At 66.9% G+C, this 54465-nt stretch carries 55 protein-coding genes, 1 tRNA gene and 1 pseudogene (2 of these 57 cut by a window edge); 21 read left to right on the top strand and 36 right to left on the bottom strand.

Features of this window, described 5'->3' with window-relative positions:
- On the bottom strand, window positions 1–727 hold the beginning of the coding sequence (locus PPZ50_RS03060; protein WP_272815704.1) for a TonB-dependent siderophore receptor. It extends 1388 nt beyond the left edge of the window; only the first 727 of its 2115 coding nucleotides appear in the window; it begins with the start codon at window positions 725–727; the stop codon falls past the left edge of the window.
- A gap of 162 nt (window positions 728–889) precedes the next feature.
- On the opposite strand from PPZ50_RS03060, the gene PPZ50_RS03065 reads away from it, so the two are divergent.
- On the top strand, window positions 890–1960 hold the full coding sequence (locus PPZ50_RS03065; protein ID WP_066689954.1) for an AI-2E family transporter: 1071 nt from the start codon (window positions 890–892) through the stop codon (window positions 1958–1960).
- A gap of 95 nt (window positions 1961–2055) precedes the next feature.
- Here the strand turns inward: PPZ50_RS03065 and PPZ50_RS03070 are convergent, their stop codons facing one another.
- From PPZ50_RS03070 to crtY, 4 genes are all read right to left on the bottom strand, one after another.
- Window positions 2056–2982 carry a phytoene/squalene synthase family protein gene (locus PPZ50_RS03070; RefSeq protein ID WP_066689956.1) on the bottom strand — a complete coding sequence of 309 codons (927 nt, stop codon included), beginning with the start codon at window positions 2980–2982 and terminating at the stop codon, window positions 2056–2058.
- Entirely contained in the window at window positions 2979–3560 is a 582-nt protein-coding gene (locus tag PPZ50_RS03075; RefSeq protein ID WP_066689958.1) for a TIGR00730 family Rossman fold protein, read from the bottom strand. Before PPZ50_RS03075 ends, PPZ50_RS03070 begins: the two co-directional genes overlap by 4 nt.
- Before the next feature lie 226 nt (window positions 3561–3786).
- Window positions 3787–5265, bottom strand: a complete 1479-nt coding sequence (locus tag PPZ50_RS03080; RefSeq protein WP_066689960.1) for a phytoene desaturase — start codon at window positions 5263–5265, stop codon at window positions 3787–3789.
- Window positions 5262–6425 carry a lycopene beta-cyclase CrtY gene (crtY, locus tag PPZ50_RS03085; protein WP_066689962.1) on the bottom strand — a complete coding sequence of 388 codons (1164 nt, stop codon included), beginning with the start codon at window positions 6423–6425 and terminating at the stop codon, window positions 5262–5264. Before crtY ends, PPZ50_RS03080 begins: the two co-directional genes overlap by 4 nt.
- Window positions 6426–6719: 294 nt before the next feature.
- Between crtY and PPZ50_RS03090 the strand changes: the two genes are divergently transcribed.
- The 3 genes from PPZ50_RS03090 (at window position 6720) to PPZ50_RS03100 (ending at window position 8812) form a co-directional block, all read left to right on the top strand.
- A complete protein-coding gene (locus PPZ50_RS03090) occupies window positions 6720–7517 on the top strand; it encodes a sterol desaturase family protein (RefSeq protein WP_126014388.1) in 798 nt (265 codons plus the stop codon).
- Window positions 7420–7872: a DUF2141 domain-containing protein gene (locus PPZ50_RS03095; RefSeq protein ID WP_332307311.1), complete on the top strand. Its 453-nt coding sequence runs from the start codon at window positions 7420–7422 to the stop codon at window positions 7870–7872. The genes PPZ50_RS03090 and PPZ50_RS03095 overlap by 98 nt, the downstream gene beginning before the upstream one ends.
- Window positions 7873–7939: 67 nt before the next feature.
- Window positions 7940–8812, top strand: coding sequence for a MipA/OmpV family protein (locus PPZ50_RS03100; protein ID WP_066689968.1), 873 nt, complete (start codon window positions 7940–7942; stop codon window positions 8810–8812).
- 132 nt (window positions 8813–8944) lie between these two features.
- On the opposite strand, the gene ppk2 is transcribed toward PPZ50_RS03100, so the two are convergent.
- The 10 genes from ppk2 to PPZ50_RS03150 all read right to left on the bottom strand — a co-directional run bounded on the left by ppk2 (window position 8945) and on the right by PPZ50_RS03150 (window position 20467).
- A complete protein-coding gene (ppk2, locus tag PPZ50_RS03105) occupies window positions 8945–9715 on the bottom strand; it encodes a polyphosphate kinase 2 (RefSeq protein WP_232307940.1) in 771 nt (256 codons plus the stop codon).
- 38 nt (window positions 9716–9753) lie between these two features.
- On the bottom strand, window positions 9754–10368 hold the full coding sequence (locus PPZ50_RS03110; protein ID WP_126014384.1) for a GyrI-like domain-containing protein: 615 nt from the start codon (window positions 10366–10368) through the stop codon (window positions 9754–9756).
- Between the two features lie 17 nt (window positions 10369–10385).
- The gene (locus PPZ50_RS03115; RefSeq protein WP_066689972.1) at window positions 10386–11264 is read right to left on the bottom strand and encodes an alpha/beta fold hydrolase; all 879 of its coding nucleotides are present in this window, start codon (window positions 11262–11264) and stop codon (window positions 10386–10388) included.
- Window positions 11265–11318: 54 nt separating this feature from the next.
- On the bottom strand, window positions 11319–12668 hold the full coding sequence (locus PPZ50_RS03120) for an alpha/beta hydrolase family protein (protein ID WP_066689974.1): 1350 nt from the start codon (window positions 12666–12668) through the stop codon (window positions 11319–11321).
- Between the two features lie 16 nt (window positions 12669–12684).
- Window positions 12685–13737, bottom strand: coding sequence for an alpha/beta hydrolase (locus PPZ50_RS03125; protein WP_066689976.1), 1053 nt, complete (start codon window positions 13735–13737; stop codon window positions 12685–12687).
- Entirely contained in the window at window positions 13734–15074 is a 1341-nt protein-coding gene (locus PPZ50_RS03130) for an alpha/beta fold hydrolase (RefSeq protein ID WP_066689977.1), read from the bottom strand. The genes PPZ50_RS03125 and PPZ50_RS03130 overlap by 4 nt, the downstream gene beginning before the upstream one ends.
- 11 nt (window positions 15075–15085) lie before the next feature.
- Complete coding sequence (locus tag PPZ50_RS03135) at window positions 15086–17719, bottom strand: TonB-dependent receptor (RefSeq protein WP_066689979.1); 2634 nt, start codon at window positions 17717–17719, stop codon at window positions 15086–15088.
- A 212-nt stretch (window positions 17720–17931) separates the two neighbouring features.
- Entirely contained in the window at window positions 17932–18900 is a 969-nt protein-coding gene (locus PPZ50_RS03140) for a FecR family protein (protein WP_066689982.1), read from the bottom strand.
- Window positions 18897–19463 (bottom strand): RNA polymerase sigma factor, encoded by a 567-nt coding sequence (locus PPZ50_RS03145; RefSeq protein WP_066689984.1) that lies wholly within the window; start codon window positions 19461–19463, stop codon window positions 18897–18899. The genes PPZ50_RS03140 and PPZ50_RS03145 overlap by 4 nt, the downstream gene beginning before the upstream one ends.
- Window positions 19464–19870: 407 nt before the next feature.
- Complete coding sequence (locus PPZ50_RS03150) at window positions 19871–20467, bottom strand: recombinase family protein (RefSeq protein ID WP_066689987.1); 597 nt, start codon at window positions 20465–20467, stop codon at window positions 19871–19873.
- Between PPZ50_RS03150 and PPZ50_RS03155 the strand changes: the two genes are divergently transcribed.
- Window positions 20460–21032, top strand: a complete 573-nt coding sequence (locus PPZ50_RS03155) for a hypothetical protein (RefSeq protein ID WP_272815705.1) — start codon at window positions 20460–20462, stop codon at window positions 21030–21032. The genes PPZ50_RS03150 and PPZ50_RS03155 overlap by 8 nt on opposite strands.
- A gap of 125 nt (window positions 21033–21157) precedes the next feature.
- Here the strand turns inward: PPZ50_RS03155 and PPZ50_RS03160 are convergent, their stop codons facing one another.
- Entirely contained in the window at window positions 21158–21373 is a 216-nt protein-coding gene (locus tag PPZ50_RS03160; RefSeq protein ID WP_272815706.1) for a hypothetical protein, read from the bottom strand.
- 1131 nt (window positions 21374–22504) lie between these two features.
- On the opposite strand from PPZ50_RS03160, the gene istA reads away from it, so the two are divergent.
- Complete coding sequence (istA, locus tag PPZ50_RS03165) at window positions 22505–24016, top strand: IS21 family transposase (RefSeq protein ID WP_272815363.1); 1512 nt, start codon at window positions 22505–22507, stop codon at window positions 24014–24016.
- Window positions 24003–24731, top strand: coding sequence for an IS21-like element helper ATPase IstB (gene istB / locus PPZ50_RS03170; protein ID WP_066691143.1), 729 nt, complete (start codon window positions 24003–24005; stop codon window positions 24729–24731). Before istA ends, istB begins: the two co-directional genes overlap by 14 nt.
- 96 nt (window positions 24732–24827) lie before the next feature.
- Here the strand turns inward: istB and PPZ50_RS03175 are convergent, their stop codons facing one another.
- The 3 genes and pseudogenes from PPZ50_RS03175 to PPZ50_RS03180 all read right to left on the bottom strand — a co-directional run bounded on the left by PPZ50_RS03175 (window position 24828) and on the right by PPZ50_RS03180 (window position 25822).
- On the bottom strand, window positions 24828–25439 hold the full coding sequence (locus PPZ50_RS03175; RefSeq protein ID WP_272815707.1) for a hypothetical protein: 612 nt from the start codon (window positions 25437–25439) through the stop codon (window positions 24828–24830).
- A 3-nt stretch (window positions 25440–25442) separates the two neighbouring features.
- Window positions 25443–25556: pseudogene (locus PPZ50_RS18915) on the bottom strand (DUF6538 domain-containing protein); the annotation flags it as partial.
- Window positions 25557–25735: 179 nt separating this feature from the next.
- Window positions 25736–25822 (bottom strand) — tRNA-Leu (locus PPZ50_RS03180).
- Between the two features lie 136 nt (window positions 25823–25958).
- Between PPZ50_RS03180 and PPZ50_RS03185 the strand changes: the two genes are divergently transcribed.
- The 5 genes from PPZ50_RS03185 to gltB all read left to right on the top strand — a co-directional run bounded on the left by PPZ50_RS03185 (window position 25959) and on the right by gltB (window position 34467).
- Window positions 25959–26903 (top strand): complex I NDUFA9 subunit family protein, encoded by a 945-nt coding sequence (locus PPZ50_RS03185; RefSeq protein ID WP_066693014.1) that lies wholly within the window; start codon window positions 25959–25961, stop codon window positions 26901–26903.
- Entirely contained in the window at window positions 26900–27748 is an 849-nt protein-coding gene (locus tag PPZ50_RS03190) for an undecaprenyl-diphosphate phosphatase (RefSeq protein WP_066693011.1), read from the top strand. Before PPZ50_RS03185 ends, PPZ50_RS03190 begins: the two co-directional genes overlap by 4 nt.
- Window positions 27749–27899: 151 nt before the next feature.
- Window positions 27900–29345 carry an NAD(P)-dependent oxidoreductase gene (locus PPZ50_RS03195; RefSeq protein ID WP_066693010.1) on the top strand — a complete coding sequence of 482 codons (1446 nt, stop codon included), beginning with the start codon at window positions 27900–27902 and terminating at the stop codon, window positions 29343–29345.
- Window positions 29342–29941 carry a DUF2059 domain-containing protein gene (locus tag PPZ50_RS03200; RefSeq protein WP_066693008.1) on the top strand — a complete coding sequence of 200 codons (600 nt, stop codon included), beginning with the start codon at window positions 29342–29344 and terminating at the stop codon, window positions 29939–29941. The genes PPZ50_RS03195 and PPZ50_RS03200 overlap by 4 nt, the downstream gene beginning before the upstream one ends.
- Window positions 29938–34467 carry a glutamate synthase large subunit gene (gltB, locus tag PPZ50_RS03205; protein ID WP_066693004.1) on the top strand — a complete coding sequence of 1510 codons (4530 nt, stop codon included), beginning with the start codon at window positions 29938–29940 and terminating at the stop codon, window positions 34465–34467. Before PPZ50_RS03200 ends, gltB begins: the two co-directional genes overlap by 4 nt.
- An 18-nt stretch (window positions 34468–34485) precedes the next feature.
- Here gltB and PPZ50_RS03210 read toward each other — a convergent pair whose 3' ends face one another.
- Both PPZ50_RS03210 and PPZ50_RS03215 read right to left on the bottom strand, forming a co-directional pair.
- A complete protein-coding gene (locus PPZ50_RS03210; RefSeq protein ID WP_066693002.1) occupies window positions 34486–34887 on the bottom strand; it encodes a hypothetical protein in 402 nt (133 codons plus the stop codon).
- A gap of 35 nt (window positions 34888–34922) precedes the next feature.
- Complete coding sequence (locus PPZ50_RS03215; RefSeq protein WP_126014376.1) at window positions 34923–35486, bottom strand: hypothetical protein; 564 nt, start codon at window positions 35484–35486, stop codon at window positions 34923–34925.
- Between the two features lie 45 nt (window positions 35487–35531).
- Between PPZ50_RS03215 and PPZ50_RS03220 the strand changes: the two genes are divergently transcribed.
- A complete protein-coding gene (locus PPZ50_RS03220; protein ID WP_066692998.1) occupies window positions 35532–36203 on the top strand; it encodes a glutathione S-transferase family protein in 672 nt (223 codons plus the stop codon).
- Between the two features lie 305 nt (window positions 36204–36508).
- Here the strand turns inward: PPZ50_RS03220 and rpoN are convergent, their stop codons facing one another.
- From rpoN to PPZ50_RS03250, 6 genes are all read right to left on the bottom strand, one after another.
- On the bottom strand, window positions 36509–37999 hold the full coding sequence (rpoN, locus tag PPZ50_RS03225; RefSeq protein WP_066692995.1) for an RNA polymerase factor sigma-54: 1491 nt from the start codon (window positions 37997–37999) through the stop codon (window positions 36509–36511).
- Window positions 38000–38004: 5 nt separating this feature from the next.
- Complete coding sequence (gene lptB / locus PPZ50_RS03230) at window positions 38005–38790, bottom strand: LPS export ABC transporter ATP-binding protein (RefSeq protein ID WP_066692992.1); 786 nt, start codon at window positions 38788–38790, stop codon at window positions 38005–38007.
- Between the two features lie 213 nt (window positions 38791–39003).
- Window positions 39004–39546, bottom strand: coding sequence for an LptA/OstA family protein (locus PPZ50_RS03235; protein ID WP_066692989.1), 543 nt, complete (start codon window positions 39544–39546; stop codon window positions 39004–39006).
- A 6-nt stretch (window positions 39547–39552) separates the two neighbouring features.
- Window positions 39553–40191, bottom strand: a complete 639-nt coding sequence (lptC, locus tag PPZ50_RS03240) for an LPS export ABC transporter periplasmic protein LptC (protein WP_066692987.1) — start codon at window positions 40189–40191, stop codon at window positions 39553–39555.
- A 9-nt stretch (window positions 40192–40200) separates the two neighbouring features.
- The gene (locus PPZ50_RS03245; protein ID WP_066692986.1) at window positions 40201–40821 is read right to left on the bottom strand and encodes a ribonuclease D; all 621 of its coding nucleotides are present in this window, start codon (window positions 40819–40821) and stop codon (window positions 40201–40203) included.
- Window positions 40822–40891: 70 nt separating this feature from the next.
- Window positions 40892–41707: a TerC family protein gene (locus tag PPZ50_RS03250; protein WP_066692985.1), complete on the bottom strand. Its 816-nt coding sequence runs from the start codon at window positions 41705–41707 to the stop codon at window positions 40892–40894.
- A gap of 207 nt (window positions 41708–41914) precedes the next feature.
- On the opposite strand from PPZ50_RS03250, the gene PPZ50_RS03255 reads away from it, so the two are divergent.
- Together PPZ50_RS03255 and PPZ50_RS03260 are read left to right on the top strand one after the other, a co-directional pair.
- On the top strand, window positions 41915–42772 hold the full coding sequence (locus PPZ50_RS03255; protein WP_066692982.1) for a cold-shock protein: 858 nt from the start codon (window positions 41915–41917) through the stop codon (window positions 42770–42772).
- A gap of 324 nt (window positions 42773–43096) precedes the next feature.
- Complete coding sequence (locus PPZ50_RS03260; protein WP_420038512.1) at window positions 43097–43453, top strand: bleomycin resistance protein; 357 nt, start codon at window positions 43097–43099, stop codon at window positions 43451–43453.
- An 86-nt stretch (window positions 43454–43539) separates the two neighbouring features.
- Here PPZ50_RS03260 and PPZ50_RS03265 read toward each other — a convergent pair whose 3' ends face one another.
- Both PPZ50_RS03265 and PPZ50_RS03270 read right to left on the bottom strand, forming a co-directional pair.
- Window positions 43540–43974, bottom strand: a complete 435-nt coding sequence (locus tag PPZ50_RS03265; RefSeq protein WP_066692976.1) for a hypothetical protein — start codon at window positions 43972–43974, stop codon at window positions 43540–43542.
- Entirely contained in the window at window positions 43971–44897 is a 927-nt protein-coding gene (locus PPZ50_RS03270) for an acyl-CoA desaturase (RefSeq protein WP_066692973.1), read from the bottom strand. Before PPZ50_RS03270 ends, PPZ50_RS03265 begins: the two co-directional genes overlap by 4 nt.
- A gap of 84 nt (window positions 44898–44981) precedes the next feature.
- Here PPZ50_RS03270 and PPZ50_RS03275 point away from each other — a divergent pair, with 84 nt between their 5' ends.
- Genes PPZ50_RS03275 through PPZ50_RS03285 form a run of 3 tightly spaced genes read left to right on the top strand, consistent with a single transcriptional unit; the run spans window position 44982 to window position 47135 of the window.
- Window positions 44982–45302, top strand: coding sequence for a metalloregulator ArsR/SmtB family transcription factor (locus tag PPZ50_RS03275; RefSeq protein WP_066692971.1), 321 nt, complete (start codon window positions 44982–44984; stop codon window positions 45300–45302).
- Between the two features lie 38 nt (window positions 45303–45340).
- Window positions 45341–46291, top strand: a complete 951-nt coding sequence (locus tag PPZ50_RS03280) for a glutathione S-transferase family protein (RefSeq protein ID WP_066692969.1) — start codon at window positions 45341–45343, stop codon at window positions 46289–46291.
- Between the two features lie 43 nt (window positions 46292–46334).
- Entirely contained in the window at window positions 46335–47135 is an 801-nt protein-coding gene (locus PPZ50_RS03285; protein WP_126014374.1) for a glutaminyl-peptide cyclotransferase, read from the top strand.
- Between the two features lie 106 nt (window positions 47136–47241).
- Here PPZ50_RS03285 and PPZ50_RS03290 read toward each other — a convergent pair whose 3' ends face one another.
- The 5 genes from PPZ50_RS03290 to PPZ50_RS03310 form a co-directional block, all read right to left on the bottom strand.
- The gene (locus tag PPZ50_RS03290; RefSeq protein ID WP_066692967.1) at window positions 47242–48855 is read right to left on the bottom strand and encodes a cisplatin damage response ATP-dependent DNA ligase; all 1614 of its coding nucleotides are present in this window, start codon (window positions 48853–48855) and stop codon (window positions 47242–47244) included.
- Window positions 48856–48866: 11 nt separating this feature from the next.
- The gene (locus PPZ50_RS03295) at window positions 48867–49052 is read right to left on the bottom strand and encodes a DUF1328 family protein (RefSeq protein ID WP_066692965.1); all 186 of its coding nucleotides are present in this window, start codon (window positions 49050–49052) and stop codon (window positions 48867–48869) included.
- Window positions 49053–49192: 140 nt separating this feature from the next.
- Entirely contained in the window at window positions 49193–49684 is a 492-nt protein-coding gene (locus PPZ50_RS03300; RefSeq protein WP_272815708.1) for a Dps family protein, read from the bottom strand.
- Window positions 49685–49791: 107 nt separating this feature from the next.
- Window positions 49792–50352: a TMEM165/GDT1 family protein gene (locus PPZ50_RS03305; RefSeq protein ID WP_066692962.1), complete on the bottom strand. Its 561-nt coding sequence runs from the start codon at window positions 50350–50352 to the stop codon at window positions 49792–49794.
- A gap of 12 nt (window positions 50353–50364) precedes the next feature.
- Complete coding sequence (locus PPZ50_RS03310; protein WP_066692959.1) at window positions 50365–50649, bottom strand: hypothetical protein; 285 nt, start codon at window positions 50647–50649, stop codon at window positions 50365–50367.
- Window positions 50650–50832: 183 nt separating this feature from the next.
- Between PPZ50_RS03310 and rpmG the strand changes: the two genes are divergently transcribed.
- Window positions 50833–51000 (top strand): 50S ribosomal protein L33, encoded by a 168-nt coding sequence (gene rpmG / locus PPZ50_RS03315; protein WP_055757016.1) that lies wholly within the window; start codon window positions 50833–50835, stop codon window positions 50998–51000.
- A 275-nt stretch (window positions 51001–51275) separates the two neighbouring features.
- Here the strand turns inward: rpmG and PPZ50_RS03320 are convergent, their stop codons facing one another.
- Window positions 51276–51578 carry a hypothetical protein gene (locus PPZ50_RS03320; protein WP_066692954.1) on the bottom strand — a complete coding sequence of 101 codons (303 nt, stop codon included), beginning with the start codon at window positions 51576–51578 and terminating at the stop codon, window positions 51276–51278.
- Window positions 51579–51662: 84 nt separating this feature from the next.
- On the opposite strand from PPZ50_RS03320, the gene PPZ50_RS03325 reads away from it, so the two are divergent.
- Window positions 51663–52085, top strand: coding sequence for a CBS domain-containing protein (locus tag PPZ50_RS03325; RefSeq protein WP_066693016.1), 423 nt, complete (start codon window positions 51663–51665; stop codon window positions 52083–52085).
- 45 nt (window positions 52086–52130) lie between these two features.
- On the top strand, window positions 52131–53084 hold the full coding sequence (locus tag PPZ50_RS03330; protein WP_066692951.1) for a hypothetical protein: 954 nt from the start codon (window positions 52131–52133) through the stop codon (window positions 53082–53084).
- On the opposite strand, the gene PPZ50_RS03335 is transcribed toward PPZ50_RS03330, so the two are convergent.
- Window positions 53071–54465, bottom strand: the 3' portion of a protein-coding gene (locus PPZ50_RS03335; RefSeq protein WP_066692945.1) for a lipopolysaccharide biosynthesis protein. 75 nt of this gene lie beyond the right edge of the window; only the last 1395 of its 1470 coding nucleotides appear in the window; its start codon lies beyond the right edge, outside the window; its stop codon occupies window positions 53071–53073. The genes PPZ50_RS03330 and PPZ50_RS03335 overlap by 14 nt on opposite strands.

Here is a 54465-nt window from a genome sequence, read left to right on the forward strand (position 1 = left end):
GCAGATAATTGTCATAGGTCGTGACCTGCACCGTCAGCAGCCCGCCGGGATTGGTGCGGATCGACAGGCCGGCATCGCCGATCAGCGACTTGTTCAGCGTGTTGAAGCGATAGGGCCGCATCGCTTCGTAGAAGCCGCCGAGGCGGTAGCTGACCACGCCATCGGCATCGATCCGGTCGGTCGCCTCCGCCGAGATGCCGAACCGGTCGTAATTGCCGGCAGTGACGACGGTGCGCAGCGCGGCGCGGTCCGACGGCGTCTTCGACACGTAATTGATGATGCCGCCGGGCGATCCTGGGCCGAAGAACAGCCCGGCAGGACCCTTGAGCACCTCGACCCGGTCGATGTTGAACAGTTGCGGGACCGAAAAGCCGATGAACGGATTGCCGCGCTGTCCGTCGTAGAAGGACTGGTCCTGGCGGAAGCCGCGAAAGGTGACGCCGGCATAGCTGAATGCGCTGACGCCCGAGATATTGCGATAGATGTCGGTCGCGTCGCGCGCGCCCTGATCGACGAACAGGTCGGCATTGATGACCTGCAGCGCCTGCGGAATGTCGAGCGGGTCCTGTGCCGATTTGCCAACGGTGGTGACGAGCGTGCGGTAGAGTTGCTGGGCGCGGCCCTGCACGATGATCTCGTCATCGGCGGGCGGGTCTGCGCGGTCCTGTGCCAGTGCCGGAACCGAAACCATGGCCGCGCCCGCGACCGACATCCAAAACCGCTTCACACCACCCCCGATGTATTGATGCAATTCGCTCGCATTAGCGAACGAACATGGAGGATGCAATCCAATTGCGAACGATCCGCAAAAAGGATGACATTGTAACGCAGCCGAACCGGAACGCGGCGGCGTTCCGACCGTTGGAGGGCGCATAAGGGGAAAAGCGGGATGGCCGACAACGATACGCAGCGCGCGACGCCCGGTTACGGCCGGGTCGCGGCGATGACGGTGATGGTACTGGCGATCGTTGGCGCGGCGTGGCTGTTGGTCAGCATGATGCGGCTGGTGCTGCTGGTGTTCGCCGCGACGACGATCGCGGTGCTGTTCAGCGCGGTGGCCAACCGGATCGAGCGATGGACGCGGCTGCCGCGCGGGCTGGCGCTGGCGCTGTCGGTCATCCTGCTGCTCGGTACGGTGATCGGCATCTTCTATGCGTTCGGCGCGCAGCTGGCGCAGCAGTTCGACACGATCCAGGAACAGATCCCGGCGGCATTCCAGGCGGTGCAGCGTCAGCTCGACAGCTGGGGACTGGGCGAGCCGTCGCGCGAATTGCTGACGCAGGGCAGCAGCGACCTGTCGACGATCATGTCGCGCGCGGGCGGCTATGCCCTGTCGATCGGGTCGGGGCTGTCGGATGCGGTGCTGGTGCTGGTCGGGGCGATTTTCCTGGCGGCCGATCCCGAACTCTATCGCCGGGGGCTGGTGACGCTGGTGCCGCCCAAGGCCGAGGGCGTCGCGCGCAAGGCGGTGGACGACGCCGCCGGCGGCCTGCGCGGATGGATGAAGGGCGAGGCGGTGGCGATCATCGTCGTCGCGGTGCTGACCGGGGCGGGGCTGTCGCTGCTGGGCGTGCCGGCCGCGATCGGGCTGGGGCTGATCGCCGGGTTGATGGACATCGTGCCGTTCGTCGGGCCGATCATCGCCGGCGTGCCCGCCGTGCTGCTGGCCTTTACCCAGTCGCCGTCGACCGCGTTGTGGACGATCGTGCTGTTCCTGATCGTCCAGCAGATCCAGGGCAATATCCTGCAACCCATCGTCCAGAAACATGCGGTCGACGTGCCGCCCGCCGTGTTGCTGTTCTCGGTCATCGGCATGGGGCTGTTGTTCGGGTTCATCGGCGTGCTGCTGGCGGCGCCGCTGACGATCGTCGTGTTCGTGCTGGTGCAGCGGATTTACGTGCAGGCGCTGCTGGGGCGGGACATTACCGTGGCGACGGACAAGGTGAAGGAGGAGGAGTGAGCGCTCCGCTCCCAAGCTGACTTGATCCCGGGTCCCGCTTTTCGTGCCGTCGAGAAGAAGCGGGACCCCGGGTCAAGCCCGGGGTGACGGGTGGGTCAGGCGGGGCGCGTCCACAGTACCGGGTCGCGCGGGGTATCCGGCGCGGGGCGCCAGCGGGCCGCCACGAAGGCGCGGGCGATGGCGGCGATCTTTTCGCCTTTCGATGTGCTCTGCCGCTGGTCCCATGCGGCGGGGCCGGCGGCGGCGACTTTCCGGGCGATGCCGCCATAGATGTCGGCGGCGGCGAGCACCGCCCAGGCCGAGCGCCATGGCAGGCGGGCGGCACCGACGCGGGCGCTGTCTTCGTGGGAAGCCGCGCGCGCGGCCATGCGGCGGGCGAGGATCGCGACCCGGTCGGGCGTCGCCATCGGATCGGCGGGGTCGATGCCCTGTTCGGCCAGCCAGTCGCGCGGCAGATAGCAGCGGCCGGCGTCGGCATCCTCGCGCACGTCGCGGGCGATATTGGCGAGCTGAAAGGCGAGGCCGAGATCGCAGGCGCGGTCGAGCGTGTCCTGTTCGTGCGCGGGCACGCCCATCACCACCGCCATCAGCCCGCCGACCGCGCCGGCGACGTGATAGCAATATCGGTACAGGTCGGCTTCGCTTACCGGCTGCCAGCCATCGGCGTCGAGCTGGAACCCGTCGATCACGTCGTACACGAGGGCATGCGGCAGGCCGACCTCGGCTGCGACCACGCCCAGCGCGTCGAAGGCGGGATCGCCGGTCGGCTGCCCGGCCAGCGCCTGCGCGGTGCGCGCGCGGATCAGGGTCAGGCGTTCCTGCGCATCGTCGAGCCGCTGCATGCCATGGCCCATGTCCTGCCCGTCGGCCAGGTCGTCGCAGGCGCGGCACCACGCATAGAGCAGCCAGGCGCGTTCGCGGGTGACGGGATCGAACAGCTTGCTCGCCGCCGCGAAACTCTTGGAGCCGCGCGCGATCGTGTCGCGAGCATGCGCGACGAGCGCTGCGCGGGGCGGGATCAAAGGTCCTTGCTGCTCATATGGATGATCGCCTGCACCGGCGTGTGCGCCGCCATCTTGCCCAGCAGCGCGTCGAGCGTGTCGGCGACCAGCAATATGTCGCGGTGCATCGGGCGCATGAAGCCGACCTCGGCCATCTTCGCGACGAAGGCGATCAGATGGTCGTAGAAGCCGGCGACGTTGAGCAATCCGACCGGCTTGGTGTGATAGCCGAGCTGTGCCCAGCTCATCGCCTCCCACAATTCGTCCATCGTGCCGGTGCCGCCGGGGATGGTGACGAAGCCGTCGGACAGGTCGGTGAACGCCTGTTTGCGCTGATGCATCGTGTCGACGACGTGCAGTTCGGTGAGGCCCTTGTGCGCGGCCTCTGCCTTCACCAGCGCGGTCGGGATCACGCCGATCACCTCGCCACCCGCCTCGATCGCGCCATCGGCGACCGCGCCCATCAGGCCGAGCTTGCCGCCGCCATAGACGACGCCGATGCCGCGCTCCGCCAGCGCACGGCCGACGGCGCGGGCGGAGTCGATATAGACAGGGTCGGCGGGGGTCGCGGACCCGCAATAGATGGCCAGGCGCTTCATGGGGGTGGGAGGTAGGCGATTGGCGGGTGGGGGGCAAGCGGGTGACGTTGCCCCTACCTGCCCAATACCCAATCCGTTTGCTTCGAGCGCAGGTTCGAGCCTTGTCGAGAACCGAAGTCGAGAAGGGGGTGCCTCAAACGGGGCGTTCTCGACGGGCGCTTCTCGACAAGCTCGAAGCTGCTCGAACCAAACGGTTGGGGTTGGGGTTGGGCGCGGGAGAGGGCGTTCAGTCCTCGCCCCCCAGCATCAGCCCAGCCGTCGCCTTGGCGCTTCCCACGACCCCGGGAATCCCCGCGCCCGGATGGGTGCCGGCCCCGACCACATACAGATTCGGGATATCGTCATCGCGGTTGTGCGCGCGGAAATAGGCGCTCTGGGTCAGGATCGGCTCCAGCGAGAAGGCCGATCCCTGATAGGCGTTCAGGTCGTGGGTGAAGTCGCTCGGCATATAGCTGAACTTCGTCACGATCCGGTCGTGAATGTCGGGGATCAGGCGGCGGCCGACTTCATCGAGAATGCGCTTTTCGAGGATCGGGCCGATCTGGTCCCAGTCGACCGGGAACTTGCCAGTGTGCGGCACCGGGCACAGCGCGTAGAAGGTCGAATGCCCCTCCGGCGCCATCGACGGGTCGGTGACGGTCGGATGGTGGAGATAGAGCGAGAAGTCCTCGCTCAGCACGCCATGGTCGTAAATGTCGGCGAGCAGCCCCTTATAGCGCGGGCCGAACAGGATCATGTGGTGGGGGATGCCCGGCCATGTGCCCTTGATGCCGAAATGGACGACGAACAGCGACGGCGAGAAGCGCTTCTTCTCCAGCCGCTGCACCTTGCGCTGCGCGCTGCGCGAACCGGACAGCAGGTCCTTGTAGCTGTGCATCAGGTCGGCATTGGTCGCGACCATGTCGGCGCCGATCACCACGCCGCCCTTCGTCGTCACCCCCGTCGCGCGGTCGCCGAGCGTGTCGATGCTCTTGACCGGATCGCCGAGCATCAACGTGCCGCCGAGCTTTTCGAACAGGCGGACCATGCCGGCGACCAGCTTGTTGGTCCCCCCTTGCGCGAACCACACGCCGCCGTCGCGCTCCAGCTTGTGGATCAGCGCATAGATGCTGCTGGTCTTCATCGGATCGCCGCCGACCAGCAGGGTGTGGAACGACAGCGCTTGGCGCAACTTGTCGTTCTTCACGAACGACGACACGATCGAATAGACCGAGCGCCACGCCTGGTACTTCGCCAGCGCCGGCGCGGCCTTGATCATCGAGGCGAAGTCGAGGAACGGCACGTGGCCGAGCTTCACATAGCCTTCCTCGTACACCCCCGCCGAATATTCGAGGAAGCGGGCATAGCCGGCGAGATCGCCCGGATCGAGCTTGGCGATTTCGGAGCGCAGCAGCGTGTCGTCGTTGGTGTAGTCGAAATTGGTGCCGTCGGGCCAGTTGAGCCGGTAGAAGGGCGACACCGGTTCCAGCGTCACGTCCTCGGCCATGTCGCGGCCGGTCAGCTGCCAGAGTTCCTGCAACGCCTCGGGGGCGGTGATGACCGTCGGGCCGGCGTCGAAGACGAAGCCGTCGCGCTCCCAATAATAGGCGCGGCCGCCGGGCTTGTCGCGCCCCTCGACCAACGTCGTCTGCACGCCCGCCGACTGCAGCCGGATGGCGAGCGCGAGGCCGCCGAACCCTGCGCCGATAACGACTGCCGTCTTCACCCCTGTCTCCCCATCAACGCCTGCACCGCGCGCCCGATCGGCACCGGCGGTTTCCCGATCAGCACCCGGGCCTGATCGAACAAATTCGATTGCCCGGCATAGAAGCGTCCGATCAGCGCCGCGTCCAGCCGGTAGAAGCGTTCGAGCACGCGGTAGCGTTCCACAGGGTCCGCCGCGCGGAACAACATTGTCGCAAGCATCCGGTAGAAGCCGCGCTTTTTCCACAGCGACGCCGCATAATCATGGGTCAGCGTGTGGAGCGCTCCGCCCGACCAGTCCGAACTGTCGGCGACCAGCTGCGCCAGACGTACGGCGTCGGGCAGCGAATAGCCGGTCAGCGGATGGAACAGCCCGGCGCGCATCCCGCCCTTTGCCACGCGATTGCCGCCAGAACGCCAATATTCCTCGAAATCGCCGCCCATCGCGACCGGGAGCACGCCGGTTTCGCTGCGCCCGACGGTGGCCGCGTCCCAGCCCTTTGCGGCGGCATAGGCGGCGATGCGTCCCGCCAGCACCTGCGTGTCGAGGTCGGGGGTGTCGCTATAATATGTGTCCTCGACGAACAGCGTCGAGGCATCGAACGGCAGGGTGTAGAGGAAGCGATAGCCGTCGATCTGCTCGACCGATCCGTCCATCACGATCGGGCGTTCGACGCCGTGGGGATAGGCGGTGTGCAACTCCATCCCCATGAACTTCTGCCAGCCGAGGTCGAGATGCGACAGGTCGCCGGGGCCGCGACAGTCGATCACCCCCTGCGCCTCCACCCGGTCGCCGTCCGCCAGCACGACGGCGGTCGGACTGGCTCCCAGCACCCGCGCCGACGCCATCAGCGTTTCACTTGGCAGCGTATCGCGCAGCACCGTGTCGAGCCGTTCGGACGTGATCGAATAATAGGTGGTGTCGAGGGTGCGGGCATGCGCCGGAAAGGCGATGTCGTAGCCGCGCCAGCCATGGGCGACGAGCGGCGCCACCAGTGCGCGCTGTTCGGTCGCGACGTCGCTGCCGAAGAACGACCAGACATGGTTGCCGCCGAAGTGCGCCGCCCCCTCGATCAGGCGGATGCGCGCATCGGGCCGCCGCTTCGCCGCCGCCAGCGCGATGAGGGCGCCGGACAATCCCCCGCCGACGATGGCGAGGTCGCATTGATGGATGGTTGGCATGGGGGGGCAGTAGGGGAGCGAAGTCGCGGTAGCAACGGCGGAAAGCCGGCTTGCCCGATGGGGTGGGGCTTCAGCGTGCGGCAGCCGCTGTCGATAGTCGGTGTGATTTCCTCGTCACCCCGGGCTTGACCCCGGGGTCCCGCTTCTTCTTCTACAGCCGGCCGAGCGAGAAGCGGGACCCCAGGGTCAAGCCCGGGGTGACGGTGGGGTTGCGGAGGGCGATCGCTTCCCACAGGCGGGGAGGATCTAAGCCTGTCCTCCCCGCCCACAATCCGCTACAGGGCCCCCATGTCGATCCCGCTGGCTATCCTGTTGTCCGCCGTGGCGATGACGCTGATCGTGGGCGTGCGCTATCTGCTTGCCTCGGCCGGTTTCGCCTTTGCCACGCGCGTGCGGCATCCGGGGCTGTATCGCGGCCTCGATCCGCAGATCGCCAAGGAGATTCGCTGGTCGCTGCTGTCCGCTGCCATTTACGGCATCCCCGCCGGCATCGTCGCCTGGGGGTGGCAGCATCGCGGCTGGACGGCGATCTACCGTGACGTCGACGCGTACCCGTTATGGTATCTGCCGCTGTCGGTGCTGCTCTATCTCTTTGCGCACGACACCTGGTTCTATTGGACCCATCGCTGGATGCACCGGCCGAAATGGTTTCGCATCGCCCATGCCGTCCACCATGCCAGCCGCCCGCCGACCGCGTGGGCGGCGATGGCGTTTCACCCCATCGAGGCGCTGACCGGTGCTGTGGTAATTCCGCTACTCGTCTTCGTCATTCCGATTCATATCGGTGCACTGGCATTGGTGCTGACGACCATGACGGTTATGGGCGTCACCAACCACATGGGATGGGAAATGTTCCCCCGGTTCATGTGGGCGGGGCGATTGGGGGGCTGGCTGATTACCGCCAGCCATCATCAGAGGCATCATGAACGCTATGGCTGCAATTTCGGGCTCTATTTCCGCTTCTGGGACCGGCTGTGCGGCACCGATGGCGGGCTTGGCGACTTCGAAAAAGAGCGCGCGCGCGCGGCGCGTCGCGCTGGCGGTGCTGGCGCTGGCGCTGTTGCCGGGGGCGATGCCGACCGGCACGCTTGACGTCCGGGTCAGCGACCTGCGTTCGACCAAGGGCGTGATCCGCCTCTGCCTGACCGCCGACCCCAAGAATTTTCCCGGCTGCACCGACGACCGCAACGCCGTCACCCGCACCTTCGCCGCCAATGCCGGCGGCGTGCGGATCGCGGGGCTGGGACGCGGCGACTATGCCGTGTCGGTGATCCATGACGAAAACAACAATGCGAAGCTCGACACCTTTGCCGGCATCCCGCGCGAAGGTTTCGGCTTTTCGCGCAATCCGGCGATCCGCTTCGGTCCGCCCAAGTTCAGCGCGGCGGAATTCCCGCTGGCGGGTGATGTAACCATGCAACAGGTACGGATTCGCTATCTGCTATAGTAGAAAGGACGGACCGAAGTCGGCAACGTAGCGTTACGCGGCTGTAATATTTGCCGGAGCTACGCCCTTGCGCGCCATTTTCGCCGCCGTCCTGACTGCCGCCGCCGCTGTTGCCGCCCCCGCCTTTGCGCAGGAAGCGGCCGGGCCGGCGGTGCCCGCCTCCGCCATGCCGAACGACGATACCGGCGGCGATTTCTATGTCGTCGGGATCGGCGCGGCGGTGCTGCCCGATTATGAAGGGTCGGACGATTACGGCTTCACGCCGGTCCCCGCCGCCACCGGCCGGGTATCGGGGTTCAATTTCCTGCTGGCCGGCAACCGCGCCAGCGTCGACCTGATCCGCGACGGGGTCGGCCCGACCTGGGATTTCCAGGCGGGGCCGATCGCGGTGGTGAGCCTGAACCGCAACACGACCAAGGGCATCGACGATGCGCAGGTCCGTGCGCTGGGCAAGGTCGGCACCGCGATCGAACTGGGCGGTTATGTCGGCATCGGCAAGACCGGGGTCATCACCTCGCAGTTCGACCGGCTGTCGGCGTCGATCAGCTATCGCAAGGACGTGGCGGGCGGGCATGGCTCGACCGTGCTGGCACCGACCGTGACCTATGTCACGCCGCTCAGCCTCAAGGCGATTGCCGGCATCTTCGTATCGGGCGAGCGCGTCGGCGAAGGCTATGCCGACAATTATTTCTCGATCACCCCGTCCCAGTCGTTCGCCAGCGGCCTGCCGGTCTACAATGCGCGGGGCGGGTGGAAGAACTGGACGCTCGGCGCGATCGGCGGCCATTCGATCAGCGGCGACCTGCGCTCGGGCTGGCAGCTGTTCGGCACGGTCGTCTATCGCAAGCTGCTCAACGACTTTGCCGACAGCCCGATCGTGGCGCGCAACGGGTCGAGCAACCAGTGGCTGGGCGCGGTGGGTGTGGCCTATAGCTTTTGAGGCAATGAGGGACCGATAGAACCCAGCTTCGTCACCCCGGACTTGATCCGGGGTCCCGCTTACTTTGCAACCGGGCAAGAGGAAGCGGGACCCCGGCTCAAGGCCGGGGTGACGGTGTATATGGGCTGAGCGTCAGCACGCCAGCCGGCCGTCGGTGATGGCGCTTTGGTCGAACAGGAACAGGATCTTCGGATCAGGCAGATCCTGTTCGTGGGCGATGGCGTCCGGGGCGATGCGGGCGACGACATGGGCGAGGGCGGCGATGCGGGCAGGCTTCTTGTGGTCGGCGCGGATGCAATGCCAGGGCGACAGCGCGGTGTGGGTGCGCGAGAGCATGCGGTCGCGCGCCGCGGAATAATCGTCCCACCGCTCCTGCGCCACCGCGTCGAGGTCCGAGACCTTGAGCTGCTTCAACGGATCGGTCCGCCGCGCGTCGAGCCGGGCCTTCTGCTCCTCGCGCGAGATGTCGAGCCAGAGTTTGACCAGGCGAATGCCGCTTTCGATCAGCATCCGTTCGAAATCGGGGGCGTCGCGCAGGAAGGATTCCTGTTCGGTCGCGGTCGAAAAGCCCATGACCGTCTCGACGCCCGCGCGATTATACCATGACCGGTTGAGGATCACGATCTCGCCCGCCGCCGGCAGATGCGCGACATAGCGCTGGAAATACCATTGCGAGCGTTCGCGGTCGGACGGCTTGGGCAGCGCGACGATGCGGGTCGAGCGGGTCGAGAGATGCTCGACCATCCGCTTGATCGTGCCGTCCTTGCCCGCGCCGTCGCGGCCTTCGAGCAGGATCACCACACGTTCGCCGCTCTTGGCTGCCGCGAGCTGGGTCTCCACCAGCGCCAGCTGCAACGCGTGCAGCCGCGATTCATAGACGTGCTTCTTCATCGCGCGCAGCATGACATGCGCGCCGTGCCGCCGAAAGCGGTTTGGCGCGCTCAGGCGGGGCGAACCGGCTGGCGCAGGATCGTGCGCAGCCGGGCGGGCGCGGTCCTGCGCGGGTCGCTCAGGTAGATTTCATGGTGCGGCCCGGCGAAGGTGAGGTTTAGGGCGGGCATGACCGTGTCGTGCAGGCGGTGCAGGACCGGTCCCTCTTCGTCATAGCTGCCGATGTGCAGAATCTGGAGCGAACGCCCTTCGGCCAGGGGTTCGAAGCGCAGCGAGGGCGGGCGGTCGTCGCGCTTTGCCAGCATCTTCGCGACCGCTTGCTCGAACAGGGCCGGTGTTACGAAGTCGGGCGCCATGATCATGACCGTCCAGTGCCAGCGGTCCTTTTCGCGGCGGACGAAGCTGCCCGGATCGTCCGACCACCACAGCGCCTCCAGCGGCGGCACGACATAGTCGCGGCTGAGCGTCGCCTTTGCGGCGAACTTCATCGCATAGCTGACGCCGTAGAGCCATTCGACGGCAGTGCGATAGGCGGCGGCGGTGTTCGGATCGCCCGCACCGTCGACCTTCACGAACGTCATGGGCGGGACGACGATATCGGCGAAATCGCGTGTCGGCGGGTGGTAGAGGTCGCGAAACTGTCGCTTCAGATCGATCTTTTCCATGGGTGCTCCTTCGGAGTTCACAGGCGATGTTCGACCAGGAAGAGGCCCAGTTCGACGCGGAAGCGGTCCTGCGCCTCGATCTGCGCCAGATGGCCGCAATCGGGCACGATCACGAGGCGCGCACGCGGCATCTGGGCGGCGGCGCGACGCGAATCGGCGGGGGCGACCAGGCGGTCGTTCGCGCCGTGGAAGAACAGGGTGGGGGCCGGGATCGACCCGACGCGGTCGCTCAGGTCGTTTCGCAGGTGGGTGGGCGCGAGCGACGCCTGGTTATAGCGCAGATAGGCGATGCCCGCCTGGTCGCGGGCCGCTTCCCGGACGAAGCGTTCTGCGATCCCGGGCGGCAGGGTCGCGGGATCGGCCACCATGCGGCGGATGAGCTGCCCGACATGGCGGTTGCCCCAGCGCACCAGCGGCAACAGCAGCGCGTCGGGCAACTGCGCCGCCGCCCATGCCAGCAGCTGCACGGCAGGATTGCGGACCCGCGGCGCAAGGCCGCCGGGCGCGACGAGGACGAGACCCGCGACCCGATCGGGCGAGCGCAGCGCGAGGTTCAGCGCGACATCGCCGCCCATCGACACCCCGGCGACGATGACGCGATCGACCCCGACGCGATCGAGTGCATCGCCGACGATATCCGCCATCGCCGCCGCGCTGCCCACCGGGTCGAGCGACAGGCTGGCGCCGAAGCCCGGCAGGTCGGGCGCGACGACCATCCGGTCGGCGGACAGGGGCCCGATCAGCCGCGCCCAGGCGATCGCGGCCCGGTCCATGCCGCCGCCATGGATCAGGACGATCGGCAGGCGTGGACCAGCCTGTCCGGCGACGATGACGCCAACGGCACCGGCCCGCGTCGGCACGCGCCGGATCGGCAGCGAGCACGCGTCGCCGATCATCGTCGGCTCACCGGTTCGGCGCACCGACCGCGAGGCGGTGCGCCTGACGGATCATCAGCGCAGCGTCGCATCGGGCTTGCGGCCCTGTTCGACCCATCCGCGCAGCGCGTTCCACGCGGCCAGCGTCTGCGTCTTGTCGAAGCCGCAATGGGTATAGCCCTCGATCCCGCCGATGGGCAGCAGGGCGCGGGTCGCAGGGACGGTGAACTGGGTGAGCTTCGCGGTCCGCCCCGCCTTTGCCACCGCGGCGGCGAGCATCGCTTCCTGCGCATAGGGCACGAGCGAATCGATGCGGTTGTGGATCGTCACCAACGGCGCGCCGATCCGGCCGGTGGCGGTGCGCCATTCGCGCAGATAGGCGAGCGCGCGCGGTGCCGCCGTCACCCGCTGGATATCGCGGTTCAGCGCGGCATTCTCCTCCGCCGACAGCGACGATGCGCGATAGGTTTTGCCGACATTGCCATGGAACCATCCACCGGCGGTCGCGGCCATGTCCTCGGCACCCAGCGCGGCGGTGACCAGCGGATAGGCGAGCGAGGCAGCGTCATAGTCGAAGCCGCCGATCTCGGTGACGGCGCGCACGATCCGCGCCTCGCGGCCGTTCGGGTCCTTTTGTGCAGCGGTCCATAGCGCCAGCGGCGGCATGCCGACCTTGGCGATCTGACCGAAGACATAGGCCTGCGCGGCGGCATCGGGCGTGCCGGCGGGCGGCAGCGGCGAGACCGCGTCGCGGCGGACGTCGGCATTGCCGGGCAGCGCATAGGGCGTGCCCCGGGTCAGCACGGCATAGGCGAGGCGCATGTCGATCAGCCGGCCGAGGATATCCTGCCAGCTGGCGACGACGCCGCAGCGCGCGAACCCGCCGGCGAACGCGGTCGGATAGCGTTCGAGCAGCGTGACCACGATCCCGCCGCCCATCGAATCACCCATCGCATAGATGCGCTTGCCGCCCATCTGCGCCAGCAGGTCGCGCAGCCGGGCGGTGGCTTTCGTGCCCGCTTCGACGCCCAGCCCCGCCTTGGCATAGGCGCTGTGGCCGACGGCATAGCCCTGGCGATAGGCTTCGCCGAGCGCGCCGGTGCCCGGTCCCTTGTCGACCGGATCGGGGGATACCGCGACCGGGGTGCCGGGGGTCGAATAGCCATGGGCGTAGAGCAGGCCGTCGCCCGACCACCCCTTGGGAAAGGCCAGCGCGAACTGGTTGCCGTCGAGCCGGCCGTTGATCGTCACGCCGCCGTCGGCGCGGGGCGTCGCGGTGACGTCGACGGCGCCCAGCCGCGTCGCCTGTGCCGTGAGCGTCTGCTGCCGCGCGGCGGGTGCGTCCTGCGCGGCGGCGGGCGGAATCGGGGCGGCCGCGAGCGCAGCACCGGCGAGGAGCAGGGACATCAGGGGAAAGGCGCGCATCGGGCGTACTCCGTGTTTAACGAGGGCGGCGGCCGAGATGCCGGTCGAAGAAGCGGGCGACCAGGCGAAAGGCTTCGGTCGATTCGGGCATGTCGGGCCACATGAAGAAAGCGTGGGGCAGGCCGTCGAACAGTTGCAACTCGCTCGCCACGCCGGCAGCGGTCAGGCGGCGATGGGCGAGGGTCAGCGCGCTGACCGCGAAGTCGCGTCCGCCCGCCAGCAGCAGCGTCGGCGGCATCGCGTGGGTTTCGGTGTCCGAGCGCAGCGGATAGGCGGCAGGGTCGTCAGCCGCCACGCCCGCCATATAGGGGGTCGGCAAGGTCGCGGGCAGAACGGGCGTCGGCAACGCCTCTTCCCCGGTCATCGGCCCGGCCCAATGGGGGCTGTCGCCCGAATAGGGCGCGCCGGTGCCGCAAAAGGTCCCGATCGCGCCGGGGCGGGGCAGTCCGATGCGGCGGAGCCATGCGGTCGCCTGCGCGGTGATGACGCCGCCCGCCGAACAGCCATAGATGCCGATATTTTCCGGCCGATGCGTTTTGAGCAGGGCGCGATAGATCGCCGCCACATCCTGCGACGCCGCCGGATAGCGATGTTCGGGCGCCAGCCGATAGTCGAGCGTGACGACCCGCACCCGCATCGTCGCCGCGATCGGGATCGCCTCGACCAGCGCGCCGCTGCCCGATCCCCAGAGAAAGGCACCGCCATGGACGTTGATAAGCACGCGACCGGCATTGCCGGGGGCGATGCCGGCCACCGGATCGACGATGGTGACGGGGACGCCCGCGATACGCTCCCGCCGTTCGCGCGTAGCGAAATGGCGGCGCATCTCGGCGCGGCGGCGGTCGTTCCATTGCTGGTAGAAGGCGCGTTGCTGCGCGAGGTCGCCGGCAATGGTCTTGGGCGCGGTTTCCGCCTGCATCCGCACCAGCACCGTGCGCGCCTCGTCGCTCAGCTGGCTGGACGGGGGCAGGGTGAAGGCGGGCACCGCCACCGATTGCGCCATCGCCGGTGCGCTCCCCAAGCCGATCAGGGCGATCGTCAAGTCGACAAGGAAGCGGTGCAGGGTCATCGTACCGCATCCGCCGCGGGCCGGCGCCCGGTGCGGACCCAGCTGCGCATCGCATCGAACGCGGCGATGTTCTGCGCGGGCGTGAACCCGCAATGGGTATAGCCGGTCAGCCCGCCGGGCAGCGGGATCGTCGTCGGCGGCACCGCATATTGCGCCAGCCGCGCGCTGTTGCCGGCGGCGGCGGCGATCCGGCCCAGCCCCTGCGTCTGCGCGAACGGCACCAGCGAATCGATCGTCTGGTGGACGGTGACCAGCGGGATACGGAACCGGCCCGTCGCCTCATGCCAGCGCCGGGCATAGGCGACCGCGCGCGGATCGGCATCATAGCGCTGCATCCGGCGGTTGAAGTCCGCCGCCTGCGCCGCATCCATTTCAGGCGGGGCATAGACGGTGTCGCGGTTGCCGATCGGCAGGCCGCCCATCGTCGCACGGATATCGTCCATACCGAGCGCGGCGGACGAGATCGGTGCGCCCAGCGCCGCCGGGTCGGGCGCGAAGCCGCCGATCGCCGCCATCTGCCGGATGATGCGCGCTTCCGGTCCCTGCGGGTTCGCCTTCGCGGCGAGGAACAGCGCGAGGATCGGCGACAGCAGCTTCATCTTCTGCGCTTCGCGAAACGCCTCACCCGATGTCGGATCGCCGGGGGGCGGCACGATCGGCAGCGCCGAGCGGGTCAGGTCCTTGCCGCCCGGCAACGCATAGGGCGTACCGGCGGTCAGCACGTCATAGGCGCCGCGCATGTCGGCCAGTTGCCGGAACATCGTCAGCCACCCCTGCGTCACGCCGCACATCGCGACCGCGCCGGAAAAGGCGTTGGGGTGGTTCTCGATCAGCGACAGGACGATGTTGCCGCCCATCGACCCGCCTACCGCGTAGAAGCGCTTCGCCCCCAGCTTCGCCGCCAATGCGCGCAGCCGCATGGTGTTGCGGGTCGCCGTTTCGGTCGCGATGCCGTTCTTGTCGACCGCGGCGATGCCGCTGGCGATCCCCTGCGCATAGAGATGCTTGAACAGCCCGCCGCCGGGGTCCTTGGCCAACGGATCGGTGGGTACGCTGGGCGGCGTGCCCGGCAGAGCATAGCCCTGTCCGAACAGCACCGTCTCGCCGGTCCAGTTCGACGGGATCGTCAGGACGAAGCGGCGTCCCTCGACGCTGCCGTGCAGGATCATGCCGCCGCCGGGTGCCGCCGTCGCGGCGAGGGCGGTGGCGCCGGCCGCGCGTGCCTTTGCCTGCAAGGCAGTCTGGGCAGCGGTCGGCTGGAAGGTGGGTGGTGCCTGCCGGGCAATGCCGGTGCCGGCCAGCAGGGCGACGGGAAGGAGGATCGCGTGGCGCATCATGGCCGCTCCCCTCAGAAGCGATAGCGGAGCTGGACGCCATATTGCGCCGGCTCGCCATAGATCGAGCCGATAAAGCCCGAATTATTGTAGCTGGGATTGGCGGTCACGCGGTACGCCCGGTCGAGGATGTTGGTGCCGTAGAAGGCGAGGTCGAGCGGGAAGCCGCGCACTTCGCGCCAGTCGAGCCGGACGTTGAGCAGGCCGTAGCCGGCGATGGTGTCGAACGGCTGCGCCTCCGGCGTGACGCGCTGGCTGGTCTGGTACGACCAGTTGCCGCTCAGCTGCAACGTCCCCTCCTGTTCCGGAATCGGCAGGTCGAGGCTGGCGGTCAGATTGTACTTGTGCTTCGGCACGAACGAGAACGGCGTGCCGGCCAGGTCGCGGCTCGGCTGCGCGGCGGTCAGCGCCTGCGGGATCGCGGGGATCGCGATCGTGTCATATTGCAGATACTTGGCCGAGTTGTACGAATAGGTCGCGCCGAGCGTCACGCCCTTGACCGGGACCAGCATGCCTTCGAACTCCAGTCCCATCACCCGCGCGCGCTGGGCATTGGTCAGGATGTCCGAACCGGCGATCGCCGCGCGCTGGATCACCTGGATATCGTTGTACCAGGTATAGAAGGCGGCGAGGTTGGTGCGAGCGCGCACGTCGCCGAAGGTCCAGTCGCGCTTCAGCCCGACTTCGGCATCGGTCACCTGTTCGGGCTTCACCGCGAACAGCGGGTGGTCTTCGCCCAAAAACAGCGACACGATCGGGTTGCTCGCCCCAGACTTGTAGCCCCGCCGCGAGACGGCATAGAGCAGGGTCTGCGGATCGGCCTGCCAGTCGAGGCCCAGCTGCCAGGTCGGCCCGTTGCTGGTGCCGCGGAAGGTCGCAGCGGTGCAGTTCGGGTATTTGAGCGTGGGCACGCGCCCGGCCGCGACCGCCCGGTATGCGTCATAGACGCACAGCCCGGCGTTCAGCCCGACGATCTGCGCCGCCTGTGCCGGGTTGATGATGCCGAGCGCGGCGAGCCGGTTGAAGACCTGATAGCTTGCCGGATCCTGATAGCTCTGGATATCACCGCCGAATTCGTCCCACGTCCAGCGAAAGCCGGCGGTGGCGGTCAGCGTCGGCACGATCTTGTACTGGACCTGCGCATAGGCCGCCTTGCTGTGCCCGTCGACATGGGCGCTCGGTTGCAGGGTCAGCGCGGGGACGAGCGGGCTGGTGAGGCCGAGCGCCGCCTGCAACGGCTGCGGAATCAGCAGCGGGCCGCCGCCGAGGATACCGCCGGCCTGCAACGGGTTGACCGTCGCAAAGGTGAGCGGCGCGGGGGTCTTCTGGTCGAGGAAGAAGCCGCCTGCCTGTACGCGGAGCGTGCCGTTGTCGTAGCGGGCCTGCACCTCTTCGGTGATGGTGCGCAAATTGTTGTTCCAGCTGCCCGGATAGGCGCCGAGCAGGTCGGCGATCGGCAGCGTCGTCGAATCGCGATCGGTGGCGCTGGTCGAGCGGGTGCGGGCGTAGCTGAAGATGTTCTTGAGCGTGAAGGTATCGCTGACGCGCCATTCGGTGTTGTTGAGGACGAGGAAGTTCTTGGCCTTCTCGAACGTGGGCACGCTCAGCGCCGTCCGGCGGACGCCGCGCGCCTGCTGCGCGGCGAGATAGGGTTGCAGGAGCGCGGCATAGGGGCGGGCGGGATTGACCGCGAGCAGGATGCTGCCGCCGCCATTTTCGTCCACTTCCTGATAGCTGACGGCGGTATAGTTGCTGATCGTCGCCGACGGATCGAACTGGATGCCGAGGCGCAGGCTGAAATTGTTGCGGTTGAGATAGTCGCGGCCGGTCACGACGTCGCGGACATAGCCTTCGCGCTGGTCCAGTTGTCCCGCGACGCGGATCGCGAGCATGTCGTCGACGATCGGCACGTTCAGCGCACCCTGCACGCTCTTGCGCTCAAGGTTGCCGATCGTGCCGTCGACATAGCCTTCGACCCGGTTCATCCGTGGCCGCTGCGGCTCCAGCAGGACGGCACCACCGGTCGTGTTGCGCCCGAACAGCGTGCCCTGCGGCCCTTTGAGCACCTGGAGCGAGGCGAGGTCGTAGAAATTGCCCGGGCCGCTGACGCTGGTGGGCACTTCGGCGAAATAGCCGACCACGCCCGGACCGCTGCCCGCCCCCGGACCGCCGGTGCCGCCCATGCCGCGGATGGTATAGGTTTCCTGGTTGCGCGCGACATCGCCGACCACCGATAGCGACGGGGTGAAATTCTGCAGGTCGGTGCCGTTGTTGATCCCCTTTTCCCGGATCGCATCCTGCGAGAAGGCGGTGATCGCGACGGGCACGCGCTGGCCGCGTTCGGCGGTGCGCCGCGCGGTGACGACGATGTCGCCGATGCTGTCATCCTCCTGCGCAGGTGCCGCGGTCGGTTCCGCCACCGGTGCGACCGCCGCCGTGCGATCCGCGACCGGCATCCGCGTCACGGCGATCGCGCCGCTGCGATCGCGATGCAGGACGAGACCCGACCCGCCGACGACCGCCCGTAACGCCGCCATCGCGTCCAGCTTTCCGCGAACCCCGCGCGAGCGCAGCGCATCGACTTCGTCGCTGCGATAGAGCACCGGCGTACCCGCCTGGCGCGACCAGGCATCGAGCGCCGCCCGCATCGAACCGGGCGCAATGCTGTAGGTGCGGACCCGGTTTACAGTTTCCGTTCGCGCCTGCGCCCATGAAGGCGTTGTCGCGCAGTTACTTGCCAGTGCTGCCGCTACCAGGAACCGATGCTTTCCGGTCATATTCCCCCTCCGATACTGCACGGCCTCTTCGGGCCTTCTGCAATGCTAGACGGACGGCAGGCGGAAAGTCGTAACGCGACCGATCAGGAATCTATCGTGATCGCATCGACGTCTTCGCGCACCGTCAGTCCGAACCCGGCGTGCAGCAGTCGTGCGAATGCATCGATGTCGGTCGCCTCGAACGTGCCGCCGATCCGGATCTGCGCCGCGCGTGCATCGGCGATCCGGATCTGCCGGCGGTTATAGCGGTTGAACTCGGCGGCGGCCTCGCCCAGCGTCGTCCGGTCGAAGGTCAGCATCCCCTGCCGCCATGACAGCGCCGCCTCCACCCGCGCCGGCGATCGGTCGGTCAGCAGCATCGACGTGCCGCGCGCGATGGCGACATTGCCGGCGGTGATGACCGCCGCCCGCCCCCGCTCGCCACCGGCGGCATCCTCCACTCGGACCCGGCCCTCGACGACGGCGACGGTGACCGTGCGACCATCGCGCCGTACCGAAAACCGGGTGCCAAGCACCGTCACCATCCGGTCGCCTGCGTGGATGACGAAGGGATGGCTGCTGTCGTGGGCCACATCGAAATAGGCCTCGCCGCGATCGAGCCAGACGGCGCGCCGACCCCCGTCGATCGCGGTGCGCAGCGTGCTGGCGGTATTGAGCGTCACCGCGCTGCCATCGGGCAGGCGCAGCGCGCGATGTTCGCCGATGGTGGTGGCGAAGCGGCGCAGCAGCGGCGGATCGCGCCGGAGCAGGTCCGGCAGCGCGATCGCGGCGAACAGGCAGAGCAGCACCAGACTGGCCGCCAGCGCCTGCAGCGCCCGGCTGTTCAGAAGGGCGACGCGGCGGGGCACCGGTTCGACCGGGGTGCTTCGCATGGCGGCTAGCCGCGCGGTCGCGTCCCAACCGGCCTCGAGCCGCCACAGCGCGGCCTTGTGCGCATCGCTTTCGTCCAGCCAGGCCGCCAGCGCGGTATCGTCCGCCGCGCTCCATTCGGGCTGGTCGCGCCGCACCAGCCACGCGGCGGCACGCGCTTCGATCTCGGGGCGGGCGGTCATGGCGTCCGCTTCCGTCGCGGGGCCAGCCCCGGCGTGCGGTCGATCCGCGCCGTGCCGCCCAGCATGAAATTGGCGAGCGCGCGCAGGCCGAGCGTCAGCTGGCGCTCGACGGTGTGGTGGCCCACCCCCAGCCGGGCGGCGGTTTCGCGGATGTTCAGCCCCTCGACCCGCCGCAGCCGGACGACCTCGCGGCAGCGCGGCGGCAGCTGGTCCAGCCCCGCCATCGCCCGGCGCAGCTCGTCGCGGGCGCCCAGCGCACGATCCGCCTCGGTCAGGTCGGGCACGTTCAGCTCGTCGAGATCGGCCATCTGTTCGAACGACACCACCTTCGCCCGGCGCGCCCGATCGATCAGCAGGTTGCGGGCGATGGTCAGGACGAACGGCCGCGTGTTCAACGGAATCCCCCGGCGCGCGGCACCGACCGCATGTTCGTACACCTCCTGCCGAAGGTCGATCACGTCATCCCGCGCCCGGCAATGGCGCGCCAGATAGCGTTCGAGGTCGCGCTCCAGCGGAAGCACGTCCGCGACGAACCAGCGTTTGAGGACATCATCGTCGATCATCAGAGGGTAATGACGAATGACACGCGCCAACCCGTAACGTCCAGTCGGACGGCAGATCGATGGAATCGAAAGATATTCACCCGGACGGGCGACCGGCCCGCAGACAAGTGCCTGCGGGGACCGTCGTTCCGACGATCCCCGAAGCTGTTTCGACGCTATGCGAAGAAATGGTGCCCAGAAGAGGAGCGAGCGGGGGCGAGCGGGTGGCTTCCACCTCGACCGGGGAGTTTTCTCCTACCTTTTCAGTGTCAGCGGGTTCGAGTCCCAGAAGAGCACTCGAATCGTGAGCGACCGTAGCAGGACCATCGTCAGGAGCGCCGCAGGATGCGTTGCCGGTGGGAATGACGCCTTGGGGCATCTCGTCCGCCTTGATGTCGTGATGGTGCTCCACGGGGCTTTGTGACGGCTTACGCGGCATGGGCCATCGCGGTCTTGATGCGGTGAACGGTTCCGACACCGACGCGGAGCTTCTTGGCCGTCTTGTTGATGCTCAGGCCACCGCTGAGCAGTCGTTCGATGTGGCGCTGCTTATCGACGTCGAGGCGGGGGCGACCGCCTTTCTTGGTCGAGCGGGCCAGCCCCGACTTCACCCGCTCGGAGATCATGGCGCGCTCGAACTCGGCGAACACGCCCATCATGCCGAACATCGCGCGGCCCGATGGCGTGCTGGTGTCGATAGCTTGGACGTGGAGGTAGAGATCGACGCTTCGGGCATCGAGGTCGCCGAGGATGGAGACGAGATGCTGGAGGGACCGACCGAGGCGGCAGATGCTCCATGATGCCACCATGTCGAACTCACGACGGGCGATGCCCTTGAGCATGGCGTCAAGGCCGGGTCGTTGATCTCGTCCTTTGGCACCTGAGATGCCTTCGTCGGCGAAGGTGGCGACGATGTCCCAACCGAGCCGTTCACCGGCGAGGCGAAGGTCACGGAGTTGGTTCTCGACGGTCTGTTGTCCGTCAGCGGTGGAGACGCGGGTGTAGAGGGCGACGCGCTTGGGCATGGCGCGAGACTCTCACGGATACCAAAATCGTCAAGAAAATGGTTTTGGTGTGGGCATGGTTGCCCGCTCCGATTCCCAAACGCAGTTCATCGCCGAATACCGGTTCAAGTTTCCTCATCCGTGGAATCGCCCGATAACGACTGTTGCCGCCGGTCACTTGACGCTTGATGTCCGCGTCAACGGGGGCAATTTTGATGCAGAATACGTCGGTGCGTTCGACGGCACCGATCTGGTCGCGGTGATGAACACATGGGGACCGGAAGGCCCACTGCCTTACCGGCATATCGGCAAAACCATTGTTGCTCCGGCATATCAGGGCCACGGCATCACTCGACAGATCATCGAATGGTGGGTGACGTCGCGCAACGAGTGCCTCGCCTCGGACGAGAACCAGACCCACGATGGCGCGAGGGTCTGGGAATCGATGATCATGCGTGCGCCCCGGCTCCGGTTCTACCTATGGCACCCCGACGGAACCGAGATCGAGTTGATCGTCGATGAGGGCCGGATCGTTCCCGACCCGTGGTCCGATCCTCACACTCGGCTGCTCGCCCGTCCCCGGTGACGGGACGTCCCATTCCAAATCCATCCGTTTGTCGAACAGGCCTCACGACCATCGTCGAGTGACGGTTTTCTGCGGATCAGAGAGGGTCGCCGGGAGAGGGGTTTTCGGAACGGGCGAGGAGTAGGTCAGGAGGACGGTCGATAAGGCCGATAACCTCGCGCCATGCGCTTCTTGAGCAGCGCCTCGACAGCGGAGGGTGACAGGGTGGGATTGTTGCGCTGAATATCCGCCCGGTGTCGATCCTTTATCGCGCCGAAGTGAGTGTCAGTCTCGCCGTGATCATTGATGATGTAGGGTTGGTTCGCGCGCTTAATCGTGCTGTAGTCAAATCGTTTTGCCATGCTCCGATAATACCATCGGGTCAGCAGAGCCGCATTATTCACGTGGAATGCGTTTTGGAGTCCAAGTCTCCAGATCAACTAAACGCAACGTCTGTCTCTCACCCAGATAGTCCGTCACCAGCACGCCGGATCGCGTTCGTTCTCGAACGCTGAATATAGCTCCCGCTCTCTCGTCTTCTGATGCAACACGGAGCCTAACCCAGTCCAACGGACGTGGGGGTCGAACTACCGCCGCCATCCAAACCCCGTGCTCGTTTTCCCGCTCGGTCAACAGTCGCAAGGTGCCGAAAAGGTCCGTTTGAAACGGTAGCTTCATGGGTTCACGAAACGGCTGTGGAAGCAGCGACTCGCGTAGCTTCTTCGGCGTTGAATCATGAGCCTTGAAGACACGCTGAAGAGTCTGCGCGCTCCACAACGTGCCACGAGAAGTGCGTCGGCCCAAATCATTTAGAGCGTCGGCGAACTCTGCCAGCGTCTTTGGCGGCGTCACTAACTCGACCGGAGCTATTTTTCGTTCCGCCGGGTCATAGGCGACCCGTTTAAGTCCCGACGCCAAAGCGACCACGACAGCCCACGTCTCGCCCGCAACCTCCTTTGAGCGAGCCGCGCGCACGGCCGAGGCACGATTCAATCCCTCGCGAAAACTGGGTTCTGGAACGGGGCTGGGCACTCACATTCGATAGCACCCGAGAACAAGCACGTCCACCAAATGCGAAAAAACCGACAGTTTCGCTAACACCCCGACGGTCCCGTCGCGTAGCAGCGACCTCGGATGGCCATCCAGCCGCTGCATCGCCGCGGAAGTCTGCTCACCGAGCAGGCGACTGATCCTTCGGGATCACCAAGCGGAGAAGCCCCCACGCGGGGAAGCTCCAACCACCGACCTTCGGGTCGAACGTCAATCGCCCCTCAAGGAGGGGCATCGAACCAAGGGTAGCTACCCGCTTCGCAGGACTGAGATGACCATGACGACAACGACCAAACCGAAGCACAGGATTGCAGCATCAGGCTGGTGTGTGGATCGGCGTGGAAAAGGGACCCCGGTAGCGGGGTGATCGGCGTCGAAAAGGGACCCCTCATCCCGTTGGTCTAGGCTGTTCGCTTGGCGGTGTGTCAGGCGGCGAGATCGGGATGCTGGTATTGGAGACGGTGTTGAGGATCCGGCGCGAGCACGCGTCGGGGAAGGCCATCAAGGCGATAGCGCGGGACCTGCACCTGTCGCGCAAGGTGGTGCGCAAGGCGATCCGGGCGCCGGAAGCGGACATGGGGTATCGGCGGGAGGTACAGCCGCTGCCGAAGCTGGGGCCATTTCAGGCGCGACTGGATGCGTTGCTGGAGGAAGATGAGGCACGGCCGCGGCGCGAGAAGCTGCGCCTCACGCGCATCCACGACCTGCTGCTGCGCGAGGGGTTCGACGGCTCGTACGACGCGGTGCGGCGTTATGCGGCCCGCTGGCGCCGGGCGCGACGTCGCGATGTGATGAATGCGCCGGCGTTCATCCCGCTGCTGTTCCGGCCGGGCGAGGCTTACCAGTTCGACTGGAGCCACGAGGACGTGGAGATTTCGGGCAAGCCGATGCGGGTAAAGGTCGCGCATGTCCGGCTATGCGCGTCGCGGGCAATGTATGTGCGAGCCTATCCCCGCGAGACACAGGAGATGCTGTTCGACGCGCATGCGCGGGCGTTTGCCTTCTTCGGAGGTGTGCCGACGCGCGGCATCTACGACAACATGAAGACGGCGGTCACGAGCGTGTTCACGGGCAAGGAGCGTGTCTTCAACCGGCGCTTCCTGGTCATGGCCAACCATTACATGGTCGAGCCGACCGCCTGCTCGCCGGCGTCGGGCTGGGAGAAAGGTCAGGTCGAGAACCAGGTGCAAACCGCACGCGGCCGCTTCTTCCAGCCACGCCTGCGATTTACCAGCCTCGAGGAGCTGAACGGTTGGCTGGAGGCCGAGTGTCGGCGCTGGACAGAGTTGCACCAGCATCCCGAGCAGAAGGAACTGACGGTTGCTCAGGCCTGGGCTGCCGAGCGCAGCGTGCTCCAGCCTGTTGTCGCACCCTTCGACGGCTTTCATGAGAGCGAGCATGCGGTAAGCGGCACATGCCTCATCAGCTTCGACCGCAACCGCTACTCCGTTTCTGCCAGGGTGGTGCGACGTGCCGTTCAGGTCCGCGCCTATGCCGACCGCATCGTCGTGCGCTGCGACGGGGAAGTCGTCGCCGACCATCCCCGGTTTTTCGGCCGGGACCGGACCATCTACGACCCGTGGCATTATCTGCCGGTGTTGGCGACCAAGCCGGGCGCCCTGCGGAACGGCGCGCCGTTCCAGGGCTGGGAGCTGCCGCCTGCGCTGGCACGACTGCGGCGCAAGCTTGGCGTCGGTGACGATGCCGACCGGCGGTTCGTGCGGGTGCTGGCCGCGGTGCTCGACGACGGACTCGAGGCGGTGGAAGCGGCCGTGCGCGAAGCATTGCTGGCCGGCGTCGCCAGCGACGACGTCATCGTCAACATCCTGGCCCGCCGGCGCGAACCGCCGCGACCGCTGACTATTGTCACGCCAGAAGATCTGGCGCTGCGCCATCCGCCCCGCGCCGACTGCAACCGCTATGACAGCCTGCGAGGCCTCCATGCAGCGGCATGAGATGATGACGGCCATGACCGAGTTGGGGCTGAAGGGCATGGCTGGCGCTTTCGACGAGGCGGTCACTACCGGTCTCCAGCGCAAGCGCACGACCATGGAGGTCCTGACCGACCTGCTGCGTGCCGAGGCGACGCACCGCCATGCAGCCTCGGTCCGTTACCGGATGTCGGCCGCCAGGTTGCCCGCGGTGAAGGACCTCGACGCCTTCGTCTTCGGCGACACTCCCATCAACGAGGGACTGGTGCGCTCGCTGTACAGCGGCTCGTTTCTTCCGGGCCGACGCAACGTCGTGCTGGTCGGTGGAACGGGTACCGGCAAGACGCATCTCGCCACCGCCATCACCGCCAATGTGGTACGAGCCGGCGCCCGCGGACGCTACTTCAACACAGTGGACCTGGTGAACCGACTCGAGGAGGAAACGCGCCTTGGCAAGGCCGGCACGCTGGCGGCCCAGCTCTCGCGCCTCGACCTCGTGGTGCTCGACGAGCTTGGCTACCTGCCGTTTGCACGCTCGGGCGGTCAAATGCTCTTCCACCTCGTCAGCAAGCTCTACGAGCAGACCTCCGTCATCGTCACCACGAACCTCGCCTTTGGCGAGTGGCCGACCGTCTTTGGCGACCCCAAGATGACCACCGCACTGCTCGACCGTATTACCCACCATTGCGACATCGTCGAAACCGGCAACGACAGCTGGCGCTTCAAACATCGAAGCTGACGCCCAGGACCACCGGCAGAGAACGCTTCGCGCTGGTTGCGCCTCCGGTCGGGCTACGCCCGCCCTACGCCGCAACCAGCGCGAACGGTGCACCCGTCATACCCGTAACGCTGCTCGACGAAGGGGGTCCCTTTTGGACGCCGATAGGGGGTCCCTTTTGGACGCCGATTGACATGCCGGATTACGAGCGAGCAGTTCCTCATCGACCGCCCAGTTCAGGAAGCTGCTCATGTTCGACATCAGCGAATTGGCGTGCGCCGCGCTGATGATCTTGATGCCGCCGCGCAAACGCGCGCGATCTGCCGCCTCGCGCGGCGAGAGCTTCGGGAAGATTTTGCTCGCGTTGGCGGGTAGGAATCGGAGAACGTCGAGCATGTCGCGACAGTGCGCACGCGAGATCGACGAGACAGCGACTGCCCCACCGATCACCGCGATGGCGAGCCTGCGGCTTGTTTCATACGCCTCTCGCGTGTTGGTGGTCCAAGCGCGGGTCGGATCGTCGATGTAGCTGCGATAAGCCTCGCCAAGCGTGAGCAGTTTATCAGGCTGGGCATTTGTGCTGGGTGGCGGCGCGGTCTCAAGCGCATGCTCGGCAAGATCGTCTTTTAACGATTGGATCAGCGTCACATCGACCGGCAAACCTGCCATCGCACGCGCGTGCTCTATTTCCATCTCGATGCGTGCGATGACGCTTGGCAAACGGCGCATGGCGATGGCGAGGCTGTCCGTCCGCAGCGAGCGCCAAATTTCGAGCCGATTCAGAAGCCGCTGAGCGTCAACTGGGACAGTGTGGCGATAGTAAAGTTTTCGCCCCCGTCGAGCCACGCCCTTGGGCAAATCCCGTAGCAGCTTCCCGTAGCAGCCGGGGCTGTCAGAACGGACGGTTTTCCGGGACTTTCGGCCTGACGATGGGCCACGTTCCCGTAGCAGTTTGTCGTAGCAAACCCTCTCGGGGGACCGTCTTTCCAACGATCCCCGAGAGATTTCAACGCTGTAGGAAGCGATGGTGCCCAGAAGAGGACTCGAACCTCCACGACCTTGCGATCGCCAGCACCTGAAGCTGGTGCGTCTACCAATTCCGCCATCTGGGCACGGGGTAGGAGGGCGCCTCTACGGGGGGTGCGGCGGGGTGTCAACAACTTGTTTCGAGAATTTTAGGTTGTCCTTGCCGTTTTGCTGCAGGAGCGGCATGGGGCCTTGGCGTAGAGACAGGCAAGGGCGGACTCGATGAAGAACCAGTTGGTGACGCTGTTCGGCGGCGGCGGCTTTGTCGGCCGCTATGTCGTGCAGGAATTGTTGAAGGCGGGTGCACGCGTCCGCATCGCGCAGCGCGATCCGCGTCAGGCGCTGTACCTGCGCACGCAGGGCGGGCTGGGGCAGACGCAGTTCGTCGCCGCCGACCTGTCGCGGCCGGAGACGGTCGTGCGGGCGGTCGCCGGATCGGATGCGGTCGTGAACCTGGTCGGTATCCTCGAGGGCGATTTCGACAAGGTGCATGTTGCGGGCGCGCGCACCGTGGCGGAAGCCGCCGCTGCGGCGGGCGTGAAGGCCTTCGTGCAGATTTCGGCGATCGGCGCCGATCCGGCCTCGCCCTCGGCCTATGGCCGGTCGAAGGCGGCGGGCGAGCAGGCGGTGCTGGCCGCCTTTCCGACCGCGACCATCCTGCGTCCGTCGATCGTGTTCGGGCGCGAGGATGGCTTCGTCAATCGCTTCGCCGGGATGATTTCGGGCGCGCCGGCGCTGATCGGGCGTCCACTGGTGCCGGTGATGGCCGCGGCAACCAAGTTCCAGCCGATCTATGTCGTCGATCTGGCGCAGGTGGTGGTCAAGGCGCTGGCCGAACCGGAGCGCTTCGGTGGACAGACCTATGCGATCGGCGGGCCGGACGTGATCTCGATGGGCGACCTCAACCGCTGGATCGCGGGTGCGATCGGGCGCGATGTCCGCTTCCTCGAAATTCCCAACGATCTGGGCGGAGCGATCGCGGCGATGCCGTTCACCCCGATCAGCAAGGATCAATGGGCGATGCTGTCGCGCGACAATGTCGTCGGTGACGGGGTGCCGGGGATCGAGGCGTTCGGCGTGCGGCCGGTGCCACTGGCGACGGTCGCGCCCGATTGGCTGGTCGTCTATCGCAAGAATGGCCGCTTCAACAAGGTCGCCCGCGCGTGAACCCTGCAACCGCGTGGCTGGAAGCCACGATCCTCGGCATCATCCAGGGACTGACCGAGTTCCTGCCGGTGTCGTCCAGCGCGCATCTGCGCATCGCCGGGGCGTTCCTGCCATCGGGCACCGATCCGGGGGCGGCGTTCACCGCCATCATCCAGATCGGGACCGAAGCGGCGGTGCTGCTGTATTTCCGCAAGGATATCTGGCGGATCGCGACGGCGTGGCTGGGCCAGTTCTTCGGCGGCCGGCAGGATGCGGTCGCGCGCGACGATGCACGGATGGGCTGGCTGGTGATCGTCGGCACGCTGCCGATCGTCGTGCTGGGGCTGTTGTTCAAGGACGCGATCGAGACGTCGCTGCGCAATCTGTGGTTCACCGCGTTCAGCCTGATCGGCTTCGGCATCCTGCTGGGCATCGCCGATCTGGTCGGGCGACGGCGGCTGGGCCTCGACCGGCTGCGCTGGGGCAGCGGCATCGTGTTCGGCTTTGCACAGGCGATGGCGTTGCTGCCGGGCGTGTCGCGGTCGGGCGGCACGATCACCGCCGGGCTGTTCATGGGCTTCACCCGCGAGGCGGCGGCGCGCTACTCGTTCCTGCTCGCCATTCCGGCGGTGCTGGCGTCGGGGCTATACCAGCTGTTCAAGACCTGGGGACAGTTCGGCCCCTATGGTCCGGGGCCGACCCTGCTGGCGACGGTCATCTCGTTCGTCGTGGGATATGCATCGATCGTCGGATTCCTGAAGCTCGTGTCGACGCGGGGCTATATGGCGTTCGTGGTCTACCGCGTGCTGCTGGGCGGGGCGTTGATTATGCTGTTGTCGCAAGGACGTATCCCCGCAGTGGGATAGGTCCGATACGGCCATAAAAGCCGTTGTTGCGATTGGTTCTTGAAAAACTGCTATTCAACACGCAGCAATAAGGTCATCATAGCTTACCTATCGACTGATTATTGCGTGACTCAGCGGTCAAAACATGCTTTCCGAAAGGTCGGAGGGCATTATGGCCGAGCAAGCAATGTTGAAGTTCGTTTCGCGTCCGCAGTCCTATCCTGCGAAGCGCGAACCCGAATTGCGGGCGGAAGATTTCCGCGAGATCGCGGAGCGCTATGCCCCGCCGACCGCCGAGGATCAGGCGGGGCGCTGCTCGCAATGCGGCGTCCCTTATTGCTCGGTGCATTGCCCGCTGCACAACCATATCCCCGACTGGCTACGCCTGACGGCCGAGGGGCGGTTGCAGGAGGCCTATCAGCTGTCGAATAGCACCTCGACCATGCCCGAGATCTGTGGCCGCATCTGTCCGCAGGACCGGCTTTGCGAGGGCAATTGCGTCATCGAGTTTTCGGGCCATGGCGCGGTCACCATCGGGTCGGTCGAAAAGTTCATCACCGATACCGCGTGGGAAAAGGGCTGGGTCGAACCGGTCGCGGTCGGCCCGGCGCGTGGCCAGTCGGTCGGCATCGTCGGCGCAGGCCCGGCGGGGCTGGCGGCGGCGGAATGGCTGCGCAACCTCGGTTATGACGTCCATGTCTATGACCGCTACGATCGCGCCGGCGGGCTGCTGACCTATGGCATTCCGGGCTTCAAGCTGGAAAAGCCGGTGGTGATGCGCCGGGTCGAGCGGCTGAAAGAAGGCGGCATCGTCTTTCACGAAGGGTTCGAGGTCGGCCGCGATGCGAAGCTTGACGAGCTTCGCCAGAAGCATGACGCGATCCTGATCGCGACCGGCGTGTACAAGCCCCGCGCGATCAAGGCACCGGGCGTCGGCAGCGGCGGTGTGGTCGATGCGCTCGATTACCTGACCGCGTCGAACAAGGTCGGCTTCGGCGATCAGGTGGCTGCCTATGACGACGGGTCGCTGAATGCGGCGGGCAAGAATGTCGTCGTGGTCGGCGGCGGCGATACCGCGATGGATTGCGTTCGTACTGCGATCCGCCAAGGCGCCAAGTCGGTGAAGTGCCTCTATCGCCGCGACCGCGCCAACATGCCCGGCTCGCAGCGTGAGGTCGCCAATGCCGAGGAAGAGGGCGTCGAGTTCGTCTGGCTCTCTGCCCCCGCTGCGTTCGACGAACGTGAGGGCCAAGTGGTGCAGGTCCGCGCGACCGGCATGCGGTTGGGCGCGCCCGACGCCTCGGGGCGACGTGCGCCGGAGGCCGATCCGGGCAACGAGTTCGTGCTCGACGCCGATCTGGTGGTGAAGGCGCTGGGCTTCGATGCCGAGGATCTGCCGACGCTGTTCGATGCCCCCGAACTGGGCGTGACCCGCTGGGGCACGGTGCGCGTCGACGGCAAGTCGATGATGACGTCGTTGGACGGGGTGTTCGCGGCCGGCGACATCGTGCGCGGTGCATCGCTGGTGGTATGGGCGATCCGCGACGGCCGCGACGTGACCGAGCGGATGCACGCGTACCTGAAGGCGAAGGCTAAGGCTGCGAAGGTGGCGGCATGAAGGCGCTGATCCTCGCAGCCTCGCTGTTGGGTGCCACGCCGGCGCTGGCCCAGACACCGGCCGCCCCCGCTGCCGTACAACCGATCGATCCGGCGCGCCTAGCGCTGGCGGAAAAGTCGGTCGCGGTGCTGGTGCCGCAGGGCGTCTATATGCGGCTGATGCGGCAGCAGTTTCCGGCGATGATGGATGCCATGCTCGCGAACATGGAAACGGCGGTGCCCGGCGGTCGGGCCAAGGCGCGGGCCGCCGATCCGGCGTTCGATGAACGGATGCGGATCATGACGCGCGTCATGGGCGAGGAACTGGGCCCGCTGATGGGGCGGATGGAACCGTCGCTGCGCACCGGCATGGCCCGTGCGCTGGCCAAGCGGTTCGACGCGCGGCAATTGAACGACCTGAACGCCTTTTTCGCCACGCCTTCGGGTCAGGCGTTCGGCGAGCAGTTCATATCGCTGTTCGCCGACCCGGAAATCATGGGCGAAATGATGAAGGCGATGCCGATGATGCTGCAGGAAATGCCGGGCATCATGAAGAAGGTGGAGGCCGCGACCGCGCATCTGCCGAAGCCTCCTAAGCCGAAGGGCGAGAACGAATGACCGACATGACCTCCGAACGCCTCCGCCTTGCCACCGAAGGCATGTACCGCCCCGAATTCGAAGGCGATGCCTGCGGCGTCGGCATGGTTGCCGCGACCGATGGCAAGCCGTCGCGCCGGGTCGTGCAGTCGGCGATCGATGCACTTCGCGCGGTGTGGCACCGCGGCGCGGTCGATGCCGATGGCAAGACCGGCGACGGCGCCGGCATCCATGTCGACCTGCCGCACCGTTTCTTCGACGATGCGATCGCCGCGTCGGGGCACAAGCCGCTGCACGCGCGGCTCGCGGTCGGCATGGTGTTCATGCCGCGTACCGATCTGGGTGCGCAGGAGACCTGCCGTACGCTGGTCGAATCGGAGATCATCGAGGCGGGCTGGTCGATCTATGGCTGGCGGCAGGTCCCGGTCGACGTGTCGGTGATCGGCATGAAGGCGCAGGCGACCCGGCCGGAGATCGAGCAGATCATGATCGCCGGGCCGGCCCCGGAAGAGATGGACGAGGCCGAGTTCGAGAAGAACCTTTATCTGGTCCGCCGCCGGATCGAGAAGCGGATCATCGCCGCGCAGATCACCGGGTTCTACTTCTGTTCGCTGTCGTGCCGCTCGATCATCTACAAGGGGCTGTTCCTCGCAGAGAGCCTGTCGGATTTCTATCCCGACCTGACCGACGAACGCTTCGAATCGCGCGTCGCGATCTTTCACCAGCGCTATTCGACCAACACCTTCCCGCAATGGTGGCTGGCGCAGCCGTTCCGTTGTCTCGCCCATAATGGCGAGGTCAACACGATCCGCGGCAACAAGAACTGGATGCTCAGCCACGAGATCAAGATGGCGAGCATCGCGTTCGGTGAACGCTCGGAAGACATCAAGCCGGTGATCCCGGCGGGCGCGTCGGACACGGCGGCGCTGGATGCGGTGTTCGAGACGATCTGTCGCTCGGGCCGCGACGCGCCGACCGCCAAGCTGATGCTGGTGCCCGAGGCGTGGCAGGGCGCGCCCGACATGCCGCCGGCGCATACCGCGATGTACGACTATCTCGCCAGCGTCATGGAGCCGTGGGACGGCCCCGCCGCGCTGGCGATGACCGATGGCCGCTGGGCGGTCGCCGGGCTCGACCGCAACGCGCTGCGCCCCTTGCGCTACACGCTGACCGGCGACGGGCTGCTGATCGTCGGGTCGGAAGCGGGGATGGTGCCGGTGGCCGAGGCGACAGTGGTCGAGAAGGGCCGCCTGGGCCCGGGCGAGATGCTCGCCGTCGATCTGGGCGAGGGCAGGCTCTACAAGGACCGTGCGATCAAGGACAAGATCGCTGCCGAGGCGGACTATGCGGCGATGACCGCCCGGTTCCTGACCATCGACGACCTGCCGGCCCCCGCCGAAGCGCCGCTGCGCTACGACCGCGCCGAACTGGCGCGGCGGCAGGTGTGCGCCGGGCAGACGCTGGAGGACATGGAACTGATCCTGTCGCCGATGGTCGAGGGCGGCAAGGAAGCGATCGGATCGATGGGCGACGACACCCCGCTGGCGGTCATTTCCGACAAGCCGCGCCTCATCAGCCATTTCTTCCGCCAGAATTTCAGCCAGGTCACCAACCCGCCGATCGATCCCTTACGCGAGCGCTATGTCATGTCGCTCAAGACGCGGTTCGGGAACCTCGCCAACATCCTCGACACCGGGGATCGGGCAAGCGCGGTGCTGGTGCTGAACAGCCCGGTGCTGACCAACAGCGACTGGCTGCGGCTGAAGGCGCATTTCGGCGCCCAGGCAGCGGAGATCGACTGCACCTTCCCGGCGGGCGAGGGACCCGAGGCGCTGCGCGCCGCGATCGCTCGCATCCGCGCGCAGGCCGAACAGGCGGTGCGCGAGGGGCGCAGCGAGCTGTTCCTGACCGACGAGCATCTGAACGCGACCAAGGTGCCGATTGCGGGCGTGCTGGCGGCGGCGGCGGTGCATACGCATCTGGTTCGCAAGGGGCTGCGGTCCTACGCGTCGATCAACGTGCGGTCGTCGGAATGTCTCGACACGCACTATTATGCGGTGCTGATCGGCGTCGGCGCGACGACGGTGAACGCCTATCTGGCCGAAGCCGCCATTGCAGACCGCCATGCGCGCGGGCTGTTCGGCGAGATCGGCATGGACGAGGCGCTGAAGCGCCACCGCACCGCGATCGACGAAGGACTGCTGAAAATCCTGTCGAAGATGGGGATCGCGGTGATCTCCAGCTATCGCGGCGGGTACAACTTCGAAGCGGTGGGCTTGAGCCGTGCGCTGGTCAACGACTTCTTCCCCGGCATGCCGGCCAAGATTTCGGGCGAGGGCTATCACTCGCTGCACGTCAACGCGACGCAGCGGCACGAGGCGGCGTTCGATACGGCGGTGGCGACGCTGCCGATCGGCGGCTTCTATCGCCAGCGTGGCGGCGGCGAGGCGCATGCCTATTCGGCGCAGCTGATGCACCTGCTGCAGACCGCGGTCGCGACCGACAGCTATTCGACGTACATGCAGTTTTCGCGGGGCGTGCGCGACCTGCCGCCGGTCTATCTGCGCGACGTGCTGGAGTTCAATTTCCCCGACACGGGCGTGCCGATCGAACAGGTCGAGGCGATCACCGAGATCCGCAAGCGGTTCGTGACGCCGGGCATGTCGCTGGGCGCGCTCAGCCCGGAAGCGCATGAGACGCTGGCGATCGCGATGAACCGCATCGGCGCGAAGGCGGTCTCGGGCGAGGGCGGCGAGGACTCGATCCGCTACCAGCCGTACGAGAATGGCGATAACGGCAATTCGGTCATCAAGCAGGTGGCGTCGGGCCGGTTCGGTGTCACCGCCGAGTATCTCAACGCCTGCGACGAGATCGAGATCAAGGTCGCGCAGGGTGCGAAGCCCGGCGAGGGCGGGCAGCTGCCCGGCTTCAAGGTGACCGAGTTCATCGCCAAGCTGCGCCATGCGACGCCGGGGGTGACGCTGATCAGCCCGCCGCCGCACCACGACATCTATTCGATCGAGGATCTGGCGCAGCTCATCTACGACCTGAAGCAGATCAACCCGAAGGCGCGGGTGTGCGTGAAGCTGGTCAGTTCGGCCGGGATCGGCACGGTCGCGGCGGGCGTGGCGAAGGCGCATGCCGACGTCATCCTCGTGTCGGGGCATGTCGGCGGGACCGGCGCGTCGCCCCAGACGTCGATCAAGTACGCCGGCACGCCGTGGGAAATGGGGCTGAGCGAGGTCAACCAGACGCTGACGCTGAACGGCCTGCGCGGTCGCGTGGTGCTGCGCACCGATGGTGGGCTCAAGACCGGGCGTGACATCGTCGCCGCCGCGATCCTCGGCGCCGAGGAGTTCGGCATCGGTACGCTGTCGCTGGTGGCGATGGGCTGCATCATGGTGCGCCAGTGCCATAGCAACACCTGTCCGGTCGGCGTGTGCGTGCAGGATGAGCGGCTGCGCGCCAAGTTCACCGGTACGCCCGAAAAGGTCATCAACCTGATGACCTTCATCGCCGAGGAAGTGCGCGAGATCCTGTCGCGCCTCGGCGTGCGCAGCCTCGACGAGGTGGTCGGACGGACCGAGTTCCTGCGGCAGGTCAGCCGCGGGGCCGAGCATCTCGACGACCTCGACCTCAACCCGATCCTCGCGAAGGTCGATGCGGACGAGAGCGAGCGGCGCTTCAGCCTGTCGACCTTCCGCAACGAAGTGCCCGACAGCCTCGATGCACAGATGATCAAGGATGCGGCGGCGGTCTTCTCGCGCGGCGAGAAGATGCAGCTGACCTATTCCGTGCGCAACACCCACCGCGCGGTCGGCACCCGCCTGTCCAGCGAGATCACGCGCAAGTTCGGCATGTCGAAGCTGGCCGACGGCCATGTCACCGTGCGGCTGCGCGGGTCGGCGGGGCAGAGCCTCGGCGCGTTCCTGTGCAAGGGCATCAAGCTGGAGGTGTTCGGCGACGCCAACGACTATGTCGGCAAGGGGCTGTCGGGCGGGATCATCACCGTCCGCCCGATGGTGTCGTCACCGCTCAAGAGCCATGAGAACACCATCGTCGGCAACACCGTCCTGTACGGCGCGACGTCGGGCAAGCTGTTCGCGGCGGGGCAGGCGGGCGAGCGCTTCGCCGTGCGCAATTCGGGCGCGACCGTCGTGGTCGAGGGCTGCGGCGCCAATGGCTGCGAATATATGACCGGCGGGACGGCGGTCGTGCTGGGCCATACCGGTACGAACTTCGGCGCGGGCATGACCGGCGGCATGGCGTTCATCTACGACCATGACGCCAGTTTCGAGCGCAACCATAATCCGGAGAGCATCACGCTGCACCGGCTGGGGGCGGCGCATTGGGAAGGGGTGCTCAAGGGCCTGGTCGCCGAACATCATGCGATGACCGACAGCCGCTGGTCGGGCGCGATCCTGGAAGATTGGGACCGGGCGAAGCACCATTTCTGGCAGGTGGTGCCAAAGGAAATGCTGACGCGGCTGGCGCATCCGCTGAGCGACGACACGGCGGTGGCGCAACAAGCGGAGGTCGCCGCCTGATTGGTGGTCCCGGGCCGGTCAGCCGGCCCGGGACGCCATCCGCAGCGGTGTCTGCGGGGACAGCAGCCATGCCTCCGCTTCCTCGATATCGGCGAAATATTGCGTGTCGCGACCATGCGCGGCGCGGCGGATCTGCATCGCGGCCAGCGAGCGGCCGACGACGAACGCGATCCGGCGCGAGACGGTGCGCGGATCGGCAAGCAACTGGCGGAAGGCGGCGACGCTGTCGGCGGCCTGGATATCCATCGCGCGGATATCGACCAGCGTCAGATGCTCGTTGGGACGCGTCCGCAACGCGAGGAGTTCGCGATCGCGCGCAGCGGCGAACCGCGCGATGTCCGCCGGTTCGAAAAAGCCCGCCATGGTGATGTGCATCAGCGCATGCGGGATGTCGTTGCGGATCGAGAAGGTCGCTTCCATGCCGTTGGCTGTAGGGCAAAAAACTTGCCAGCAGGTTAGCTTGCCACCCGCACGGTCCTCCGCCGGATCGCCAGCCAGCCGAACGCGCCATAGACCGCCAGCGCCGGCCAGCCGCCATCGGTCGCGAAGAGATAGGCGATCCCGACCATCGCCAGTGCCGCGGCGGTGACGAGGGCAAGGCGGATCGGGAGCGCCGCCGCCAGCAGGACCGCGCCGGCCAGCGTCGCGGCCAGCGCTTGCATCCCCAGCCACGCATAGGAACCGGTGGCGCCGAGCGAACCGACGCCCGGCAGCTTGACCGTCGCGAAGCCGCGCATCGCATTGGGGAAGGTATCGGCGGCGAGGTGCAGGCCGATGCCGATCGCGAGGCCGGCCATGACCGGGCGCCAGCGCGTGGCGAACAGGGCGAGGGCAAGCGGCAGCAGCGAATGGGTCAGGCCGCTACGATGGCCGAGCGGCAGCAGCAGGTCGAGATCGGGCAGGGTCGTGCCGGAAAGTCCTGCACAGACGACTGCCACCGCCTGAACCGCCGGGCGCGGCGAGCGGTCGGCGAGCAGGATCGCCACGACCAACCAGACCAGACTGCCGAGCAACCCCACACGAATCCCCTTCCGCCCGGCCAGCCTGCGGCCTAACACGGACCCATGTGGCAGCTCCTGCAATTCCCGCTATGTCCTTTCTCGCGGAAAGTCCGCCTGCTGCTGGCGGAAAAGAGCATCGGCTATCAGCCGGTGCGCGAATCGCCCTGGGCGCGGCGCGACGAGTTCCTGCACATCAATCCGGCCGGGCAGACCCCGGTGATGATCGATGACGAAGCCGGCATCCGGCTGATCGATTCGATGGCGATCTGCGAATATATCGAGGAGACGGGCGACAAGCCCGCCATGCTGAACGGCAGCGCCGCCGACCGCGCCGAACAGCGGCGGCTGGTGACGTGGTTCGACACGCAATTCTATCGCGAGATCACAGGTCCCTTGCTGATGGAGCGGATGGAGAAGCGCATCGTCCACCGCCAGACGCCCGATACGCGGGTACTGCGCGAGGCGATGAAGGCGGCGGTCGAGCATCTCGACTATATCGATTATCTGCTCGACCATCGGCAGTGGATCGGCGGCGCGACGATGAGCCTCGCCGACCTGGCGGCGGCGGCGCAGATTTCGATCGCCGATTATCTGGGCGGGATCGATTTCAAGACGCACGACCTGGCGAAGCGCTGGTATGTCGGCATGAAGAGCCGCCCGAGCTTTCGCCCGCTGCTGGCCGAGCGGATGGAAGGCGTGCCGCCGCCGGCGGATTATGAGAAATTGGACGTTTAGGACGACCTTTCCAAATCCCCCGTTGGGTTCGAGCAGCTTCGAGCTTGTCGAGAAGCGTCCGTCGAGAACGCCTGTCCAGCGGAACCCCGTTCTCGATACGCGCTCTCGACAGGCTCGATCGCTACTCGAACCACACGGGCTTGAATGATTTGAAGCATTTAGCGGCAACGCCGGTTCCAAAGTTCACTAAGTTCACACTCGTGCGCGTTTTACGGCGTGCGTGACCTTGCCCGGTAAAAGGACGCGAATGGACGGTGGGAAAGAGCGCCGGCCATCATGGCGACGCTGCCCCGTGTAGGAAAGTCCTACCCGCCCAGCGCCTTTTGCCGGCGGCGCTGGACCGACGACCCTAGCCCGATCGCCTCGCGATATTTGGCGACCGTCCGCCTGGCGATATCGAAGCCCTTGGCGTTCAGCAGTTCGACCAGCGTGTCGTCGGACAGGATCTTCTTGGGGTCCTCGTTCGCGATCAGGGTGCGGATCGCGTCCTTGACCGCAAGTGCCGACACCGCCTCGCCGCCATCGGCCGACTGGATGGCGGAGGTGAAGAAATATTTCAGCTCGAACAGCCCGCGCGGGCAGGAAAGATATTTGTTCGAGGTCACCCGGCTGACGGTCGATTCGTGCATCTCGATCGCTTCGGCCACCTTGGCGAGGGTCAGCGGGCGGAGATGGGCGACGCCCTGGCGGAAGAACGCCTCCTGCTGCTTCACGATCTCGGTCGCGACCTTCAGGATGGTGCGCTGCCGCTGGTCGAGCGCCTTTACCAGCCAGTTGGCGCTGGCGAGGCAGTCGGACAGCCATGCTTTCGACGATTTGTCGCCATTGGCGCTGAGTTCGGCGAAATAGCCGCGATTGACGAGGACGCGCGGGAGGGTGGCGCCGTTGATCTCCACCGCCCAGCCGTCCTTGCGCGGCGCGACGATCAGGTCGGGGACGACCGATTGGGTGCGCTCTCCGCCGAACCGGCAGCCGGGTTTGGGATCATAGCCGCGCAGTTCGCGGATCATGTCGGCGAGGTCTTCGTCGTCGACCTCACAGATGCGGCGCAGCTGCGGCAGGGCACCGCGCGCGACGAGATCGAGATTGTCGATCAGCCGCGCCATGCAGGGATCGTAGCGGTCGACCTCCTTCGCCTGGATCGTCAGGCATTCGGCGAGGCTGCGCGCGCCGACGCCGCTGGGGTCGAAGGTCTGGACGATGCCCAGCACCGCTTCGACGCGGGCGAGCGGGATGCCGAGGCGATGGGCGATGTCGAGCAGCGAGCCGGTGAGATAGCCGCATTCGTCGATCTGGTCGATGATCGCGCTGGCGATGAACAGGTCGGCACCGGCGACACAGGTCCCGGCCTGTTGCAGCAGATGGTCGGCGAGCGAGACGTCGTCGCTGGCGAAGGTGTCGAAGTCGGGGCCTTCGTCGAACCCGCCACCCCCGGTCGCGGCGAGGCCGAGGCCCCCGTCGAGCGAGCCGACCCCGTCCGACGGGCTGTCATGGTGGAAGGTGTCGCCCAGATCGAGATCGAGCGATTCGCCGCTCGCCGCGCCGATGCCGAGCAGTTCGTCCGACCCGGCGGGTTCGCTGGCGGTCGCGACGGGTTCGGCGGCGTCGAAGGCGGGGCCGTCATCGTCGCTGCCGCCGCCGCCGGAATCGAGCAGCGGGTTTTTTTCGATCTCTTCGGCGATGAACCCCTCAATCTCCAGATTCGACAGCGCGAGCAGGCGGATCGCCTGCTGCAGCTGCGGCGTCATCACCAGCGATTGCGACTGGCGCAGGTCGAGGCGAGGGGCGAGGCTCATGGCGGTTAGAGTTCGAAGCCTTCGCCGAGATAGAGGCGGCGGACATTGGCGTCGGCGACCAGTTCGGCGGGCGACCCGGCGAACAGCACGCGGCCGTCATAGATGATGTAGGCGCGATCGACGATTTCGAGCGTCTCGCGGACATTATGGTCGGTGATCAGCACGCCGATGCCGCGCGACTTGAGCTGGATGACGAGGTCGCGAATGTCGGCGATCGAGATCGGGTCGATGCCGGCGAACGGTTCGTCGAGCAGGATGATCGTCGGGTTCGCCGCCAGCGCACGGGCGATTTCGGCGCGGCGCCGCTCACCGCCCGACAGCGCCATGGCGGAGGCTGCGCGCAGGCGGGTGAGGCCGAATTCGTCGAGCAGCTGTTCGAGCCGCTCGGCGCGCGCCGCCTTGTCCGGCTCGGCCAGTTCGAGGACGGCGAGGATGTTCTTTTCGACCGACAGGCCGCGAAAGATCGAGGTTTCCTGCGGGAGATAGCCCAGCCCGAGGATCGCGCGGCGATACATCGGCAGCGCGGTGATATCCTCACCGTCGAGCAGGATGCGGCCGGCATCGGGCTTCACCAGGCCCATGGCGGAATAGAAGCTGGTGGTCTTGCCCGCGCCATTGGGGCCTAGCAGGCCGACGACCTCGCCCCGCCCGACCGACATCGACACGTCGGACAGCACGACGCGCTTGTCATAGGATTTGGCGATCGACACGACCGACAGCCCGCGGTCCGAGGGGACTTCCGCAAACGGGCGGGCTTCGGTGGCGGGGGTCAGCAGGGTGGTGTCGGGCATCGGCAACGTCCTGATCGCATGGCGATGGTTACCGCGACGTTATCGCCGCGACTTTGGCAGGATTATTGCATGGACAGCGAGGGGAAGGGAAGGTCTGTTCGGTGGTTCGGGCGCGATATGCGGTCAGTTCGTGCCGGTTTTCGGCGATACCGTCGCACCGTTATTCCGTCACCCCGGGTCAAGCCCAGGGTGACGTGGTTTTGCTGTCCGACGTCAATTCCGCTTCGGCACCGAGAATCGGCCGGTGACCCGTCCGCCGCTCTGCTGCACGCCGCCGCCGGGTGCCGCGCTGCTGCCGACGCCCGATCCGTCGATGGTCGCGCGGCCGGTGTCGAGGTCGATCGACAGGCGCCCGCCGTTCAGCGTGTTGGCGCCCTGCGTCAGCCGCACGCCGCCGATCATCGTCACCACGCGGCGGTTGATGTCATACACGGCAAAGCGCGACCGTGCGGTCTGGTCCGGGCGGGTCAGCACGACATTGCCGGTGGCGTCGATCCGCGTCGCCTGTGGCGAACCGTCGGTGATCTGTCCGCTATAGGCGATGACGACGCGGTCGGCGTTCAGCGTCATGGTCGACTGGCGGAACACCGCGCCACCGGTGAACACGGCGCGCTGCTGCTTGTCCTGCAGTTCGATGGCGTTGGCCGATACGTCGATCGGTGCGTTCGAATCATGCCGGGTCTGTGCCGGCGCCGACCCCGCGACCGCGAGGAGGGCGATGGTGGCGGCAAGGCCCGGTAGCGCATAGCGAATCATGGGCGACTATTTCGTGCGTGCCGGGTCGATGCGCAAGCGGGCATTGCCGGTGAGGCGCACGGTGCGCGCCTCCAGATCGGCGTCGAGCCGGTCGCCGCTGAAATTGCCCATCGACGTGGTGCCGGTGACTGCGCCGCCGCTGCGCAGCCGGCGGGTCTTCAGGTCGACGGTGGCGTTGGTGGTGTCGAGCGAATAGCCGTTGGCGGCGCGGAACTGGATCGGGCCCAGCACATCGACCTGTTCGGAGCGCATGTCATAGCGGCCGCGCGGCGCGGTCAGGCGGGCGGGGCCGTCGGGCAGGCGGATGCCGGCGGCCAGTTCCTGCATCTGGACCACCGGTTCGGCCGAGCTTTTCTGCACCGCCGATCCGGCGTCGAGGACGAAGGGCTGGCCCTTGGCATCCTGTCCGCGATATTCGGCGGCGCGCAGGCGCATGCGTTCCTGCGCGACATCGACCTTGTTCTTGTCGAGCACGAAGCTGGTGTCGCCGCGCATGAACAAAGGCGCCATCACCAGGAACGCCGCCAGCACGCCGATGGCGATCGGCAGCGCGACCATCAGCGTCGCGATCAGCCGGTCATGCGCGCTGCCGGGCGCGGCGCGGCGTTGCCGGCGCGTTCGTTCCTGGCGGGCGATTTCCGACATGGCCGTCCCTTACATATGCGCGAAGATGTCGATTTCCGGCCAGCCGGCGATATCCAGCCGCGCGCGATGCGGCAGGAAGTCGAAGCACGCCTGCGCCAGATCGGTCCGCCCTTCGCGGGCGAGGCGCTTGACCAGTTCCTCGCGCAGCGCATGGAGGAAGCGCACGTCCGAGGCCGCATAGTCACGCTGCGCCTCCGAGAGGACCGGGCCGCCCCAGTCGGACGATTGCTGCTGCTTGGAAATGTCCTGGCCCAGCAGTTCGCGGACCAGCTCCTTCAGCCCGTGGCGGTCGGTATAGGTCCGCACCAGTCGCGACGCGATCTTGGTGCAGAACACCGGCGCGGCGACGACGCCCAGATAATATTCGATCGCGGCGAGGTCGAACCGGCCGAAATGATAGAGCTTGACCCGGCTCGTATCGGCCAGCACCGCCTTCAGGCTCGGCGCGGCATAGCTGCTGCCGGGGTTGAAGCGGACGAGATGCTGGTCCTCGCCGCCGTCCGACAGCTGGACGACGCACAGCCGGTCGCGCGGGGTGATGAGGCCCATCGTCTCGGTATCGACGGCGATGTCGGCGCCGGGGGCAAAGACGCCCTCGGGCAGGTCTTCTTCGTGGAAATAGACGGTCATAGGTCGCGCCTAGCGGTTGGAGAGGCGTTTGAAAATGCGCCGAAGCGCATTTTGCGGTGCCGGCACCGTCTTAACGAACAGCCTCGCGCTCGATGGCTTCGCGCGCGAGACGCTTTTTCGTCTTGGACCGGCGCGAGACGATGTTGAGCGTCTCGACCCCCGCGGAAAAGGCCATGGCGGCATAGATATAGCCCTTGGGCACATGCACGCCGAAGCCGTCGGCGATCAGCACCGCACCGATCATCAGCAGGAAGCCCAATGCCAGCATGACCACGGTCGGGTTGGCGTTGATGAAGCGCGCCAGCGGATCGGCGGCGACCAGCATGATCGCGACCGTCACGATCACCGCGGCCATCATGATCGGCACCTCGTCGGTCATGCCGACCGCGGTCAGGATCGAATCGATCGAGAACACCATGTCGAGCGCGACGATCTGCGCGATGGCCGATCCGAACGACACGGCGGCCTTGCCCTGCTTGTCGAGCGCTTCGCCGGTCGGTTCGTCGTCCATCGTGTGATGGATTTCCTTGGTCGCCTTCCACACCAGGAACAGCCCGCCCGCGATCAGGATCAGGTCGCGCCACGAAAAGGCGGTTTCGAAGCTCGGCTTGCCATAGCCGTCGACCGCTCCGGTGATGCCAAGGTCGAACACCGGGTTCGTCAGCGACACGATGAACGCGATCATCGACAGCAGCGCCAGCCGCATGACCAGCGCGAGGCCGATGCCGACTCGGCGGGCGGTCTGTTGCTGGTGCGGCGGCAGCTTGTTCGAGAGAATCGAGATGAAGATGAGGTTGTCGATACCCAGCACGACCTCCAGCACGACCAGGGTCAGGAAGGCGGCCCAGGCGGCCGGGTCGGTCAGAAGTGCCAAAATGGTATCCATGGGGCGAATCTGTGCCGGTTTCGCCACAATTGTACAAGGTTCGGGACGACGGGAAGCATTGCTGCGGCGAAATTGGTTTGGGCCTGCGGTGTTTTAGGCTATGGCAGGGGAGTGGCACCCGGTTTGGCGGTGCCCGGACACCTGCGTTTTTCGCTCGACGCTTGGGTTTACGATGAAGTTGGGCGAACCGGGAAGACGAACAGGGCAATGAGTTTCGATCGAGGACGGCGCGGCGAGCGCGGTGGGCGCGGCAGGGACAAGCGCGACGGTTTTGGTGACGACAGCTACGGCGGCGGCGGCTTCGGTGGCGGCGGCTTCGGCGGTGACCGTGGCGGTTTCGGTGGCGGCGGCTTCGGCGGTGGCGATCGTGGCGGCTTCGGTGGCGGCTATGGCGGCGGCGACCGTGGTGGTTTCGGCGGCGGTGATCGCGGCGGCTTCGGCGGCGGTGATCGCGGCGGCTTCGGCGGCGGCGGTGGCGGCTTCCGTGGCGGCGGCGGCGGCTTTGGTGGTGGCGGCGGCGGTGGCCGCGGCATGCCGCCGCAGGTCGTCGGCGAAGCGACCGGCGTGGTCAAGTTCTTCAACGCGCAGAAGGGCTTCGGCTTCGTGGTCCGCGATGACGGCGGCGAAGACGTGTTCGTGCACATCTCGGCGGTCGAGCAGGCGGGCCTCAGCGCCCTTGCCGAAGGCCAGCCGATGGGCTTCACCCTTGTCGATCGTGGCGGCCGCATCTCGGCGACCGACCTCAAGATCGACGGCGAACCCCTGCCGGTCACCGGCGGCGGCGCCCCGCGCGAACCGCGCGAAGGCGGCCCGCGTGGCGGCGGCATGGGCGGCCCGCAGCGGCAGCTGACCGGCGAGCGCGCGAGCGGCGTCGTGAAGTTCTTCAACGCGATGAAGGGCTTCGGCTTCATCCAGCGCGACGATGGCCAGCCGGACGCGTTCGTCCATATCTCGGCCGTCGAGCGCGCGGGTCTGCCGACGCTCAACGAAGGCGACCGGCTCGAATTCGAGCTGGAAGTCGATCGTCGCGGCAAGCACGCAGCGGTGAACCTCAACAAGCTGTGAGGTTCTCGCTTCGGCGATGAATTGGGGGCCGGCTGTCCGATGGGATAGCCGGCCCCTTTTCGTTTGGGTGGCTGGGAACGTCTTGTTCGTGTGCCGGTGCCGTGCCGCTGCTGGTAAGCCCGGACGATCGTGCCGCCTGGTTCCTGCGCTGGCGGGCGGAGCGAGAATGGGACGCGTGGATCCGCTGTCCGCTCGATGCGCCGAACGCGCTGTCCGGACCAGCCATCGGTTGGATCGCCGCTCACGTGAGGATAGGATGCCGCGGCGTACGGGCAGGAGCATCGGTCGCCGGCTGTACCGCGGCCTTTTATCGAGAGGATGACGATGGACCGGGCCACGCCCAACCTGCCGTCGCGCGATTTTGCGGTGACGTCGGACTTTTATGCCAAGCTGGGATTCGAGGAGGCGTGGCGCGATGCGGGGTGGATGATCCTCACGCGGGGCGACTTGCAGCTGGAATTCTTCGCGTGGCCGGACTTCGACCCGACGACCAGCGGCTATGGCAGCTGTCTGCGCCTGGATGACGTCGATGCTTTTTATGCGGTGGTGAAGGCGGCGGGGGTGCCCGAACAGGCGACCGGCTTTCCCCGATTGCAGCCGCCGGTGCCGCAGAACGGACTGCGGATCGGCGCGTTGCTCGATCCCGATTGTTCGCTGTTGCGCCTGATCGGGGAGATTTGAGCGGGCCGTTGCGACGGGGCTCTCGACGGACACTTCTCGACAGGCTCGAAGCTGCTCGAACCGAACGGGGTGTGGCTGGAAGGGGTTCAGCGTCGTGGATAGCCAAGCCGATGGGCGATCCGGCCTGCACAGAGGCCGGTAACGCAGTAGCCGATAAAGTCGAGCGGTTCGTCGAACCAGCGGGCTCCCGGATCGCCGACGATCGCCATGACCGCACCGATCAGGGCGCCGGCGATCAGCCCGAAACGCAGCGCGTCGCGTTGGCGCTGTCGCTCCGACCGTATCGCAAAGTCCCATAGCGGCAGCCCGAGCATCAGGCAGATCGGCACGGCGATGAACGATCCGAAGACGATCCCGAACAGCCCCAACCGGATCAGTCCGGGAAGGCGGCCGTCGACAACCGGTCGATGGTCGATGACCTCGCGCAGTCCCCAGGCGGTAACCAGTATGGCAACGGCCGCAATGGCCGCCACGGTGACCGATGCGATACGTCGGCAGATCGACGGCGCGGCGACGCTCACGCGATCCTTTCCACCACCGTTGCGCCGTGCACTCGCCGCAACCCGGCGCGAGGCGGCAGGTCGGCCGGTTCGTTCAGCGCGCTGACCCAGCCGACGCGCCGCAGCGCCAGCAACAGCCACCAGCCCGGATCATGCTGACCCGGCAGGACACCCAGCCTCACCGATTCGGGAAAGGCATGGTGGTTGCCGTGCCACGCTTCGCCAAAGGTAATGAGCGCGGCGACGGGAAGGTCGTGGCCCTGTACCCCCGCGCCGTCGATCACCCAGCCCTGCGGCCCGGTCCGGTGGGTGATGTGGCCGACCAGCCAGTGGCCGGTGACGCCGACCGCGACTCGGGCGGCCACGCCCCACACCAGCCACGGCATCCCGCCAACGGCGAAGAACAGCAGCGCCCAGGGGAGTTGCTGCGCCATCCAGCTCGCCTCCAGCCAGCGCAGGAACCGGTCGTCACGCAGGCGGGCTTCGGGGACGAAGCACGGCGGATGGTCTAGGTCGAGCCGGCAATGCATTTGCCACCACGCATCCTGCAGCATCGGCGCGCGATGGGCGTGGAGCGGGTGGCATTCGGGCTGACGTTGCGCCCAGTCGCGCATGTCGTGCAGCCGGACCATGCCCAGCGGCCCGGCCATGCCGACCAAGGTACCGAGATAGACCAGCAGCCGTTCCAGCCACAGCGGTGCGACGAAGCTGCGGTGGATCAGCAACCGGTGCAGCCCGACCGAATGGCCGGCACACAGCGTTACCGCGCTGGTGCCGAGGAACAGCAGCACGCTGCCGAAGGTGGTGTGGAACGGGACAAGGGTGAGCGCGGCGAGCGTCATGCCGCCGATCCACAACGATCGTCCGGGCGCCCAGCGGACCCGCCCGTGTACGGCGCAGCTGGTTTCGGTAGCCTTCATCCGCAACGTCGAGCAATCAGCCATAACAGAGCCCTTCGATAATTAGGAAATAACCTAAATAACGAAGCATATTTGTCAAGCCGGTGCTCCACGCCTATCTATCGCTTCATGCAGCGCGTGTTCGAAGCATTGGCGTCGGTCCCCCGGCGCAAGATCCTCGCCTATCTGGCGCATGCCGAATTGAGCGCGGGCGAGATTGCGGCGCGGTTCGACATGTCGAAACCGTCGATCTCGCAGCATCTCTCGATCCTAGAATCGGCCGGACTGGTCAGCAGCGAGAAGCGCGGGCAGTTCGTCTATTATCGGCTGGTACCCGACAATCTGACCAACACGCTGAACGGTTTCGTGCAGGAAGTCTGTCCGGTTGCCCGCCCGCTCAAGCGCGAAAGTGCGGCTCGGCGGGACGGCGGGAACCCCGACGCGGCCTGAGCGCGTTGCACGCGCGACGACATGCGAAGGGATTGCCGATGGGAATGCTGCAAAACGGGGTGTGGACCAATGATACGCCGGTCGCGCCGACCGATGCGTCGGGCAATTTCCAGCGGGCGGAGAGCGGGTTTCGCGACTGGCTGACGCGCGACGGGGCGCCGGGGCCGGATGGACAGACCGGCGTTCCGGCGGCGGCGGATCGCTATCACCTCTATGTCAGCCTTGCCTGTCCCTGGGCGCATCGCACGCTGGTCGTCCGGGCGCTCAAAGGGCTGGAGGCGATGCTGCCGGTGACGGTCGTCGGGCCGGTGATGGGCGCGCAGGGGTGGAGCTTTGCCGGGGCATTCGGCGGGACCGGCGATCCGGTCAATGGCGTGGATCACCTGCACCAGCTTTATGCCATGGCCGGTCCGGACATGACCGGGAAGGTCACCGTGCCGGTGCTGTGGGACATGCAGGAGCGGCGCATCGTGAACAACGAATCGTCGGAGATCATCCGGATGCTGAACACCGCGTTCGACGATGTGGGTGCCAGGCCGGGCGACTTCTATCCCGCTGAACTGCGCGACGAGATCGATGCGGTGAACGAGCGGGTCTATGCGACGGTCAATAACGGCGTGTACCGCGCGGGCTTCGCGACGACGCAAGGCGCCTATGACGAAGCGGTCCATGCGCTGTTCGCATCGCTCGATTGGCTGGAGGATCGGTTGACGGGCGAATGGCTGGTCGGCGAGCGGCTGACCGAGGCGGATATCCGGCTGTTCACGACACTGGTGCGCTTCGATCCCGTGTATCACGGGCATTTCAAGTGCAATATCCGACGGCTGGTCGATTATCCGCGGCTGCGCGCGCTGGCCGAACGTATCGCCGCGCTGCCAGGCGTCGCCGACACGATCGACCTCGACCAGATCAAGACGCACTATTATCGCAGCCACAAGGATATCAATCCGACCGGCATCGTGCCGGCCGGCCCGGCGGTGCCGTTCTGAACGGTTCAGGTACGCGCAAGGAGGAGGCGAGAAAGACATGCGCATGATCCGCTGGACACTGCCGCTGGGCCTTGCGCTCGCCACCACCGCCGTCGTGGCCCAGACCGGCGCGCCCCCCGCCGCGCATGTACCGGTCCCGGTCGAGGGCATCTCGGCACGGATCGTCGCACGCTATCCGCATGATCGCGCCGCCTTCACGCAGGGGCTGGTGTGGCATGACGGCAGCCTGTTCGAGAGTACCGGCCAGCCCGGCGTGTCGGACGTGCGGCGGGTGCGGCTGAACGACGGCAAGGTGCTAGCGCGCACGAAGCTGCCGGGATTGCAGTTCGGCGAGGGGCTGGCGGTCGATGGCAAACAGCTGGTCAGCATCACCTGGCAGGACGGGATCGCGCACCGTTGGGACGCACGCACGCTCAAGTCGGTCGGGCGGGCGCGCTATCCGGGCGAGGGATGGGGGCTGGCGAACGACGGGACCTCGCTGATCCTGTCGGACGGGACGCCGACCTTGCGGTTCATGGACCCCAAGACGTTCAAGGAGAAGCGGCGGGTGACGATCACCGCCAATGGCCGCCCGGTGCACAACCTCAACGAGCTGGAGATGATCGACGGCAAGCTGTGGGGCAATATCTGGCACCGCGACTATATCGTGCGGATCGATCCGGCGACCGGCGAGGTCGACGGGCTGGTCAACCTGGCGCCGCTGCGCGCGGAGCTGGGACCGCTCGATCCGGAGGCGGTGCTGAACGGGATTGCGTGGGATGCGGCGGGGAAGCGTTTGTTCGTGACCGGGAAATGGTGGCCGACCTTGTTCGAGATTGCGTTAGAGCCGGTGCCGCAGGGTTGAGCGTATCCCCGCGCACGCGGGGATCCAGGGTCGCATGCGCTGACGTGGGTTCCGCTTGGCTCTGGACCCCCGCCTGCGCGGGGGTACGGTTTCGTCTGTGGGTGAGTTAGCTCACCCATTTCAACAGCGTCGCGATATGGTCGGCCTCCGCCGCCGGCTTGTCGAGCCGGATGCGGCTGATGCGGGGGAAGCGCATTGCGACGCCCGATTTGTGGCGTTTGGACGCGTGGATCGAATCGAACGCGACCTCGAACACCAGGGTCTTTTCCACCTCACGCACCGGGCCGAAGCGGTTGATCGTGTGCTGGCGGACGAAGCGGTCGAGGTCCTTCAGCTCGGCATCGGTGAAGCCGGAGTAGGCCTTGCCGACCGGCAGCAGCTCGCCGCCTTGCGCAGGGTCGGCGGTCCAGCAGCCGAAGGTATAGTCGGAATAGAAGGACGATCGCTTGCCGCTGCCGCGCTGCGCGTACATCAGCACGCAATCGGCGACGAGCGGATCGCGCTTCCATTTATACCACAGCCCGACCCGACGGCCGGCGACATAGGGGGAGTCGCGGCGTTTCAGCATGACGCCCTCGATCGCCGAATCGCGCGCGCGACTGCGGATGTTGGCCAGTTCGGCGAAGTCGGCGGCGTCGATCAGACGGGAGAGGTCGAAAGTCGTCGGGTCGAGGCGGGGGACGAAGGTTTCGAGCCGGGCGCGGCGTTCGTGCCAGGGCCGTTCGCGCAGGTCCTCGGCACCGTCGAACAGGATGTCGTAGAGGCGGACGAAGGCGGGATAGTCGGCCAGCATCGCCTTCGACACGAGTTTCCGCCCCAGCCGCTGTTGCAGCGCGTTGAAGCTGGCCGCGCCGGTGTCGTCGGCGTGGAGCGCATCGCCTTGGCCTTGCCCCCGCACCAGCAACTCGCCATCGAGGACGCCTGGAGTGCGGAACGCGGCGGCGACTTCGGGAAAGGCGGCGGTGATGTCGTCGCCGGCGCGGCTGTAGAGTCGGGTTTCGCCGCCGACATGGACCAGCTGCACCCGGATGCCGTCCCATTTCCATTCGGCGGCATAGTCGGCAAGGTCGACCACGCCGTCGTCGAGCGGATGGGCGAGCATGAACGGGCGGAACACCGGCAGGTCGGCGGCATGCGGCTGTTCGGCGCGACCCTCCGCCCAGTCGAACAGTTCGGTGTAAGGCGGGGCGAGGCCGTGCCACACCTCCTCCACCGCATCGACGTCGAGACCGAACGCCTGCGCCAGCGCGGTCTTGGCGAGGCGGGCGGACACGCCGACGCGCAGGCCACCGGTGGCGAGCTTGAGCAGGGCAAAACGTTCGTCCGACTCGAGCCGGTCGAGCATGGCGGCCAGCGCGCGCGGCGCGTCGGAGCGCGACAGGCTGCGCAGCCGGGTGACGACGGTATCGAGCGTCAGCGGATCGGCATCGGTCACGCTGCCCGGCGGCGGTTCGGGCCAGAGCAGCGCGACGGTTTCCGCCGTGTCGCCGACGAAGTCGCGACTCATCGCGAACAGCACCGGATCGGTCCGTTCGGTGATGAGCGCGCGGATCGCGGCGGACTTGACCGCCGGCAGGTCAAGGTCGCCGGTCAGCGCGGCGATCGCCCAACCCCGGTCGGGGTCGGGCGTCTCGCGCAGATACGTGCCGATCAACGCCAGCTTGGCGTTGCGCGACCGGGTATAGATCAACCGGTCGAGCAGATCGGCAAAGGCGCGCATCGCTGGCGGCTTCAGTCGATCGCGTTCTTCACGCCCTTGCCGGCGAGCAGACCCAGCACGAGCAATATGGCGAAGATGGCGATGGCGACGAAGAACAGGATCTTGGCGATGCCGACGAACGCACCACCGACGCCGCCGAAGCCCAAGGCGCCCAGCACCAGACCCAGTACCAGGAAGATGACGGCCCATTTCAACATGTCGGTGCTCCGGCTTGACGGGGGGCAGGATCGCCCTGTTCCCAGAAGCGCGTGGGGGGCAGGTGCGGTTCCGGATGCGACAAAAAGCCCGCCGGTGCGGATGGCACCGGCGGGCCCTGGCATGGTCCGGCGGGAAGGGATCAGCCCTTGCGCGCGGCTTCGAACAGGAACCAGGCGCGCTCTTCGGCTTCGTCGATCCAGTCGTCGGCGAGGCTGCTGGTGGCGGTGTCGCCGGCATCCTCGGCGGCTTCGCGGGCTTCGCGCAGGCGTTCGACCAGCTTGAGATTGTCGTCGCGCAGCTCGGCGAGCATGTCGTCGGGCTTCACGAAATCCTTGTCATTGTCCTTGATCGCGGTGCGGCGCGAAATGTCGCCGATCGAGCGCAGCGTGGTGTTGCCGGTCTTGCGCACGCGCTCGGCAATGACGTCGGTTACCGCGAGGATCTGCGACGCCTGATCGTCGAGCATCAGGTGATAGTCGCGGAAATGCGGGCCGAAGACGTGCCAGTGGAAATTCTTGGTCTTGAGATAGAGGGTGAAGCAGTCGGCCAGGGCGGCGTTCAAGCCATCGGCGACGCTGGCGACCTTGTTGTTGGGGAGGTCGGTCGGCGTGTCGAGCGCGGGGTTGGTCACGGGATTTTCTCCGGCTGGATATGATTCGGTTCAGCAACGATTGCGGTGCCGAATCTTTCCCGCGCTGTCGGTTCAAAAAAATCGGTCGGCCTGATCGACCGGCTGGATCACAGCAGGCGGAGCGCGCCAAGGCCGATGATCGCGCCGCTCAGCAACAGCAGTCCCGCCACGACCGGCCGGATCACGCGGAACGGCAATTGTTGCCAGCCGCGTTCGCCCAGCGTCGCGGCGGCGCTGCACAGGGCGATGGTCGCCAGCGTCGCGCCGATGGTGCCCGCCACCGGATCGGGCGTGCGGGCGACCAGCGCGAAGACGAGGAACTGGGCACGGTCGCCCAGCGCCAGGATGCCGATCCCGAGGAAGCCGGTCAGCCAGCCGGGCAGCCGCCAATGATCGAGTCGGTCCTTGATCCGCGCCGGGAACAGCGCCGCCCCGCCCGCCGAGAGCAAGGCGAGCGCCAGCAACAGACTGCGCGCATTGGGGGTGAGATAGGGCGCGACCAGCATGCCGCCGACCGCCGCCAGCGCGAAGCCGATCGCCTGCGCGACGAGGCCGGCGGTGGTCGCCGCCGATCCGTGCCGGTCGGCGAGGATCGCGCTCAACAGTGCCGGACGATCGCCGACTCCCGCCAGCAGGACCGCGACCAGCGCGGGAACGAGCGGGTCCATGCGTGTCGTGGTTCAGCCGGCGAGGCGTACCGAACAGGCGGCGGCATAGGCCTGCGCCGTCGCGACGTCGCTGCGCCCGCAGCGAACCGCGTCGCGGGCCAGCGCCGTCCATTCCTGCAGCGAGGCACGCTCGCCGCGCGCGATGGCGGCATCGACCAGCGCGAGGACCGACAGCGCCGGCAGGCTCGATTCGGCGGTGGCGATGGCGCGAATCGCCTCGATCTCGGCATAGGGATGGGTCGCGCCGCCCCGGGTCATCGCCCGTTCCGCATCGATATGCACCGACTCGATCCGCATTGCCGTCTCCTTCATCCTCTTGAATCCCAACCTGCAATGCAGAGGTTACGTTCCGATGAAGGCGTCCAGCCTTGACTCGGGCGCGCGATTGCCGCATGCGCCCCCAACTTGCAGCAGCCCGCGTCGTGGCGGGTCGCTTTCCATTGTCATTTGCGGGCGTCATGCCCAAGGGGTTTTTGGGTCATGGCAAAGCCGACCACCGTCAAGATCAAGCTCGTCAGCTCGGCCGATACCGGCTTCTTCTATGTCACCAAGAAGAACCCGCGCAACCAGACCGAGAAGCTGACCTTCCGCAAGTACGACCCGGTCGTGCGCAAGCATGTCGAGTTCAAGGAAGCGAAGATCAAGTAAGCGCGTCCGGCCCGCAGCCGGGCCGATTCGTTTCGCGAAAACCCGCCGGGGGCTGAGGCTCCCGGCGGGTTTTGCGTTTTGGGGCGGTTGCGATTTTGGTCCTTCCCTATCGTCACCCCGGGCTTGACCCGGGGTCCCGCTTCTTCTTCTTCTTCTGGCGTCGGAGAGAAGCGGGACCCCGGGGCAAGCCCGGGGTGACGCGGGATGGGCGCGCGAACTGCGCGCCACGAAGCGCTTATGGACTCCTGCCTTCGCGAAAGTGACCAACCGGACGCCTACTCCCGCGGATCCCGCCCCGGATCGCGCTCGGCATTGAACGAATCGACCGCGGCGTCATGACCGGAGCCGTTGCTCAGGAACACCAGCGCCATCAGCACACCGCCCAGCATCACCGATCCGCCGACCCCACCCAGCGTCGCGGCGGCGATGATCCAGTTCATCGACCCGATCCACCACCAGATGCCGCCCAGCGCGACCAGTGCGGCGACGATCGACACGCCACCCATGATCTTGAGCAGCCAGCGAAACCGCGCCCACGCGAACGCGGCATAGTCGGGGTCGTCCAGATCGTTCGCCATGGCTTTTCATTGGGCGCGAAGCGTGGAATTCTCAACCCCATGGACGCGATGCGGGAGGGAACCGCCGCGCAGGAGGAGAGGGCGATGACGATCGCGGCGATTTCGGGCGGGCGGGACGTGGTGTCGGTCGGGGCCGACATGCCGGTGCGCGAGGTGGTGGCGTTGCTGACGCAGCATCGCATCGGCGCGGTGCCGGTGCTGGTCGACAATCGGGTCGCCGGCATCTTTTCGGAACGCGACGTGGTGCACGCGCTGGTCGAGGTCGGTGCGGACGTGCTCGAAATGGCGGTCGGCGAACGGATGAGCAGCCCGGTGGTGACCGTGCCACCCTCCGCATCGATCCTCGGCGCATTGTCGCTGATGACGCAGCGACGCATCCGTCACCTGCCGGTGGTCGAGCGCGACGCGCTGGTCGGGTTCGTGTCGATCGGCGATCTGGTCAAGCATCGCATCGACGGGATCGAGGCGGAGGCGAACGCGATGCGCGCCTATATCCAGCAGGCGTAAGTGCGCGTTGACCGGCGGTTAAGGCGGCAGCGATAGAGCGGCATCATGGCAACTCCCTCGCTCGCCGAACATCTCAACTGGCACGTCAAGCAATGGCTGCACCGCCGGCTGGCACGGCGCGTGCTCGCCACCCCGCCGATCGCGACGGGCGACGATGGCGTGATCCTGTTCTCGATGATCGGGACGGCGGTGCTGCTGCCCTATCTGGTCGCGGTGAAGTCGCTGCTGCAACGGCTCGGGCGCGGGCGGGTGGTCATCCTCGACGACGGGACGCTGACCGCCGCCGACCATGCGGTGCTGGCGCATCATCTGAACCGTCCGCGCATCATCGCGATCGGTGATGTCGATACCGGGCCGTGTCCGCGCGGCGGGACATGGGAGCGGTTGCTGACCATCCTCGACCTGCGCAGCCGTGCCTATGTGATCCAGGTCGATTCGGACACGGTGACGCTGGGCGACCTGCACGAGGTGCGCGCGGCGATCGATGCCGGGCGTGATTTTACGTTGCGCGGCGAGGCGAGCGCCGAACGCCGCACCGCGTCAGAGCTGGCGCGCGATCGGGCCGGCGTCGATCCGCGCGCGGCGGGGCTGCATGTGCAGGACGCGGCGGAGGCGGCGATCGGATCGGTAGAACTGCCGGGGCATGGGCCGCTCCATTATGTGCGCGGCTGTTCGGGCTTTGCCGGTTTTGCGCCGGGCGGGCCGGGGCGCGAAATGGCCGAAGGTTTCTCGCTGGCGATGGACGCGGCGATCGGCCGGGCGAGCTGGTCGCGCTGGGGCAGCGAGCAGGTGACGTCGAACTTCGTCGTCGCCAATGGCCGCGATCCGCTGCTGCTGCCGTACGACCGGTATCTGAACTTCTGGAATGCGGCGCTGTTCGGACGGGCGACATTCGCGACCGATCCGGCGTTCGTCCACTTCATCGGCACCTATCGCTTCCATGGCGACGCCTATCTGGCGGCGACTCGTACCGCGATCGAACGGCTCAGGACCGCCTGAGCATCGCCCAGGCGTCGAGCACCGCGCTGCGGGCGAAGAGCCACAGGCTGCCGGCATAGACCGCGCCGCCGACCACCACCGGCAGCGCCAGCATCGGCACCGGCGACAGCGGCCCGGCGGCATGGACGGCCAGGGTTACGGCACCCGCCATCGCCGCCCCTGCGCCGAACGCCGGCGCCACCGCGCGGGCGAAGGCTCCCACCGACAACCCGATGACCGGCAGCGCCCGCGCGGCGACGATCGCCAGCAGGATCGGATGCGCGACGATCCACGCTCCGGCCACGCCCTCGATCCCGAACCGCGCGCCGATCAGGAAGGCGATCGGCAGGACGATCGCACCGATCGCGGTCGTGCCGGCGGTGGTGCCGGGCTTGCCCATCGCGTCGACTGCCGGAGGGAAAAGCGCTTGCAGCGTCATGAACGGCATGGCGATGCCGAGCAGGGTCACCAGCGGCGCGGCCTCCGCCCATTGCGGCCCAAGCGCGATCGCCACCGCCGGTCCGGCGGTCACCGCCAGGCCAATGAAGAAGGGTACTGCGACCAGCATCAGCACCCGCACCGACCGGACGAACCCGTTCGCGACCGCCGCCGGATCGTCGCGCATCCGGGCATAGGCGGAGAAGGCGACCTCGTTGATCGGCGGCACGACCTTGTTGGTGAAGATCTGGGTCAGGAACAGCGCGGTGGTGTAGATACCGACCGCATGCGCGTCGAAGAAGCGCCCGGCAACGAGGATATCGGCCTGGCTCTGGGCGAAGCTCAGCAAACTCGCGCCCGCCACGATCCCGCCATAGCGGGCGAGATGGCCCGCACCGCGAAAGTCGAAGCTCGGCCACATCCAGGCACGGGCGGCGATCATCAGCCCGATCGCACGCGTCGCGAACAGGGTGGCGGGCGCCAGCACCAGCGTCCACACGCCAAGGCCGGCATAGGCCCCTCCGATCGCCGCCAGCGCTCCGGCGAGCGACGACAGCAGATTGACCTGCGCCTGCCGATGGAAATCCATCCGCCGCGCCAGTAGCGCGTAGGCAAAGGAGCTGAACGGCGTGGTGAGGTACAGAAGGGCCTGCACCCGCAACAGGTCGGCGACGAACGGCTCGCGATAATAGGCGGCGGCCAGCGGGGCGAGGGCGAACTGCACGCCGCCCAGCACGATGTTGAGCAGCAGCAGCATCCCGAACACCTGCCGCTCCTCGCGACGCGAGACATTGCCATGCTGAATCAGCGCATTGGCTAGGCCATGGCCGTTGAGCATGTTGAGCAGCAACAGCACGACCCCGGTCATCGCGACCAGTCCATAGTCGCCCGGCGTCAGCAGCCGGATGACGAGGAAGGTCGACGCCCACGACACGATCTGCCCGACAATCTGGCTTCCCGAACG

Origin of the sequence: Sphingomonas hankookensis (assembly GCF_028551275.1) — a bacterium.
Classification (GTDB): Bacteria; Pseudomonadota; Alphaproteobacteria; order Sphingomonadales; family Sphingomonadaceae; genus Sphingomonas; species Sphingomonas hankookensis_A.

What these genes read in the sequence shown, in the direction of transcription:
- PPZ50_RS03065 (WP_066689954.1), top strand. Translation starts at nt 890, where the DNA reads ATGGCCGACAACGATACGCAGCGCGCGACGCCCGGTTACGGCCGGGTC.
- PPZ50_RS03075 (WP_066689958.1), bottom strand. Translation starts at nt 3,560, where the DNA reads ATGAAGCGCCTGGCCATCTATTGCGGGTCCGCGACCCCCGCCGACCCT.
- crtY (WP_066689962.1), bottom strand. Translation starts at nt 6,425, where the DNA reads ATGCCAACCATCCATCAATGCGACCTCGCCATCGTCGGCGGGGGATTG.
- ppk2 (WP_232307940.1), bottom strand. Translation starts at nt 9,715, where the DNA reads ATGCTGCGCGCGATGAAGAAGCACGTCTATGAATCGCGGCTGCACGCG.
- PPZ50_RS03110 (WP_126014384.1), bottom strand. Translation starts at nt 10,368, where the DNA reads ATGGAAAAGATCGATCTGAAGCGACAGTTTCGCGACCTCTACCACCCG.
- PPZ50_RS03115 (WP_066689972.1), bottom strand. Translation starts at nt 11,264, where the DNA reads ATGATCGGCGACGCGTGCTCGCTGCCGATCCGGCGCGTGCCGACGCGG.
- PPZ50_RS03120 (WP_066689974.1), bottom strand. Translation starts at nt 12,668, where the DNA reads ATGCGCGCCTTTCCCCTGATGTCCCTGCTCCTCGCCGGTGCTGCGCTC.
- PPZ50_RS03125 (WP_066689976.1), bottom strand. Translation starts at nt 13,737, where the DNA reads ATGACCCTGCACCGCTTCCTTGTCGACTTGACGATCGCCCTGATCGGC.
- PPZ50_RS03130 (WP_066689977.1), bottom strand. Translation starts at nt 15,074, where the DNA reads ATGATGCGCCACGCGATCCTCCTTCCCGTCGCCCTGCTGGCCGGCACC.
- PPZ50_RS03135 (WP_066689979.1), bottom strand. Translation starts at nt 17,719, where the DNA reads ATGCGGGCGGCGCTCGATGCCTGGTCGCGCCAGGCGGGTACGCCGGTG.
- PPZ50_RS03140 (WP_066689982.1), bottom strand. Translation starts at nt 18,900, where the DNA reads ATGACCGCCCGCCCCGAGATCGAAGCGCGTGCCGCCGCGTGGCTGGTG.
- PPZ50_RS03145 (WP_066689984.1), bottom strand. Translation starts at nt 19,463, where the DNA reads ATGATCGACGATGATGTCCTCAAACGCTGGTTCGTCGCGGACGTGCTT.
- PPZ50_RS03150 (WP_066689987.1), bottom strand. Translation starts at nt 20,467, where the DNA reads ATGCCCAAGCGCGTCGCCCTCTACACCCGCGTCTCCACCGCTGACGGA.
- PPZ50_RS03160 (WP_272815706.1), bottom strand. Translation starts at nt 21,373, where the DNA reads ATGGCAAAACGATTTGACTACAGCACGATTAAGCGCGCGAACCAACCC.
- istA (WP_272815363.1), top strand. Translation starts at nt 22,505, where the DNA reads ATGCTGGTATTGGAGACGGTGTTGAGGATCCGGCGCGAGCACGCGTCG.
- istB (WP_066691143.1), top strand. Translation starts at nt 24,003, where the DNA reads ATGCAGCGGCATGAGATGATGACGGCCATGACCGAGTTGGGGCTGAAG.
- PPZ50_RS03175 (WP_272815707.1), bottom strand. Translation starts at nt 25,439, where the DNA reads ATGCGCCGTTTGCCAAGCGTCATCGCACGCATCGAGATGGAAATAGAG.
- PPZ50_RS03185 (WP_066693014.1), top strand. Translation starts at nt 25,959, where the DNA reads ATGAAGAACCAGTTGGTGACGCTGTTCGGCGGCGGCGGCTTTGTCGGC.
- PPZ50_RS03195 (WP_066693010.1), top strand. Translation starts at nt 27,900, where the DNA reads ATGGCCGAGCAAGCAATGTTGAAGTTCGTTTCGCGTCCGCAGTCCTAT.
- PPZ50_RS03200 (WP_066693008.1), top strand. Translation starts at nt 29,342, where the DNA reads ATGAAGGCGCTGATCCTCGCAGCCTCGCTGTTGGGTGCCACGCCGGCG.
- gltB (WP_066693004.1), top strand. Translation starts at nt 29,938, where the DNA reads ATGACCGACATGACCTCCGAACGCCTCCGCCTTGCCACCGAAGGCATG.
- PPZ50_RS03210 (WP_066693002.1), bottom strand. Translation starts at nt 34,887, where the DNA reads ATGGAAGCGACCTTCTCGATCCGCAACGACATCCCGCATGCGCTGATG.
- PPZ50_RS03220 (WP_066692998.1), top strand. Translation starts at nt 35,532, where the DNA reads ATGTGGCAGCTCCTGCAATTCCCGCTATGTCCTTTCTCGCGGAAAGTC.
- rpoN (WP_066692995.1), bottom strand. Translation starts at nt 37,999, where the DNA reads ATGAGCCTCGCCCCTCGCCTCGACCTGCGCCAGTCGCAATCGCTGGTG.
- lptB (WP_066692992.1), bottom strand. Translation starts at nt 38,790, where the DNA reads ATGCCCGACACCACCCTGCTGACCCCCGCCACCGAAGCCCGCCCGTTT.
- PPZ50_RS03235 (WP_066692989.1), bottom strand. Translation starts at nt 39,546, where the DNA reads ATGATTCGCTATGCGCTACCGGGCCTTGCCGCCACCATCGCCCTCCTC.
- lptC (WP_066692987.1), bottom strand. Translation starts at nt 40,191, where the DNA reads ATGTCGGAAATCGCCCGCCAGGAACGAACGCGCCGGCAACGCCGCGCC.
- PPZ50_RS03245 (WP_066692986.1), bottom strand. Translation starts at nt 40,821, where the DNA reads ATGACCGTCTATTTCCACGAAGAAGACCTGCCCGAGGGCGTCTTTGCC.
- PPZ50_RS03250 (WP_066692985.1), bottom strand. Translation starts at nt 41,707, where the DNA reads ATGGATACCATTTTGGCACTTCTGACCGACCCGGCCGCCTGGGCCGCC.
- PPZ50_RS03255 (WP_066692982.1), top strand. Translation starts at nt 41,915, where the DNA reads ATGAGTTTCGATCGAGGACGGCGCGGCGAGCGCGGTGGGCGCGGCAGG.
- PPZ50_RS03260 (WP_420038512.1), top strand. Translation starts at nt 43,097, where the DNA reads ATGGACCGGGCCACGCCCAACCTGCCGTCGCGCGATTTTGCGGTGACG.
- PPZ50_RS03270 (WP_066692973.1), bottom strand. Translation starts at nt 44,897, where the DNA reads ATGGCTGATTGCTCGACGTTGCGGATGAAGGCTACCGAAACCAGCTGC.
- PPZ50_RS03275 (WP_066692971.1), top strand. Translation starts at nt 44,982, where the DNA reads ATGCAGCGCGTGTTCGAAGCATTGGCGTCGGTCCCCCGGCGCAAGATC.
- PPZ50_RS03280 (WP_066692969.1), top strand. Translation starts at nt 45,341, where the DNA reads ATGGGAATGCTGCAAAACGGGGTGTGGACCAATGATACGCCGGTCGCG.
- PPZ50_RS03285 (WP_126014374.1), top strand. Translation starts at nt 46,335, where the DNA reads ATGATCCGCTGGACACTGCCGCTGGGCCTTGCGCTCGCCACCACCGCC.
- PPZ50_RS03290 (WP_066692967.1), bottom strand. Translation starts at nt 48,855, where the DNA reads ATGCGCGCCTTTGCCGATCTGCTCGACCGGTTGATCTATACCCGGTCG.
- PPZ50_RS03295 (WP_066692965.1), bottom strand. Translation starts at nt 49,052, where the DNA reads ATGTTGAAATGGGCCGTCATCTTCCTGGTACTGGGTCTGGTGCTGGGC.
- PPZ50_RS03305 (WP_066692962.1), bottom strand. Translation starts at nt 50,352, where the DNA reads ATGGACCCGCTCGTTCCCGCGCTGGTCGCGGTCCTGCTGGCGGGAGTC.
- PPZ50_RS03310 (WP_066692959.1), bottom strand. Translation starts at nt 50,649, where the DNA reads ATGCGGATCGAGTCGGTGCATATCGATGCGGAACGGGCGATGACCCGG.
- rpmG (WP_055757016.1), top strand. Translation starts at nt 50,833, where the DNA reads ATGGCAAAGCCGACCACCGTCAAGATCAAGCTCGTCAGCTCGGCCGAT.
- PPZ50_RS03320 (WP_066692954.1), bottom strand. Translation starts at nt 51,578, where the DNA reads ATGGCGAACGATCTGGACGACCCCGACTATGCCGCGTTCGCGTGGGCG.
- PPZ50_RS03325 (WP_066693016.1), top strand. Translation starts at nt 51,663, where the DNA reads ATGACGATCGCGGCGATTTCGGGCGGGCGGGACGTGGTGTCGGTCGGG.
- PPZ50_RS03330 (WP_066692951.1), top strand. Translation starts at nt 52,131, where the DNA reads ATGGCAACTCCCTCGCTCGCCGAACATCTCAACTGGCACGTCAAGCAA.